Source organism: Roseomonas aerilata DSM 19363, from assembly GCF_000711725.1.
GTDB classification, from domain to species: domain Bacteria; phylum Pseudomonadota; class Alphaproteobacteria; order Acetobacterales; family Acetobacteraceae; genus Roseomonas; species Roseomonas aerilata.
In genome coordinates this window covers 1-55,635 of the sequence record NZ_JONP01000025.1, presented here as the reverse complement: position 1 = coordinate 55,635, position 55,635 = coordinate 1, and the positions used below count along the sequence as shown (strand labels likewise).

Genomic DNA, 55,635 nt, shown 5'->3' with positions numbered 1-55,635 from the left:
TCGGCGTCGGGGCGATGGTGACCTCGTCCCGCACGGGGTCGATGCCGGCCTGGATCAGGAGGTGCCGCAGGCCCATTCCGACCCAGGGCGCAGCGCCGATGCGCTTGCCCTTCACCACCTCGAGGTCCCCGCGCTTGGCGCCGAGATCGGCGCGCATGACCAGGAACCAGTACATGCCCTGCGACTGTGCGCAGAGCAGCTTCGCGCCCGCCCAGCGCGGGAAGGCCGAGAGCGCCGAATGGGCCGAGCCTGCGACAAGATCCACCGCCCCGTCGCGCATGGCCTCGTAAGCGCGTTCCACAGGCGAGATGAGCTCGATCTGTGCGTCGATCCCATGGGCGGCAAAGCAGCCGAGCTCCACCGCCGCTTCGGCGGGGAAGTAGGAGGGCGAGACGAGGTCGGGGATGGCGATCTTCATGGCGCCAGCCTCGCGCCAGGCGGCCGTCCTGAAAAGGGGCCCTGACCCCCTAGGCGCTTCCGGCGACGTCGTGCTCGTAGAGCCAATCCCCGCCGAGGCCGGTCTTCTGCGGGTTGATGAGGCCTTTCGCAAAATAGACGGCGTCGCGCCAGCGGCGCGCCCAGGGTGAGACGAGGTGGTTCTTCCGCCCCTGTTCCCGCGCCCGCAGCAGCACGCGGGTGGTGCGGGGGATGCGCTGGCGCTCATAGGCCGCGAGCGCCGCCGGAAAACCGGAGGCACCGGCCTCGCCGACCTCCCGGCCGAGGACGTAGCCGTCCTCAAGCGCCATGGCCGCACCCTGGGAAAGGAACGGGAGCATGGGATGCGCGGCGTCGCCCAGCAGGGTCGCCCGCCCCTTGGTCCAGCTCTCCTGCGGGTCGCGGTCGTAGAGGCCCCATTTGAAGACCTCCTCGGCCATGCCGAGCAACGTCAGCAGGCGGGGGTGCCAGCCAGGGTAGGCGGCGAGCATCTCATCACGGGTGGAACGGGCGCTCCAACTCTCGTCCTGCCACGCCGCCGTCTCGTGGACGGCGACGATGTTCACGCCCCGCCCACCGCGGATCCAATAGGTGACGACGTGCCCGTGCGGGCCGTTCCAGACGGAGGTGGCGGGGGCGACGAGGTCGAAGTCCGGCACCTCGAAGGGCACGATGCCGCGCCAGCACATGGTGCCGGTGTAGCGCGCCGGCACGTCGCCGAAGAGCGTGCGGCGCACGACGGAATGGATGCCGTCCGCGCCGACGACGAGGTCGCCTTCCGCCTCGCTGCCATCGGCAAAGCGGGCGACCGCCTGCTCGCCTTCGGTGCGGATGCCCGTGCAACGGGCGCCGAGATGAAGCGGGGCGCCCGCGGTGCCCTTCAGCAGGATGGCGTGCAACTCGGCACGATGTGCCTGCAGATAGGGGGCGCCATACATCGTCGTGCTGTCGGAAAGGGGGGTGCGGAAGGCTTCCCGCCCCGTGATGCCGTCGAGGCCGATGATGGCCTGCGGCCGGAAGCCGGCGCGCAGGATATCCTCCTCCAGTCCGAGGCCGCGCAGCGCCTTCACCCCGTTCGGCGTGATCTGGATGCCAGCGCCCACCTCGCCAATGGCGGCGGCCTGCTCGTGGATGGAAACCTCGGCACCGCGGCGGCGGAGCGCGGTGGCGGCGGCGAGGCCGCCGAGGCCGGCACCGATCACGATGACCTTGGGCGCGCGGGGCATGTCTGAACCCTCGTGATGCGGGGCGGCTCAGCCGCCGAGATAGGCCTGGAGCATCGTCTTGTCCGCACGAAGCGCCCGCGTCGGGCTGTCCGCGACGACACGGCCGGAGGAGAGGACATACGCGCGGGAGGCCAAGTGCAGGGCGAGGCTGATGTTCTGCTCCACCAGCAGCACGGAGACGCCGCGCGCGTGCACGGCGCGGATGATGCCGGCGACCTGCTGCATCAACAGCGGGCTGAGCCCAAGGGAGGGCTCATCCAGAAGGAGCAGCTTCGGTGCCGACATGAGCGCGCGTCCCACCGCCAGCATCTGCTGCTGGCCGCCGCTGAGTCGCCCCGCATATTCCGTGCGCCGTTCCCGCAGCACGGGGAAGCTCGTGAAGACCTCCTCCATGCGGTCGCGGATCGCGGTGCGATCCGAGACGGTATAGGCACCCAGTTCGAGGTTCTCGGCTACCGTCATGCGCGGCCAGACCTTGCGTTCCTCGGGGCAGTGGGCCAGTCCGAGCCGGACCACGGCGTCAGGCTCCGCACGGGTGATCTCCTGGCCGTTGAAGCGGATCCTCCCCGCGCGCGGGCGCAGCAGGGCGGAGATGGTGCGCAGCGTGGTTGTCTTGCCCGCGCCGTTCGGACCGAGCAGGGCGACGACCTCGCCCTCGCCGACGCTGAGGGAGACGCCCTGGAGGATGGTGACGGCACCGTAACCGCTCGTCACCCCGTCGAGCTCGAGCATCAGGCCGGCTCCTCCTCGAAGGGCGTGCCGAGATAGGCCTCGACGACGCGCGGGTCCTCCTTCACCTGGGCGGGCGTGCCCTCCGCGATCTTCTCGCCGAAGTTCAGCACCACGACGCGGTCGGAAACGGCCATGACGAGGTCCATGTCGTGCTCAACCAGAAGAATGGTGAGGCCGGTCTCGTCGCGCAGGCGGCGCAGCAGGGCCGTCAGGTGCTCGCCCTCGCGGCTGTTGAGGCCAGCGGCCGGCTCATCGAGCAACAGCAGGCGCGGGCGGACGCAGAGGGCGATGGCGATCTCCAGCAGGCGGAGCTGGCCGTAGGCCAGGCGCTTGGCGGGCGTCGCGCTGAACTTCGCGAGGTCGAGAAGTGCGAGGATACGGCGCGCCTCCTCCATCGTGCGCGCGGCCTTTTCGCGCGCCGGGCTGAGGCCGAGCACGTCGCTGGTCAGATCGGCGCGCAGGTGGAGGTAGCTTGCGAGGCGCAGGTTCTCGATCACGGGCAGATTGGCAAAGACATTGGTGATCTGGAAGCTGCGAACCATGCCGTGCCGCGCGATGGCCTCGGGCGGGAGGCCCGTCACCTCGTCGCCCTCCAGCCTGACATGGCCGGTATCCGGCCGTGCGAAGCCGGTGACGAGGTTGAACAGCGTTGTCTTCCCCGCACCATTCGGACCGATGAGGCTGACGATCTCGCCTTTCGCGACGGTCAGGTTGACGTCCTTCACGGCCTGCAGGCCGCCGTAGCGCTTCGAGATCCCGCTAATTTCGAGCATCGCCATCCTTCAGGGCCGCAAGGGGGAGTCGAGGGCCGCGGTGGCCTGATCGGCCTCCAGCGTCGGGCGACGCCAGCGCGCGGCCAAGCTGACCAGGCCGTCCGGCAGAAAGATCACGGCAAGGACAAGGAGGATGCCGAAGATGCTCAGCCGCGCCTCGTTCACCGAGCGCAGGAGTTCGAGCGTGATGCCGACGACCGCCGCGCCGAGCAACGGCCCGAGCAGCGTGCCGCGGCCGCCGATCACCACCATCATCAGCGCGGAAAGGGTGAAGCCGAAGCCCAGCACCTCCGGCCCGACGAAGGTGAGATAGTGGGCGTAGAAGGAACCCGCCAGTCCTGCCAGCGCGCCGCCCACCACGAAGGCCACGAGAGCGTGGCGGAAGGGGTCGATGCCAACGGCGCGGGCGAGGCGCCGGTTCTCCCTCACCGCGATGGCGCCGAGGCCGTAGCTGGATCGCGCGAAGCGCCAGGCGGCGAGGAGCGTCAGGGCGAGAAGGGCGAGGCCGAGATAGTAGAAATGGATCTTGGAGGAGAAATCGGCCAGCACCGTGCCGCCCAGGGAAAGGCGCGGCGCGGGGACGTTGGGATAGCCAAGGGGGCCGCGCAGCAGATCGATGGAATTGATGACGACGTAGCGCAGCACCTCCGCGAAGGCCAGTGAGATGAGGACAAAGAAGTGCCCCTCAAGCCGCAGGGTGATCGAGCCGATGAGCAGCGCGGCGAGACCCGCGACTACCCCCGCCACCGGGAGGCACGCGAAGAAGGGCAGGCCGGCTTCCAGTGAGAGCACGGCGGAGGCATAGGCGCCGAGGCCGAAGAAGGCTGCGTGGCCCAGCGACAGCTCCCCGACATAGCCGACGATCAGGTTCAGGCTGGTAGAGAGCATCGCGTAGAAGAAGGTCATGATCAGCAGATGCATGACGTATTGGCCACCCGCAAAGGCCGGCAGGATCGCGGCGAGCAGGAGCAGAAGCACGACGGTGCGGTTCTCGGTCATGGGGCTCAGCCCTCGCGCGCGGCGGGAGCGCCGAGCAACCCGCTGGGACGGAAAAGAAGGATGGCGATGACGAGGACGAAGCCGACCGCGTCCATGTAGCCGGTGGAGACGAAGCCGCCCCAGAGGCTCTCGGCAAGGCCGAGCAGGAGGCCGCCCAGCACAGCCCCGGGCAGACTTCCGATGCCGCCGAGAATGATGACGACGAAAGCCTTCACCGCCGCGGGCTCCGCCGTGTTGGGATGCACAACGAAAACGGCGCCGAGGAGGATGCCGGCCAGCCCCGCGAGCGTCGTGCCGAGGGCGAAGGTAAAGCGGTGGACGCGCGCGATGGGGATGCCCGCGAGAGCCGCGGCCTCAGGCTGCTGGAAGACCGCACGCATGGCCCGCCCCGCGCGGGTATGGGCGATCAGCACCCAGGTGGCGAGGATCGCGACCGCCGAGACGCCGATCGCCAGCACGCGGGACTGGGAGATGATGACGTCGCCGAGGAAGAACGGCGGGCCGGAGAAGCCGGTCTCCACGTTTTTCGGCTCAGTGCCGAAGAGCATGAGCATGGTGTTCACGAGAAAGGTCGAAAGGCCGATCGTTACCAGCGTGACCGGCAGAATATGCGCGTCCCGCATGCGGGCGAGCAGGCCGCCCTCGATCGCCACGCCCACGGCCCACATCACCAGGAGCACGGCAGGCACGGCCGCCCAGAAGGGCAGGCCGAGCCGGTTCGTCGCCTCGCTGGCGAGCATGCCCCCAAGCACGAAGAGCGCGCCATGGGCGAAATTGACGATGTTCATCAGCCCGAAGACAAGGGAGAGGCCGAGCGCCATCAGCGCGTAGAAGCAGCCCGTCACCACGCCGTTCAGCGCGAATTGCAGTATATCGCCCAGGAGCACCGATCTCTCCTCCGCGCTTCAGTCGGCGCGCTCGATGCGCGCCGTGCCGCGGACTTCCGGCCGGCCATTCTCGATCTCTACGACATAGAGCTGCAGGCCGTAGACCTGGTGCTTGCCGTCGAAGCGCAGGTTGCCGGTTGGGCCGGTATAGTCGGTAGCTTCCAACGCGGTCTGGATCGCGACCGCGTCCGTGGAGCCGGCGCGGGCGATGGCCTGGGCGATGAGGTGCATCGTGGTGTAGCCGGAGGCCGAGTACTTGCCGGGGTCCTCGTTGTTGGCGGCGCGGTAGGCCTGCACGAAGGCGGCGTTGAGGTCGCCCGGCGCAGTCGCCGTATAGGCGACGCCTGCCAGCAGCCCATTGGCCGCGGAGCCGACGAGATTCAGGAAGGTAGGCGTGGACCAGGCGCCGACGCCGAAGATCCTGGAGGAAAGGCGCAGCTCGCGTGCCTGCTTCACCAGGGTCGCGGCGGCCTGGGTCTCGGCCACGACAACCACGAGATCAGGCCGCGCGCTGCGGATGCGGGTCAGCGGCGTGTAGAAGTCGCTGGCGGAATGATCGAAGAACTCGGCCATCGATATGGTGACGCCAAGTCGTTCGAAGACGCCGCGGAATGCACCGACGGTGCCGCGGCCCCAGTCGTCGTTGACGGCGAGGAAGGCGACAGTCTTCGCCTTCGTCTGCTCCACCAGCCCGCGCGCGAAGGCAGCGGCGAGCACCGCGTCGGTTTCGGCGTTGCGGAAGAACCAGCGGTTGCCGGCCTCTGTCAGCGTGGGAAGGGAGGAGACGCCGGTCACTAGCGGGATGCGGTTACGCTCGGCAATCGGCATCACCGCCTGGGTTGCGCCACTGCAGAAGGCGCCCATCAGGGCGGCGACCTTCTCGGAAGTGATGAGGCGTTCCGCGGCAGCGACGGAATCGGCCGGGCGGCAGGCGCCATCGGCGATCACGAGCTCTAACGGACGACCGAGCACACCGCCGGCGCGGTTGATCTCCTCGGCTGCGAGGCGCGCGCCGCGCAGCACGCTCGTCCCGTCGAAGGCGACGGGGCCGGTCTGGGGTTCGATGACACCGATGCGGACGGACTGGGGCTGGGCGATCGCGGCACTGGCCGAGGCGCCGAGCATCACAAGACCAGCGAGGAACCGACGAAGGTCCAACATTCCCATTCTCCTTGCCCACTCGGGCCTTGGCGACGGCAAGCGCCGCTGGATGGAACTGCTTCCGAGCAAAGCAAGCAGAATGCCAGCCAGAGCGCCACAGATATTTGGTCAACCAATTAATTGAGCCGCTCTTCCGTCCTGCCGGCAGTAGTGGTTCCATGCCCTGCTCAAGAGGAGGAAGCCCCATGTCCGACGCGCTGGCGCGTCCGTTGCGCGACCCGTGCCGGGCTGTTCGTGAGTCGACGTTCGCGAAGCTCTGCCATCCCGCGGCGACGGCATGGGCCGTGCCTCGTGGCCAGTGGAGTGCAGCGTGATGCGTGCCGGAACTGGCCGTGGCAGCGGGTCAGCACCACCCGCAGCGACACCGGCCCTTGCTCTTCGAGGGGGCGCGAAGAAGGTTGTGCGGCGCCGGACCGGCCCAGGACGGCCGGAGGGTCCAAGCGACCTGCGGGAACGCATCCTCGATGCGGCCGAGCGCAAATTCGGCAACCTGGGATTCGATGGCGCCTCCCTGCGCGACATCGCGGGTGAGGCGGGCGTGACGCAGGCCCTGGTGAACTACTACTTCCAGTCCAAGCAGGGTCTCTTCGAGGAAACCTATCGACGCCGGGCGGAAATGATCGGGCAGGACCGGCTGGCGCGGCTCGCCGCCCTCAAGTTGCAGCCGACGCCGCTGACCCTGCCTGAACTGATCGAGGCCTTCATTGCGAGCATCCTCTCGCTTCGTGGGTCGCCGGGCGGGCGCGCCTTCATCCGCTTGCAGGCGCGGCTCAACCTGGAGACGGGACGTGCCGCGCTGCGGATGCGGCGCGAAAGCTATGACAGTTCGACCCACGCCTATGTGCAGGAGTTCCGGCGCTGCGTTCCGCACCTGACGGAGGCGGCTGCCTATATCCGATTCGTGCTGATGGTCGGTGCCTATCTCTACGCCGTTTCTGATACGAATCGATTGGACGAGCTGTCGAAGACCGCGGCCAACACGGCGGACCTGATGGCGGAGACCGTCGCCTTCATGGCCGGCGGCTTCGAGGCCGTGGCCGCGCCGGTGGGGAGCGCCTCGGCGCGGCCGCGGGCGAAGCGGCGCGCCTAGGCCGGTTGAAGCTGCGGCTGCACGGTCGTTGCATCGTAATCATAAACCCAGTTGGCGCCCAGACCGGTGGTCTGCGGGTTGATGACGCTGCGGACGAAGTATTTTACGTCTCGCTTGATCTGCGCGAAGCGGGAGCTGAGGTGGTAGGTCTTCCCGCGTTCCCGCGCCTCCAGTTGCACGCGCGCAGTGCGCGGGCGGCGCAGTGCCTCGTAGCGGGCCAGGCCTTCCACTGGGTTCTCCGCAGCGGCCAGGCTGCTGGCGAGCACGTAACCGTCCTCGATCGCCATGGCCGCGCCTTGCGAGAGGAAGGGCAGCATGGGATGCGCCGCGTCGCCAAGCAGCGTGGCCCGGCCCTTGGTCCATCCCGGCATCGGGTCGCGGTCGAAGAGGCCCCACTTGAAGGTGTCGGTGACGTTGGAGAAGAGCTTCTGCAGATTCGGGTGCCAGCCGGCATAGCCGGCCATCAGTTCCTCCCGCGTGCTGGGCGTGGTCCAGGACTCTGCCACCCAGTCCTTCGATTCAAGCACGGCGACGATGTTCACTGCCCGGCCGCTGGAGACGTAATACGTCACGACATGCCCGTTCGGACCGAGCCAGAAGGAGGAATCCGGGCTGACGAAGTCGAGCGGCTGCCGATCGAAGGGCACCACCGCGCGCCAGCACATGTTGCCGGTGTAGAGCGCGGGTTCGTCGCCGAAGAGCTCGCGGCGCACAATGGAATGAATGCCGTCCGCGCCGACGATGACATCGGCCTCGAACTCCGTGCCATCGGCGAACACGGCGGCGGCGGTGTTCCCGGCCTGTCGGATGCCAACGCAGGGTGAGGCGAGACGCGCCTCACCCGGCAGCAGTTGCTCGGCCAGGATGCGGTGCAGGTCGGCGCGGTGCACGTGGAAGAAGGGCGCGCCATAGAGGCGGGGGCAGTCCTCGGCGAGCGGCGTGCGCCACATCACGCGGCCGCTCCGCCAGTTCCGCCCGATGATGTTCTGCGGCAGGAAGCTGACGGCCCGCAACTCCTCGAACAGGCCCAGAGCCCGCATCACCTTCACCGCGTTCGGCGTCATCTGGATGCCGGCGCCGACCTCGCCGAAAGCCGCGGAGCGCTCGAAGAGCCGCGGCTCCAACCCGTTCTGCCGAAGCGCGGCGGCCAGGGCGAGGCCGCCGATCCCGCCCCCGACGATGCCGACGCGAAGCTTACGCTGCATGGAATGCTCCGTTTGGTCAGGCAGGATCCCGCGCGCCTATTCGGCGGCGAGCGCGACCTGGTCGAGGACCTTGCCGTCGCGCGTCACTTCCTGTCCGTCGAGGCGGACCGTGCAGTGCCGCAGCGGAATATCGATGTGGCAGGGCGTGTTGCGCGTGCCGCCTGCCTCGGTATTCGGGCCGAGCGAGAAGAGGAAGTTGCCCGCGAAGGCCCGCGCGTCCATCCCGATCGTCTGCTCGCGGTCGTAGAGCGACAGCACGGACCAGCGCGCCCGGTCCTGCAGCCCCCAGCCGATATGGGAGATGGCATAGGCCTCGGGATCGTTGAAGGACTGCATGTAGTCCTGCAGCAGATCCGCATCGAGCCCGCCCTCGACCTTCGTCACGTAACCGTTCCGGACGGTGAGCACGATGCGGTCCTGCACGTAGGACTTCTGCGGCAGCAGGATGTCACCACGGTCGATCACGATGGTGCCCTCGGACCGGCCCTCGTTGGGCCAGGTCGCCAGGAAGCCGCTCGGCCAATGGTCCCAGCGGCCCGGGGCATCCACGAAGCCGTACTCCTCCAGCAGCGGGTAGTCGCCCAGCGCGCAGCGGAGGTCCGTGCCGGCAGGGGAGGTGACGTGCATCTCGCGCGCGGCGCGCAGCTTCTCGGCCGCGGCCTTCACCCGCCGCTTGTCCTCCATGGTCGGCACCAGCCGCGCCAGCACCTCAGGCGGCTCCACCGCCAGCAGCATGCGCGTGCCGCTCTCCAGGATCTCGCCCTGCTCGGGCGAGAAGAGCAGCAGCATGAGGTCGAGCACAAGGTCGCTGGCCTTGAGCGCGGCCATGCCGGCGGGGTTCCCCGTCAACGGCGTATCGCCCACGAAGGCCAGGGCGTCGCGCGACAGCGAGGCGTGCCCATTCATCGCCGGCAAGTCCAGGCGGTTCACGATGGCGCCCATCCCTTTTGCCGCGATCAGCGCCGTGGATAGGGTCTGCGGGTGCGTCACCGGGCCCGTCAGCACCGTTACCACCTCGCCGGGCTTCAGCTCCGATAACGTCAGGACCTTTTTCCAGGCCTCGACCATGTCCGCGTCACTGATGGGCATCGGGCGGTCCTTTCATCCAGCGGCGTGAATTGAGCGGCTAATTAATTCTAGCCGCCGCGGATCACTTGTCGAGGGGAATGCGTCCTCCGCCCCGTGCTAACGTCCGGTCCGCTCGGCTTCGGGCGCCGGCTCGGTGCTGCCAGGGGGAAGCAGCTCCCGCGACAGCTCGTTCAGCTCGCGCAACTGGCTCCGCTCACTGTCGTCGCTCGGGGAGGTGCCGTCCTGGCGCAGGCGCTGTTCCGTCTCGCCGCGGGTGGGCTGGTGCTGCCGCCCGTTCCAGATGGGGCTGTTGCCCGCCGTGCCCTGGGCAAGGGCCGCCGGTGCAGCGAGGAACAGCGCGGACGCGGCGCAGGCGAGGATCCGGAACGACTGGTGCCGGAAGCCTTGTGAAATCTTCATGCTGCAATCCCTGCGGCGGTGATCCTCGCGGCACGGGTCTGTGCCGGGCTGCCAGGTTAACGCCCGAAGGAGGCCCGAGTCTGCCGGGCCTCAGCTCCCTGGCAGCAGGACGATCCGTTCACGCACGCTGCGGTCAAGCAACGCCCCCAGCGCCTCCCGTGCCTGGGAGAGGGGATAGGTGCGGAAGGGCGGTGCGTGCAGCTTGCCCGCCTCATGAAGGGAGAAGATCTCCTCGAAGCAGTGCCGCGCGAGCGCCGGCATGCGCTTGCGGTAGTCGCTGATCTGCAGCCCACTGACCTCTATGTTCTTCACCAAGAGGTAGTTCGCCTTGACCGCAGGGATGCGCCCGGCCGCGAAACCGATCACCACCAGCCGGCCGCGCCACGCAAGAGCTCGAAGTGCGGCGTCGAACGGGTCTCCGCCGAGCATGTCCAGCACCACGTTCGCCCCGGCGCTACCGGTCTCGGCCCGAACTTGGTCCCTCAGGCTATCGCGCAGCGGCTCGCGCGAGAGGTCGATCACCGCATCCGCTCCGGCCTCGCGCACGAGGTCGGCCTTGGCCATGGAGGAGACGCCGGCCAGCACCTTGGCGCCGAACGCCTTGGCGAGCTGTATGGCGGCGATGCCCACTGCCCCGGTTGCTCCCAGCACCAGCACGCTCTCGCCCGGCTCCACCCGCGCGCGCTCGCGCAGCGCGAACCAGGCGGTGTCGGCCGCCAGCGACATGGAAGCCGCCTCCTCGACGCTCATGCCGTCCGGCAGGCGGTAGCACTGGTTGGCTGGCGCCACTGCCAACTCGGCATAGCCGCCGATCTCCGCCATGGCGAGCACGCGCTCGCCTATCGAAAGGCCTGTCACGCCTTCTCCCAGCGCGGCGATCGTGCCTGCGGGCCCCTTGCCGGGGGTGAAGGGCCGCTCGGGCAGGAACTGGTAGGTGCCGCCGATCACCAGCGTGTCCACGAAATTGGCCGCCACCGCGCCGACGCGCACCAGCACCTCGCCTCGGCCCGGCACCGGGTCCGGCCGCTGCTCCACCGAGACGGCGTCGATCCCGCCGAACTCCCGCACGACAACTGCCCTCATCGCGCGTCCTCCCTCAGGCCCGCGCCGGCAGGCGGACGGGACGGGGCTGCAGCTCGCCCGCCTCCACCCGCGCCGCGACCGCGCGCTTGAGGATCTTGCCGCTGGCCGTCAGCGGGATCTCCTCCACCAGCAGGAAGTATTCGGGCTGGTCATATTTTGAGAGGCCCGCGGCATCGAGGTGCAGCAGGATATCTTCCGCCCCCACCACGGCGCCGGGGCGCGGCATGACGGCCAGGCACACCTTCTCGCCAAGGCGCTCGTCCCGCACGGGCAGGGCGGCGGCGCGCAGCACGGCGGGGTGCTGCATGGCCAGCGTCTCGATCTTCGCGGGGAAGATGTTGTGGCCGCCGCGGATGATCACGTCCTTCTTGCGGCCGGTGATACGGATATAGCCGGCCTCGTCCACCCAGCCGAGGTCACCCGTCATGAACCAGCCGGCCGTGTTGAAGCTATCCTCGGTCGCGCCCTGCTCGTCGAAGTAGCCGAGCATCAGGGAGGCGCCGCGCCCGCCGATCTGGCCGACCTCGCCCGCCGGCAGCTCGCGCTCGGCGTTGTCCCGGTCGAAGACGCGCACCTCATATCCCGGGCAGACGCGGCCGGAGGTCTCCACCATCCGCTCCGGCGGGTCGTCCGGCAGGGTGTAGTGGTGGGAGGAAGCCTCGGTCATGCCGTAGCCGCTCTGCGGTGTCACGCCGTGCTCGATCAGCCCCGCGACGACTGCCCGCGGAACGGCGGCGCCGGAAACGCGAAAGCCACGGACCCGGCCGAGAGTCTTCATCCCCCGCGCGCGCATCTCGTGCAGCAGGTCGATCGCGTGGGTGGGAACGCCGACGAGGTAGCTCGTGTTCGTCTCCACCAGCCGGTCCAGCAGGGAGCGACCGCGCGGCAGGTCGTGGATCACGAGTTCCGCCCCGCAGAGGAGGGCGATCACCATCGAGCCGAAGCCAAGATTGTGCGAGAGCGGGGAGAGGGTGGCGATGACGTCATCTGGGCCCAGGGACCAGTCCGCCACGATGGCGCGCGCATTGCCCAGCAGCGTGTTGTCGCTGTGCATCACGCCCTTGGGAGCACCCGTCGTGCCCGAGGTGAAGGCGAGATAGACCACACTGTCGGGGTCAGCCACCGGTGGCGCGGGGGTGGCCCCGCTTTCGGGCCAAGGCGGCGTGGCTTCCGAAGCCTTCTCCAGTCGGCGGACGAGCCGGAGGGAGGGAATGGTGGAGACCTGGGCGAAAATGTCGTGCCGGTCCGCGTCGGCGCCGTAGCCTGGCTGGGCGATCAGCGCTGCGGCCCGCATGCGCGTCAGCAGCCCCGCCACTTCGGCCACGGTGTGGTCCCGGTGCAGGGAGGGGCAGAGCACCAGCCCGTCGCGCGAGCAGGCGAGGAGGGCGACGGCCACCTCCACCCGGCTGGGCAACCAGGCTGCCACGCGCTGGCCCCGCCGCAGCCCGGCGCCGCGCAGTTCGGCCGAGAGCCGGTCGGCGGCCGCGACCAGATCCCCGATGGCGATACGCCGCCCCGCCTCGCGCAGGGCGGGCGCACCGGGATCGCGCGCGGCGCGCTCGGCCGCCAGGGCGTAGATCGTCTCCTCGCGCCAGAAGCCGGATTCATAGCCTTCGCGCAGGCGTTCGCGGCTGAGGGTGGTGAGAAGGGGGTTGCTCATGCGCCTCGCCCGGCGGGCCGTTCCGCCATAATGTCAGGACAATACTTCCCGAGCACGAGGTGGTGTCAACCGCCGGGCGCGTTTTTCGACGCGGGACCCATCCTGGTCTAGACGGAAAGAACGTCCGAGAAAGGCCGCCATGCCCCCTGTCCATCCCCGCGCCGAGCTCGTCCGAGACGCCCCGGACCGGATCCCCGGCCGCGACGCACCCGGCGCCTTCGCGCTGAAAAGCCTGCCGCCACTCGACCTTTCAAGCGCAATGCCACTCTACATGCAGCTCGCCGAGCGGCTCTCGGCCCCTATCCAGGCGCGCCACGCGGCGCTGGTGGGCCATTCCCTGCCGACCGAGCTGGAGTGCATGGCCTATTTCGGCGTCAGCCGGCCCACCGTGCGTCAGGCGATGGCGCAGCTCGTCTCCATGGGCCTCGTCGCGCGCGGGCGGGGGCGGGGCACCTTCGTGGCGCCGGAGCGGCTGAACCACGATGTCAGCCTCGCCTTCGAGGATGAGATGCGGGCCGCCCGCCGCACCGTGCGCTTCCAGCTTCTGGGGCGGCGGGAGGTGCCGGCCCCCGCGGTCATCGCCCAGCGCCTCGGGCTGAAGGCAGGGGAAGCGGTGGAACATATAGAGCGCCTGCGCTTCCTCGACGACGAGGTCTTCGCCTTCGAGCAGCGCTACCTGCCCCTGTCAGTGGCCCACCACGTCACGGCGGAGATGCTGCAGGAGATGGCCATCATCTCCCTGCTGACGGCCGCGCTGGGTGCGTCGCCCGCGCGCATCACCAACACCGTGCGCTGCATCCCGACGGAGGCGCGCATCGCCCGCGCGCTGGGCGTACCCGGACGCACGCCGCTGCTGCATACCGAGCACACCTATTTCGCCGCCTCCGGCGCGCCGGTGCTGCACGGCACGGTGTGGTTCCACGGCGAACGCTTCCAGTTCACCCTCGACTCGCCGATCCAAGCGGGGGTGCGCTGATCCGCCGGGCTTGACGTGGCGGCCTGCCCTGCGTCAAATGTCCTGACATTATGGCGGCGGGCGCCGGCCCGCGCGGAGGCGTCCCCATGGCGATGAACCGGAGCAGGAGGCCCCTGGGCAGGGCCCTTCGCCGCGCATGAAGCCGGCCCCCTTCCGCTACCACGCGCCCCGCACCGAGGCGGAGGCCCTTTCCCTCCTGGCGGCGCTGGCGCCGGAGGAGGGGAGGGTCATCGCGGGCGGACAGAGCCTCGTGCCCGCCATGGCGCTGCGGATCGCGCGCCCCTCGCACCTTGTGGACATCAACAACGTCGCCGGCTTCGACCGTCTGGCGGTCGAGGACGGATGGCTGCGCGTCGGCCCCCTCGTCCGCCACGCGGCGTTGGGGGAGGGGGCCGTTCCCGGCCCGCTCGGCCGGCTGCTGGAGGCCGTGCGCGGCCATATCGCGCACCTGCCGATCCGCACCCGCGGCACCGTCTGCGGCAGCTTGGCGAATGCCGACCCGGCCTCCGAATGGTGCCTCCTGGCCACAACCCTCGGCGCCCGCTTCCATGCGCGCAGCCTGCGGGGGGAGCGGGTAATCGAGGCCGATGCCTTCTTCGGCGGCTTCATGACCACAGCTCTCGCCCCGGACGAGATCCTGGTGGAACTCCGCCTACCGGTCCTGTCCGACGCCGCCCGCACGGGCTTCCACGAGTTCAGCCGCCGGGCGGGGGACTTCGCCCAGGCCGCCGCGCTCGCCGTTCTGGAACTGCGCGAGGGGGTGATCGCCGCGCCGCGCCTCGGCCTCGGGGCCGTCGAGGACCGTCCGCGCCGACTTCGCGAAGCGGAAGCTCTGCTCGCTGGCCGCGCGCCCTCCGAGGCGCTGTTCCACGAGGCCGCCGCCACTGCCCGTACCGGCCTCGTGCCCATGGACGAGGATCCTTACCGCCTCGATCTCGCCGAGACCGTCATCCGGCGTGCCCTCTCGGCCGCGGCGGGGATGCCCGCGCCATGAGCGACGCCATGCACGACTTCACCCTCACCGTGAACGGCCAGGCCTACGCCATCCGCGTGGAGGCGCGCCGCACCCTGGCCGACGCCCTCCGCGAGGATTGCGGCCTGACCGGTACGCATCTCGGCTGCGAGCACGGCGTCTGCGGCGCCTGCACCGTGCTGATGGACGGCCAGCCCGTGCGCGCCTGCCTTCTTTTCGCCGTGCAGGCGGAGGGCCGCGCGATCCGCACGGTGGAGGGCCTGGCCGAGGGCGGGGCGCTGAACCCGCTTCAGCGCGCCTTCGCCGAGAACCACGCCCTGCAATGCGGCTACTGCACGCCGGGCTTCCTCATGCTCGGAACCGCCATCCTGGAGACGGACCCTAGCATAAGCGACGAGGCGTTGGTGGAGGCGCTCTCCTCCAATCTCTGCCGCTGCACCGGTTACGCCAACATCGCGCGCGCGATCCGCGCGGCGGCAGACGCGATGAGCACGGAAGGGGCAACGTGATGGACGGCATCACCCCCGCGGCGGGCCGTCGCATCCTGCCCGCCGGCCCCGGCAAGGTGGTCGGCCGGGGCGTCGCGCGCATCGAGGACGGGCCACTGCTGCGTGGCGAGGGACGCTTCGCCGCCGACGTGAACTTCTCGCGCCAACTCCACATGCGCGTGGTTCGCGCCGAACTCGCCCATGCCCGCCTCCTGCGCGTGGACGCCTCCGCCGCGCGCGCCATGCCCGGCGTCGTCGCGGTCTGGACGGCCGAGGACGTGGCGGAGATCCCGCCCATCCCCTTCCGCGCGACGAAGGTGCGGGGCCTCGAGCCCTATTGCCAGCCGGTCCTCGCGCGCGACCGGCTGCGGTATGTTGGCGAGCCCGTTGCCGTCGTTTTCGCCGAGGACGCCTATCGCGCCGAGGACGCGGCCGAGATGGTGGTCGTGGAGGCGGAGGAGCTTCCCGTGCTGCTCGACGCCACCGCGCCACCGGCCGAGTTCGCCTCAGGTCTCGACACGGAGCCCACGGTTGTCCGCAAGGAGTACGGCGAGGTCGGTGCCGCGTTCCGCGCGGCACACGCGGTGATCGAACTGGAACTCTCGGTCGGCCGGCATTCCGGCGTGCCGCTGGAGACGCGCGGCGCCATCGCCCGCTACGACGCCTCGTCCGACGTGCTGGAGCTGCACGGCACCGCCAAGAAGCAGCACTGGAACCGCGACGAGATCGCCCGCCTGCTCGGGCGCCCGCCGAACGGCGTGCACCTCTTCGAGGGGCATGTCGGCGGCGGCTTCGGCGTGCGCGGCGAGCTCTATCCGGAGGACCTGCTCGTCTGCGCCGCGGCGCTGCGCCTGCGCCGGTCCATCAAGTGGATCGAGGACCGGCGCGAGCACTTCGTCGCCACCAACCACTCCCGCGAGCAGCACCACCGCATCCGCGCTGCCGTGGACGCGGAGGGGCGGCTGCTCGCGATCGACGACGTCTTCTTCCACGACCAGGGCGCCTATGTTCGCACCCACGGCGCGCGCGTGGCGGACCTGGCAGCGGGCATGCTGCCCGGCCCTTACCGCCTGCCGGCTTATCGCGTGGCCGGGCATTTCCGCCTGACCAACAAGACCCCCGCCGCCACCTACCGCGCCCCTGGCCGCTTCGAGACGACCTTCGTGCGGGAGCGGCTGATGGATGCCGTCGCCAACCGCCTTGGCCTCGATCCGGTGGAGGTGCGGCGCCGCAACCTCGTCGCCGCCGCCGAGATGCCCTTTGCGCGCCCGCTCGACACGCTCGGCACGGACATCATCCTCGACTCCGGCGACTACGAGGGCTTGCTGGACAAGGCGCTCGCACGCTTCGGCTGGGACGCGATGCAGGAGGAACTGGCTGCCAGACGCGCCACTGGCGAGTGCGTCGGCGCCGGCCTCGCTTTCTTCGTCGAGAAGAGCGGCCTCGGCCCCTCGGACGGCGTGCGCGTTTCCATCGATGCGACGGGCGCGGTGGAACTGGTCAGCGGTGCGGCCTCGGTGGGGCAGGGCGTCGAGACGGTCCTGGCGCAGATCTGCGCAGAGGCCCTGGGCGTGGACTACGCCCGCATCCGCGTTGTGCGCGGCCGCACGGACCGGATTGAGTTCGGCAACGGCGCCCATGCCTCCCGCGTCACCGTCATGTCCGGCTCCGCCACCTGGGAGGCGGCGCTGGCGGTGCGGGAAATGGCGCTGGAGACGGCGGGCACGCTGCTGCAACTCTCTCCCTCCGAGCTGACGATCGCCGAAGGCGTGGTGTGCCGAGCCGATGGCCCGGCCGGTCCTTCGGTGACGCTCGCGGAGGTCGCTCGCCGCATGGGCCCGAACGCGCCGGAGATGCGCGGCCGCACGCCCGGCCTGACTGCCGAGCGGTGGTTCTGGAGCGACCACATGGTCTATCCCTACGGCGTGCACCTCGCGCAACTGCGCATCGACCGCGGCACGGGCGCGGTCACGGTGGAGCGCTACCTCGTCGCCAACGACATCGGCCGGGCGATCAACCCGGTGCTGGTGGAAGGCCAGATCCGCGGCGGCTTCGCTCAGGGCCTCGGCGGCGCGCTCTTCGAGGAGTTCCGCTACGACCCGCAGGGCCAGCCGCTCTCCACCACCTTCGCCGACTACCTCATCCCCACCATTGCCGAGATGCCGGTAGTAGACGTGCTGATCGCCGAGGACGCGCCGAGCCCGCTCAACCCGCTGGGCGTGAAGGGCGCCGGGGAGGGGGGAACGAACGCGGTCGGTGCCGCCGTCGCCGCGGCTGTGGACGACGCACTGCGCCGGCCCGGTGCCGTTACCTCCCTGCCCATCCTGCCCGCGCAGGTGCGCCGGATGCTGGACGGCGCTGCATGAAGCCCGCGCCCTTCGCCTATCACGATCCCCGCAGCATCGAGGAGGTGCTGGAGCTGCTCGCCTCGCTCGACAACGCGCGGCTTCTCGCGGGCGGGCAGTCGCTGATGCCCATGCTGAACATGCGCGTCGCCTTCCCCGACCACCTGATCGACCTCAACCGCGTGGAGGGCCTGACCGGGATCGCGGAGGAGGGCGGCTCGATCCGGATCGGCGCCATGACCCGCCAGCGCGACATCGAGGAGAGCGCGCTGGTGCGCGCCCGCCTGCCGCTGCTGGCCGAGGCCCTCTCGCATGTCGGGCACCGCCAGACGCGCAACCGCGGCACGATCGGCGGCTCCCTCTGCAACCTCGATCCTTCCGCGGAACTGGTGGCGGTTGCCACGGCACTGGACGCGGTGCTGGAGGTGCAGGGACCGGCGGGCATGCGCGAGCTGTCCATCCACGACTTCCCAACGGGCTTCATGACCCCCGCGCTGGCGCCGGAGGAGATGCTGACCGCTATCCGCCTGCCCCTCCCGCCCGCCCGCCACGGTGCTGCCTTCACCGAGTTCGCGCGCCGGCACGGCGACTACGCCATCGTCTCCGCCGCCGCGCTGCTGGTCATTGAGGGCAGCCGGATCGCGCGCGCCTCGCTCACCCTCGGCGGCCTCGGGGCCGGGCCGCTGCGTCTGCGCAACGCGGAGGCAATGCTGGTCGGCGAAGCTCCTTCCGAAGCCGCCTTCGGCGCTGCCGCCGCCGAATGTGCGGGCATCGAGGCAATGAGCGACCCGCAGGCCCCCGCCTGGTATCGTCGCCGCCTGTCCGCCGTGCTCACGCGGCGCGCGCTGGAGACCGCCGCCGCACGGGCTGCCGTATGACGGCGCGCCGCATCGCCCTGACCGTCAACGGCACGCGCCACGAGGCGGAAACGCCCGTCCGCCAGCACCTCGCTGACTTCCTGCGCGGCACGCTGGGGCTGACCGGCACGCATCTCGGCTGCGAGCACGGCGTCTGCGGTGCCTGCACGGTGCTGCTGGACGGCCGCGCGGTCCGCGCCTGCCTCGTGCTGGCGGTTCAGGCCGAGGGGCGGTCCGTCACCACGGTGGAGGGGCTGGCACCCGAGAACGGCCCGCTTCACCCTCTCCAGGCCGCCTTCTGCGCCAACCACGGGCTGCAATGCGGCTTCTGCACGCCGGGGATGCTCACCACCCTCGCCGAATTCCTGAAGGACAGCCCGGATCCGACGGAGGAGGAGGTGCGGGTCGCCATCTCCGGCAATCTCTGCCGCTGCACGGGCTATGACAGCATCGTCGCGGCGACGATGGAGGCCGCGCGGGCGCTGCGGGAGGCGCGGGCATGACCGCCACGCCCGCGACGACGCGCCTCGTCGGCCGCGACGTGCCGCGCGTGGAGGACGCCGCGCTGATCCGGGGCCGTGGCCGCTTCGTGGACGACATTGCTCCGCCCGGCCTGCTGCACGCCGCCTTCCTGCGCTCCCCCCACGCGCACGCAGCGATCGCGCGCATCGACGCCGAGGCGGCCCGCGCATTGCCCGGCGTGCACGCGGTGTTCACCCTGGCCGATCTCGCGCCCTACCTGACCGACACCCGTCTGGTCGTCGCACTTCCCAGCCCAGCCTATCGGCAGGAGCTGCACCGCCCCGTGCTGGCGCAGACCGAGGTTGTGCATGTCGGCGAGGCCGTGGCGGTGGTAGTCGCCGAGAGCCGCCACCTGGCCGAGGATGCCGCGGCGCTGGTGGAGGTGGAGTACGATCCCCTGCCGCCGGTCGCCGACTGCGTCGCCGCCCTGGAGGCCGGCGCGCCGACCGCCCATCGCGACGCGTCCTCAAACCTCGCCGCGGAGCTGGTGCTCGAGTACGGCGCGGTGGACGCGGTCTTCGCCACCGCCCCACACCGCTTCGCCGAGCGCCTCTCGGTGCATCGCGGCGGCAGCCATTCCATAGAGTGCCGCGGCGTCGTCGCTCGCCCCGACCCGCTGGAGGACCGGCTGACGGTCTGGAGCAGCACACAGACCCCGCACACCGCGCATCGCCTCCTCTGCGACCTGCTGGGGCTGGAGGAGCGGGCGATCCGTGTCATCACCCCCGATGTCGGCGGCGGCTTCGGCCCGAAGCTCATCTTCTATCCGGAGGAGGTGGTGGTCGCGCTCGCGGCCCGCCTTCTCGGCCGCCCCGTGAAGTGGATCGAGGATCGCAGCGAGCACTTCGTCGCCACCACGCAGGAGCGCGACCAGTCCTGGGACGTGGAGCTGGCGACCGACAACGAAGGCCGCATCCTCGGCCTGCGCGGCACGCTGGTGCACGATCACGGGGCCTGGACGGCGCGCGGCGTGAACATCCCGCAGGGCGCGGTCTCGGCCATGCCGCTCGCCTATGTCGTGCCCACCTTCCGCATGGCGATGAAGGTGGCGGTGACGAACAAGGTGCCGACCACCCCCGTGCGCGGCGCGGGCCAGCCGCAGGGCGTCTTCGCCATGGAGCGCCTGCTCGACAAGGCCGCGCGAGGCCTCGGCATCGACCGCGCGGAGATTCGCCGCCGCAACCTCGTTCCCGGTGAGCGCATGCCCTACGCGACGCCGCTGAAGACGCGCGGCGGCATGCAGGTGGTGCTGGACAGCGGCGACTATCCGCGCTGCCAGTCCATGGCCCTTGAGGGGGCCGACTGGGCTGGCTTCCCCGAACGCCAGCGCGCCGCCCGGGCGCAGGGCCGCTACCTTGGCATCGGTATCGCCAACTACGTGGAGGGGACGGGGCGCGGCCCCTTCGAGCACGTTTCCGTTCGCATCGAGCCGTCCGGCCGCATCGTCGTCGCGACAGGGGCAGCGGCGATGGGGCAGTCCACCCACACCATGCTCGCGCAGCTCGTAGCCGAACAGCTCGGCGGCGACATGTCGCGCGTGCAGGTCATCGCCGGCGACACGGCGGCCGCGCCGATGGGCATCGGCGGCTCCAACAGCCGTCAGGCGGTGCTCGCGGGCAGTTCGGCGCATGTTGCCGCCACCCGCGTGCGGGAGAAGGTGCTGCACGTCGCGGCCACGATGCTGGAGGCGGCGGAGGGCGACCTCGAGATCGAGGGCGATGCCGTGCAGGTGAAGGGCGTGCCCGAGATGAAGGTCACGCTCGCCGCCGTCGCGCGCGCGGTGGCGGGCACGCCCGGCTTCGCCATACCCGGTGGCCGCGGCCCCGGCCTCGGCGCCAGCGAGGAGGTTGTGATCGACGCCATGGCCTATGCCAACGGCACCGCGGTGGCGGAGGTGGAAGTGGATGCCGAGACCGGCGGCGTCACCATCAACAACCTCGTCTTCGCGCATGACTGCGGCAACGCGCTACACCCGCGCATCGTGGACGGGCAGCTCATGGGCGGCATCGCCCACGGCATCGGCAACGCGCTGTTCGAGCACATGCGCTACGACGAGGAGGCACAGCCCACCTCCACGACGCTGGCGGACTACCTGCTGGTTACCGCGACCGAGATGCCGCCCGTGCGCATCCTGCACATGCACAGCCCCACCCCGCTGAACCCGCTGGGCATCAAGGGCGTGGGGGAGGCGGGGGTGATCCCCGTTCCCGCCGCCATCGCCTCCGCCATCGAGGACGCGCTCTCGCCCTTCGGTGTCCGCATCGCCCAGGTCCCGCTCTCACCGGTGGACCTGCTCGCGCTCATCGATCCCCAAGCCTCCGGGAGTGCCGCGTGACCCAGCGCCTGACCATCCGCAAGCCAGACGACTGGCATCTGCACGTGCGCGACAACGAGATGATGCGCGCGGCCCTGCCTTGGACGGCCCGCCACTTCGGCCGCGCCATCATGATGCCGAACCTCGTGCCGCCGGTCCGCACCACCGCGGATGCCGCGGCGTACCGCGAGCGCCTCCTCGCTGCGCGCCCACCCGGCTCCGACTTCCAGCCGCTGATGCCGCTCTACCTTACTGACCACACCGATCCCGACGACGTGGAGCGTGGTTTCAAGGAGGGCGTGGTCGCCGGGGTGAAGCTCTACCCCGCCAACGCCACCACCAATTCCGCGGCGGGCGTGACGGATTACGAGCTGATCCGCCCGGTGCTCGCGCGGATGGAGAAGCTCGGCATCCGCTTCCTGATGCACGCGGAGGAGGTGGACCCTGCCGTCGATGTCTTCGACCGGGAAGCCGTCTTTATCGAGCGCCGGCTGATCCCCTGGACGCGCGACTACCCGGGGCTGAAGTTCATCGTCGAGCACCTCTCCTCGAAAGTCGGCGTCGACTACGTGCGTTCTGCCGCCCCGCAGGTCGGCGCCTCCATCACGCCCTACCACCTGGAGCTGAACCGGACGGACTGGCTCGGCTGGGGCAACAAGCCCTACAACTACGTCATGCCCGTCATCAAATCGGAGCCGGACCGGCTCGCGCTACGCGGGGCCGCGACCTCCGGCGAGGCCTGCTTCTTCCTCGGCACCGATTCCGCGCCCCATTCCGTGGCCAAGAAGCTCGCCGTCGTCGGCGCCGCCGGCATCTTCAACGCGCCCGTGGCCATTGAGACCTATGCGAAGGTCTTCGAGGAGGAGGGCGCGCTGGACAGGCTCGAGGCCTTCGCTTCGCTTAACGGCCCCGCGCATTATGGCCTGCCGCCGAACGAGGCGACGATCACGCTGGAGAAATCCTCCTGGACCGTGCCGGAGGAAATCTCGGTCGAGGGGCCGGAGGAGCGCGCCCTCGTCTATCGCGGCGGGGAGACCATGGCCTGGCGCGTGGTGGCGTCGTGATGCGGGCCTCGCTACGGTGAGCCGCGTCCCGCTCAGCCTCTCCTGCGTCGCCTACGACCGCACGCGCGCGCTGTTCGACGGGCGCGTGACGGTCGCCGGCTGCGACCTCTACCCCGTCGCCATGTCACCGGAGGAGGCCTTCCACCGCAACTTCCGTCACCAGGAGTTCGACGTCACCGAGCTCTCCATGTCCAGCTACATGGTCCAGCTCGCGGAGGGACGCTGCCCCTATGTCGGCATTCCCGTCTTTCCCTCGCGCCTCTTCCGCCACTCCTCCCTCTACATCCGCACGGACCGCGGCATCGCGCGGCCGGAGGATCTTCGGGGCAGGATCGTGGGCGTGCCCGAATACCAGATGACCGTCGCGCTCTGGATGCGAGGCATCCTTGCCGACGGGTACGGCGTGCAGCCAGAGGAGATGCGCTGGCGCAGCGGAGGACTGGAGGAGGCGGGACGCGGCAATGTCGTCTCTATCAACCTCCCCGAAGGCGTCGAGCTGCGCCCCATCCCCGAGGGGGAAACGCTCTCCGGCCAGCTCGCCTCCGGCGCGATCGACGCGCTTCTCTCCGCCCGTGCCCCCTCCTGCTTCGGGCGCGTGCCGGAGGTCGTGCGGCTCTTTCCCGACTACCGCGCGGCGGAGGAGGCTTATTTCCGCGAGACGCGAATCTTCCCCATCATGCATCTCGTCGGCATCCGCCGCTCCCTCGTGGAGCGCTTCCCGTGGTTGCCCGTGAACGTGCAGATGGCCTTCGAGGAAGCCAAGCGCCTCTGCCTCATCGACAATGCGAAGATCGGGCATCTCTACACCACGCTTCCCTGGGCGGTGGATGAGCTGGAGCGCACACGCGCGCTCATGGGCCACGACTTCTGGCCCTACGGCGCCGCGGCGAACGCGCATGTGCTGGAGCGCATGACGCACTACGCCTGGTCGCAGGGACTGACCTCGCGGCCTCTCGCGGCCGAGGAGCTTTTCCCGGCCTCGGTGCGGGATCTGGCGAAAGTCTGAGGATTGCTGGGCAACGGGCTAATGTCTTGACATTACGTCCGGGCAAATGCTCGGATCGCTCGTGACACCGCGGCCCGAACCGGCCGCGCATGAACGACGGGTGGCCGCAAGAGCCGCCGTGAGAAACTACGGAAGCGCGTGGCACGGTCGGCGACACCTTCGGGCGGATGGCACCCCATGCTGATGTTGAACAGGCGCACCCTTCTTTCCGCCGCGGCCCTCGCGGCCGCTGGTGGAGGTCGAGCCTGGGCACAGGATTTCCCGGACCGCCCGATCCGCCTCGTGCTGCCCTACGCGCCGGGCGGCGTGGTGGACTATGTCGGCCGCGTCTTCGCGCAAGGGCTGAGCGAGCCGCTGCGCCAATCCGTCGTCGCCGAGAACCGTCCGGGGGCGGGCGGCGTGGTCGGCACCGATTACGTCGCGAAGTCGGCGCCAGACGGCTACGTGCAGCTCATCATGGACCCGGCGATCGTCATCAACCCCTCGCTCCAGTCGCGGGTGCCCTATGATCTCTTCAGGGACCTACGGCCGGTCTCCATCCTCACCAGTTCGCCACTCGTCCTCGTCATCGGGCCGGACCTGCCGGTGCGCAGCGTCGCGGAGTTCGTGGCCTATGCGCGGGCGAACAGGGGACGGCTGAGCTACGCCTCCGCCGGCACCGGCACCACGCCGCACCTGGCCGGCGAGATGTTCGGCCGCATTACCGGCTGCGAGCCGACGCATGTCCCTTATCGCGGCATCGCGGCGGGCTTCACCGACATGATGACGGGGCAGGTGGCCTTTGCCTTCAGCAGCATCGCGGGCGCCCGTGGCCTGGTGAACGACGGCAAGCTGCGCGCGCTGGCCACCACCGGCGCGCAGCGCAGCGCCGCCTTTCCGGACCTACCGACGATGCGAGAGTCCGGGATGGAGGACTTCGTCGTCGATCTCTGGCTCGCGCTGCTCGTCCCGGCCGCAACGCCGGACCGGATCGTCGCGCGCATGCACGCCGCAGCCATGGGGGTGATCCGCCGCCCCGAGACGGCCACAAGCCTCGAGCGCGTCGGCGCCGAGGGGCGCGGCAGCACGAGCGCCGAGGCGGCCACCACCCTTCGCCAGGAGTTCGACACCTGGCGGAAGCTCATCGCCGACGCCAAGATCACGGTCTAGCGCAATGGTCCGCCCTTCGCTCCCCCGCCGCGTCATCCTCGCCGGCGCAGGGCTCGCCACGCCCGCCGCACTGCGGGCTCAGCCCGCCTCCGCACGTCCGCTCCGCCTGATGGTGGGCTTCGCCCCCGGCGGCGCGGCCGATACCGTTGCGCGGCTGATCGCGCCCGCCATGGGTGCCGCGCTGGGCCAAACAGTCGTGGTGGAGAACCGCAGCGGCGCGAGCGGCACCAACGCCGCCGCCTTCGTCGCCGCCGCGTCGCCGGACGGGCAAACCGTCCTTCTCTCCACGCTCACGCAGGCCTCCAACCCGCACCTCTTCAGCGGCCTGCCCTTCGACTACGCGACGGCCTTCGCCCCCGTCAGCCTGGTCGTGCTCTTCCCGACCGTACTCGCGGTGCGGAGGGACTTTCCGGTGAGGGACGCGGCGGGCTTCCTCGCTCTCGCCCGCCAGCGGCCGGAGCCCATCGCCTACGGCACGCCTGGCAACGCGACCGCGCAGCACATGGCGGCGGAGCTGCTGCAGCTCCGCACCGGCATCCGGCTGGAGCACATCCCGTATCGTGGCGGCGCCGACGCGGCGCGCGACCTCGCGGCCGGAGTGGTGGAGGCGAGCTTTAACTCTGTCGGCACGCTGCAGCCCGCCCTGGCCGCCGGCGCCCGCCCCCTGATGGCCGTGACCGCCGAGCGCATCCCGAGCCTGCCGGACGTGCCAACGGGCGCGGAATGCGGCATTCCCGACCTCGCCCTCTCCGACATCTGCGGCCTCTTCTCCCCGGCCGCGACACCGCCCGAGCGGGTGGCGCGGTTGCAGGCGGCGGTTGTCGCCGCGCTGGCCACGGAGGAGGTGCGCGTCCGCCTGCGCGGCATGGAGGTGCAGGGCGTCGGCAGCACCGCCGCCGAGTTCACCCGCTTCATGGAGACGGAGAGCGCCCGGCTGGGCACGCTCATCCGCGCCGCCGGCATCAAGCTCTCCTGACCCACCCTCTCCCGACCCATTGCGGGCCCGAAAAAAGGAACGGCCCGCGTCTCTCGACGCGGGCCGCCCCCCCAGGCGATCAGCCGTGAGCGACGTGGCTCAGACCGAGTAGTACATCTCGAACTCGACCGGGTGCGGGGTGTGCTCGAACCGGTACACGTCCTGCCACTTCAGCTCGATGTAGCTCTCGATCTGATCCTTGGAGAACACGTCGCCGGCCAGCAGGTACTCGTGGTCGGCCTCGAGGGACTGCAGGGCCTCGCGCAGCGAACCGCAGACGGTCGGGATGCCCTTCAGCTCCTCCGGCGGCAGGTCATAGAGGTCCTTGTCCATCGGCTCGCCCGGGTGGATCTTGTTCTTGATCCCGTCCAGGCCCGCCATCAGCATCGCGGCGAAGGCGAGGTAGGGGTTCGCGCCCGGATCCGGGAACCGCACCTCGACACGCTTGGCCTTCGGGCTCGTCGCGTAGGGGATGCGGCAGGAGGCGGAGCGATTGCGGGCCGAGTAGGCCAGCAGCACGGGGGCCTCGAAGCCCGGGATCAGCCGCTTGTAGGAGTTGGTCAGCGGGTTGGTGAAGGCGTTCAGCGACTTCGCGTGCTTGATGATGCCGCCGATGTACCACAGCGCGTGGTCGGACAGGTCCGCGTAGCCGTTGCCGGCGAAGAGCGGCTTGCCGTCCTTCCAGATGGACTGGTGCACGTGCATGCCAGAGCCGTTGTCGCCATAGACCGGCTTCGGCATGAAGGTCGCCGTCTTCCCGTAGGAATGCGCGACGTTGTGGATGCAGTACTTGTAGATCTGCATGTGGTCGGCCTGGGTGATCAGCGGGCCGAACTTGGTGCCGAGCTCGTGCTGGCTCTGCGCCACCTCATGGTGGTGCTTCTCGCCGAGGACGCCCATCTCCATCATCGTGGAGAGCATCTCGGCGCGCAGGTCCACCTCGGAGTCCACAGGGTTCACCGGGAAGTAGCCGCCCTTCACGCCGGGGCGGTGGCCCATGTTCCCCTCCGGGAACTCCTTCATGGAGGCGCCGGGGCCCTCACCGCTCTCGAGGCGGTACATGCCGTAGTTGCCGCCCGTGCCGAACTTCACGTCATCAAACACGAAGAACTCGGCCTCGGGGCCGAAGAAGGCGGTGTCGCCGATGCCGGAGGACTTGAGGTAGGCCTCGGCCTTCTTCGCCGTGCCGCGCGGGTCGCGCGAGTAGAGCTGGCCAGTCGAGGGCTCGATGATGTCGCAGAAGAGGATCAGCTGCGGCTTCGCGCTGAAGGGGTCCATGCAAGCATTCAGCGTGTCCGGCATGAGGATCATGTCGGACTCGTTGATCGCCTTCCAGCCGGCGATCGAGGAGCCGTCGAACATGATCCCCTCGGAGAAGGTGTCCTCCTCGATGGTGGAGACGTGCTGGGCGGTGTGCTGCCACTTGCCCTTCGGGTCCGTGAACCGGAAGTCCACGTACTCGACGCTGTTCTCCTTGATCATCTCCATCACCTTGGAGACGCTTTCCTTACTATTCGCCATTCGATGGCCCCTATTCGGCTGAAACGCGTTAAACTTGCGGGACCGTTCCTGCCCCGCCTGGCCCGCCCGCGCCCCCTTGGGCCAGCGGGCGGGAGAGCTGCTACACGGCTTCCTCGCCGCGCTCCCCGGTGCGGATCCGCACCACGTCCTGCACCTCGGTGATGAAGATCTTGCCGTCGCCGATCCGCCCCGTGCGCGCGGCGGCGGTGATCGCCTCCACGGCGCGCTCGGCCAGGTCGTCGGAGCAGATCACCTCGATCTTCACCTTCGGCAGGAAGTCCACGACGTACTCCGCGCCGCGGTAGAGTTCGGTGTGCCCCTTCTGTCGGCCGAAACCCTTGGCCTCGACCACGGTCAGGCCCTGCAACCCGATCTCGTGCAGCGCGTCCTTCACCTCGTCGAGCTTGAAGGGCTTGATGATCGCTTCGATCTTTTTCATCGGCTCCGTATCCCGCGGGGTTCGGGGCACCCCGCTCCTCCCGCGTCTTGGCCGCGACCCCGTAGCGAGGGCCGCTGGCCGGCGGACGTTGCACGGCCCGTGCCGCCCGGGCAATGCCGCAGCCGGGCGATTCTGGAAAGCCCCTCCCTTGAGGGAAGGGGAGAAGGGGCAGTTTGCCCATTTATTAGGCAATTCGCCCAGGCGCGATTGCGCCAGAAGGCGCCTCACCCCATCATGGGTTCGAACCCCTCCCGGGCCCGATCCGCGCGGAACCCGCACCGCCGCCCCCCTCCGGAACGTCCAGGCCGAGCATGAACGCCCCCTCCCATCCGTCCCTCAAGCCGCAGAACGCCCTTCTCTCCGGAACCGGGACGACCGTCTTCACCGTGATGTCGGCACTCGCCGTGGAGCACGGGGCGATCAATCTCGGCCAGGGCTTCCCGGACTACGAGGGGCCGGAGCCGGTGCTGCGCGCCGCCGCTGACGCCCTCATGGACCATCGCAACCAGTACCCGCCGCTGACCGGCGTGCCGGAGCTTCGCGCCGCGGTGGCGGCCGCGAACCGGCGCTTCTACGGGCTCGAGATCGACCCGGCCTCCGAGGTCGTGGTCACCTCCGGCGCGACCGAGGCGATCACCGCCAGCCTTATGGCCGTCCTCGACCCCGGCGACGAGTGCGTGCTGATCGAGCCGCTTTACGACACCTATCTGCCGGTGGTGCGGATGCTCGGCGCCATCCCGAAGCTAGTGCGCCTCACGCCCCCGAAGTGGGAACTGCCCCGGGCCGAGCTGGCCGCCGCCTTCGGCCCGCGCACGAAGGCGATCCTGCTCAACTCCCCCATGAACCCGACCGGCAAGGTCTTCACGACAGCCGAACTCGCCTTCATTGCCGACCTGGTCCAGCGCCACGGCGCCTACGCGATCTGCGACGAGGTCTATGAGCACCTGACCTTCGACGGCTGGTCCCACATCCCGCTGATGACCCTGCCGGGCATGCGGGAGCGCTGCATGCGCATCGGCAGCGCCGGCAAGACCTTCAGCCTGACGGGCTGGAAGGTCGGCTACGTCACGGCCGATCGCTCCCTCGCGCCCAACGTCGCCAAGGCGCATCAGCTCCTCACCTTCACCACGCCGCCGAACCTGCAGCGGGCGGTGGCCGTCGGCCTCGGGCTGGACGACGCCTATTTCGCAGGCCTCTCCGCCTCGCTCGGGGCCAAGCGGGACCGGCTGGCGGCCGGGCTCTCGGCACTCGGCTTCGGGGTGCTGCCCACCCAGGGCTCCTATTTTGTGACGGCCGACTTCCGCCCGCTCGGCTTCGCCGGGGACGACGTCGCCTTCTGCCGCCACATCACCGAGGCCGCGAAGGTCACGGCCATCCCCGTCTCGGCCTTCTACGCGGGGGAGGGGGCGCCGAATCACTATGCCCGCTTTGCCTTCTGCAAGGCCGACGCTGTTCTGGACGAGGCACTGGGCCGCCTCGCCGCCTGGAAGGGCGCCCGCGGGGCAGTGCGCGCGGCCGGCTGACCCCGGCTCGCCATTACACCCGTTGACGGGAGCCCGTCCGGCACCCTAAACCGCGCCGCCGGCCGGAACTCCCGGTCGGTTGCCGGAACCTTTGGTTCCGGCGGTATGGCGGCCTTAGCTCAGTTGGTAGAGCGCCACGTTGTGGTCGTGGATGTCACGGGTTCGAGCCCCGTAGGTCGCCCATCTCCCCTTTCCCTTCCAGTCCTCCCGGTTGACAGCCGCGCCGCATCCTTCACGACTGGCGCCGCGAAGGATCGGAGGAACGGCCTTGCATCTCAGCCTCGAAGGGCGACGCGCCCTGGTCACCGGCGGCTCGCGCGGGCTCGGCCTCGCCATGGCCCGCGCCTTCACCGAGGCCGGCGCCCGCGTTGCCATCGTCGCGCGGGAGGAGGGGCCCCTCGCCGAGGCCGCCGCCTCCCTCCCTGCCAGCGTCCCAGTCCAGGCAGACCTCGCCACCGCCGAGGGCTGCGAGCGCGCCTTCGCCGCGGCCGAGGCGGGGCTGGGCGGCGTGGACATCCTCGTCAACAACGCCGGCACCTCCCGCCGCGCGCCCTTCACCCAGATCACCGACGCGGACTGGCAGGCCGACCTCGACCTGAAGCTCTTCGCCGCCATCCGCCTCACCCGCCTCGCCTGGCCGGGTATGGCGGAGCGGCGCTTCGGGCGGGTAATCAATGTGCTGAACACCGGGGCCAAGGCGCCGCCCGCGGGCGGGGCGCCCACCGCCGTCTCCCGCGCTGCCGGTCTCGCCCTGATGAAGGTGCTGGCGGGGGAGGGGGCCTCGCTCGGTATCAACGTGAACGCCCTGCTCGTCGGCAAGATCGACAGCGACCAGTGGGTGCGCCGCCACGCCGCCGACCCCGCTGGCCAGACCTACGAGGAGTGGAAGGAGGAGGCCGGCCGCGCCATCCCCATGGGGCGCATGGGCCGGGCTGAGGAGTTCGCCGCCATGGCCCTGGCGCTCGTCTCCGCAGCCGGCGAATACGTCACCGGCACCGCCATCAACGTCGATGGCGGCCTCTCGCCGGTTCCCTGAGGAGATCCCCGTGGAGAAGACTGTCGCGATCGCGGGCCTGGGCGCCATCGGCCTGGAACTCGCCCGGCTGCTGGACGCGCAGCCGGAAGGGCTGCGCCTTGTTGCCGTCTCAGCCCGCGACTCTGCGAAGGCCGAGGCGAACCTCGCCGGCTTCGCCCATCGCCCGAAGCTCGTTCCCCTCGCCGCCCTCGCGGACGAGGCGGAGATCGTCGTGGAATGCGCCCCGGCCGCCGTCTTCGAGGAGGTGGCGCGCCCCGCCATTGCCCGCAGCCGCCTCTTCGTCCCGGCCTCGGTCGGCGCGCTGCTACCCCGCATGCATCTCGTGGAGGAGGCGCGCCGCACCGGCGCCCGCATCCTGGTGCCCACCGGCGCCCTGCTCGGCCTGGACGCCATTCGCGCCGTGGCGGAAGGGCCGGTGGAGAGCGTGACCATCGAGACTCGCAAGCCGCCGCGCGGGCTGGAGGGCGCGCCCTACCTCGCGGAGAAGGGCCTCGACATGGGCGCGGTGACGGAACCGACCCTTGTCTTCAAGGGCAACGCATTGGAGGCGGCGCGCGGCTTCCCCGCCAACGTGAACGTCGCCGCCGCCCTCGCCCTGGCCGGCATTGGGCCGGAGCGCACCACAGTGGAGATCTGGGCCGTGCCCGGCCTGCCTCGCAACACCCACACCATCCACGCCGAAGCCGGCGCCGCCCGCCTGACCATGACCGTGGAGGGGGTGCCGAGCGAGACCAACCCGCGCACGGGCAAGCTTACGCCGCTCTCGATCCTCGCCCTGCTGCGCGGCCTCGTCTCCACGCTCAAGGTGGGCAGCTAGGCTCCGCCACCTCCTCCAACAGCCAGTCCGTGAAGGCGGCCACAGCCGGGCGCAGGGGGCCGACGGGGCGGATGAGCCAGTAGTGGTCCCCGGCTGGGATGGTGTCGGGCGCCAACCGTCGCAGGGTGCGGCGGCGCAACTCGCGCTCGACGAAAGCGGGGGAGCAGATGACCGCCCCCATGCCCTCCATCGCCGCCTGGATGGCCAGGGTGGTGCTCTCAAAGACCAGCGGTGCCGAAGCGGGCGCCAACCCGTGCGCCGCGTGCCACAGCGCCCAGTCGTTCGGCCGGACGCGGCTGGCGAGGAGCCGCAGCCCCGCGAGCGACCGCCCGCGCGCGAGGGCGGGCGCGGCGAAGGGCGCAAGCAGCACCGGCTGCAGCCGCAGCGCGCCCGGGGCGGGCGGCGTGTCAGCGGGGGAGGTGCGCACGGCCACATCCGCCCGTGCATCGCTCGCTGCATGCGCGTCGGTCGATGTGGAGACCTCCACTTCCACCCCCGGATGCGCCGTGCGGAAACCCGCCAGGCGCGGGATCAGCCAGCGCAGCGCCCAAGTGGTATAGGCGAGCACCCGCACCGGCCGCGATCCCCCCGGCAAGGCGGCGGTCGCCGCCCGGATGCGGGCGAAACCCTCGCCCAGCGCCTCCGCATAGGCCGCGCCCGCCTCGGTGAGCCGGACGAGGTTGGCGCCGCGCCGGAGTAGCGGCACGCCCAGCCGAGCCTCCAGCTCCCGCAGCCGCTTGCTCACGGCGGGCTGGGTGACGTTCAGCCGCGCGGCCGCCGCACTGAGGCTGCCGGTTTCCGCTACCAGCACGAAGGCATGGAGGGAGGCGAGGGAAGGCACGTCATTTGCCATGCGCCAGCATAACCCTGGGTTGGGGAGGGGCAACCATTCCTCCCTGGCCGGGCGCCTCGGCCTGAGCGCATGCTCCGCCTCCCCCGAGCGACGGGGCCGCCGGCCACACCGGCAGGAAAGCCACCGGGACAGATCCCGGGGAGGAGGAATGCCCATGCGCCGCCGTGCCGCCCTGACCCTGCCCGCCCTTGTGCTGCCCGCGCTGGCCATGCCGGGCCTGATCCGCCCCGCCCGCGCCCAGGAGCGCTACCCTGACCGCCCCGTCCGCCTCGTGATCCCATTCGCCACCGGCGGCAGCAACGACGTGGTGGGGCGGCTGGTAGCCGAGGGCATGGGCCAGCGGCTGGGCCAGACCTTCGTTGTGGAGAACCGCGGCGGCGCGGGCGGACTGATCGGTAACGATCTCGTCGCGAAGTCGAGGACGGAGGGCTACGACCTGCTGCTCGCCGGCAGCGGCAGCTTTCTCATCAGCAGCCTCGTGCAGCCGCGCGTGCCCTATGACGTGGTCGCGGACTTCACGCCCGTCGGCTTCATCGGGCAGGCGCCCAACGTCATCTGCCTTAACCCCTCCGTCCCCGCCCGCAACCTGCGGGAACTGCAGGAGGTCGCGAAGAGGGCGAACCCGCCGCTCACCTACGGCTCCCCCGGCGTCGGCACCACCGGCCACGTGCTGCCGGCCATGATCGCATTGACCCTCGGCGTGCAGATGGAACACGTGCCCTATCGCGGCACGGGTCCTGCTCTGACGGACGTGCTGGCGGGGCGGCTGAGCATGATCACCAATGCGCTCGCCCCGCTGAAGCCGCATATCGAGTCCGGCGCCCTACGCGCCATCGCCCTGGCCGCGGGCGCCCGGTCCTCCGTGATGCCGAACATCCCCACCACGGGAGAGGAGGGTTTCCCGACCATCCTCTCCTCCACCTGGTACGGCATCGCCGGGCCGAAGGACATGCCGGCGGACCGCGTGACCCGGTTGCACAGGGCGTTGAACGCGACGCTGGCCGACCCCGAGATCGCTCGCCGCCTGCTGGATGAGGGCGTTGAGGTACAGCCGAGCCCTACCCCCGCCGACTACGCCCGCTTCCTCGCCGAGGACCGTGAGCGCTGGGCGGACGTGGTGCGCCGCGCCAACATCAAGGCGGAGTAGGGGACGTGCCGCTGCGCCGCATCGCGGTGCTCGACGATTTCGGCGCCGCCGCGCACGCGGCGGCCGACTGGTCCGGCCTGCCCGTCACCTTCTTCCCCGACCACATGGCGGAGGAGGCGGCGCTGGCCGAGCGGCTGGCCGGGTTCGACGCGGTGGTCCTCATCCGCGAGCGCACGCCTTTTCCCGCCTCCCTCATCGCCCGCCTTCCGGATCTGCGGCTGGTCGTCACCACCGGGGCGAAGAACCGGCTGCTGGACCTCGCGGCCCTCGGGGCACGCGGCATCGCCGCCTGCGGCACGCCCTCCCTCGACACGCCGACAGTGGAGATGACCTGGGCGCTCATCCTCTCCCTCGCGCGGCGCGTGCCCTTCGAGGACGCGGCGCTGCGGGTGGGGCAGTGGCAGACCGGGCCGGGACGCAGCCTGCAGGGGGCGACGCTCGGCGTGGTCGGCTTGGGCAAGCTCGGCCGCCAAGTCGCCACCCTCGGCCGCGCCTTCGGCATGGAGGTCATCGCCTGGAGCAGCAACCTGACCGAGGACGCCGCCGCCGACGCGGGCGTGCGCCGCGTGGAGAAGGCGGCACTGCTGGCCGCGGCCGACATCGTGACGCTTCACCTCGTCCTCAGCGAGCGGTCTCGCAACACGCTCGGCGCGGCGGAGCTGGCGGCGATGCGACCGGGAGCGCTGCTCGTGAACACCGCGCGGGCGGGGCTGGTGGACCAGGCGGCGCTGCTGGTGGCGCTTGAATCCGGCCATCTCGGCGGCGCCGCCATCGACGTGCACGACATCGAGCCGATGCCGCCGGACCATCCTCTCCTGCGGGCACCGCGCACCATCCTGACCCCGCATCTCGGCTACGTCACCGCCGAGAACTATCGCCTCTACTTTCAGGGGGCGGTGGCCGCGCTGCGCGCCTTCGAGGCCGGCCGGCCGCTGCCGCACCCGCTGACACCCCAACCGCGGGCCGCCTGATGCCCGCCCGGAGACAGCCGTGAAGACCTACAACGCCATCGTCCTGACCGCGGAAGGCCCCGTGGCCACGCTGACGCTGAACCGCCCCCAGGCGCGCAACGCCATCGACGACCCCATGCGCTACGAGATGCTCGACGCGCTGGACTACGTGGCAAAGGAGGAGAGCATTCGCGCCCTCGTCGTCACCGGCAGCGGCAAGGGCTTCTGCTCGGGCGGCGACGTGAAGGGCATGCAGCAGCGGCTGAGCGCGCCGCAGGGGATGATCGGCATCAACGGCTGGCGGCGGCAGCACCGCACGCACCACATGCTCTCGGCGCTGCACACCCTGCCCAAGCCGACCATCGCGGCGGTGAACGGCGCGGCGACCGGCCTCGGCTGCGACCTCGCACTCTGCTGCGACTTCGTTGTCGCCTCCGAGGCAGCAACAATGGCGATGAGCTACGTCTTGCGCGGCCTGATCCCCGACGGCGGCGGCCTTTATTTCCTGCCGCGCCGCGTCGGCCTCTCCCGCGCGAAGGAACTCATTTTCTCCGGCCGCACGGTGCAGCCGGAGGAGGCGCTGCGGATCGGCATGATCGACCGCGTGGCCGCGCCCGAGGCGCTGGTGGCGGAGGCGCAGGGCTGGGCGGCCGAGCTGTCGAGGAACGCGCCCGGAGCGGTCGCGCTCAGCAAGACCATCCTCGACCAGAGCTTCGAGCTGAGCATGGAGCAAGTCTTCTCCTTGGGCAGCCAGGCCCAGGCAATCTGCTATTCATCCCAGGACCACCTCGACTCCGTCGCCGCCTTCCTGGAGCGCAGCGCGAAGCGGAAGGAGGGCTCGTCGTGAACGCCATCGCGCGCCTTCTCGCCCCCCGCAGCGTCGCCGTCATCGGCGCCTCGGCCGACGCGACGAAGATGACGGGACGGCCGGTCGGCTACCTCCGCAAGCACGGCTTCACGGGCGCGATCTACCCGGTGAACCCGCGCGTGACGGAAATCGCGGGCCTGACCTGCTACCCCGACGTCGCCTCGCTGCCGGAGGCACCGGACGCCGCCATCGTGCTCCTCGGCCCCGAGCGCGCGGAAGCCGCCGTGCGCGACCTCGCTGCGCGGGGCACCGCGGCCGCCATCGTTCTCGCGAGTGGCTACGGCGAGACGGATGAGGAAGGGGCGCGCCGCCAGGTGGCGCTGAAGGAGGCGGCGGGCTCGATGCGCCTGCTCGGCCCCAACACGATCGGTTTGGTGAACCTCACGGACCGGATCACCCTCTCCGCCACCGGTGCGCTGGAGATGGGGAACCTCCGCGCGGGCGCCATCTCCGTCGTGTCGCAGAGCGGCGGCATCCTCGGCGCGCTGCTCTCTCGCGCGACGGACCGCGGCGTCGGCTTCGCGAAGCTCGCCTCGACCGGCAACGAAGCCGACCTCGACAGCACCGATCTCATCGAGCACCTGCTGGACGACGAGGCCACCCGCGTTATTGCCGTCTACATGGAGGGACTGCGGCGCCCCGAGGTCTTCCGGCAGGTGGCGCTGCGGGCAGCCGCGATGAACAAGCCCATCGTGGTGTTCAAGGTCGGCCGCTCCGAATCCGGCGCCCGCTCCGCCAGTTCCCACACCGGCGCGCTGGCGGGCGCGGACCGCGTCTACGACGCGCTGTTCCGCCAGTGCGGCGTGATCCGGGCCGAGACCTTCGCGGATCTGCTGGACATCCCCGCCGCCCTCGCGCCTGGCCGTCGGGCGGCGGGGAAGCGCGTGGCGATCCTCACCTCCACGGGCGGGGCGGGAACGCTGGTGGCGGACAGCCTCGGCCTGGCCGGCTTCGACGTGCCGGTTCCCGACGCCCCGACCGCCGCGCGCCTCGCCGCGCTGACGGGGGAGGCGGCCTCGGCCGGGCGCAACCCGCTGGACCTGACGCTCGCGGGCCTGCGGCCCGACCTGCTCCGCGGCGCGATCGACGCCTTGCAGGAGAGCCCGTCCTTCGACGCCACCGTGGTGATCGTCGGCTCCTCCGCTCTTGCCCAGCCGACCCTTGCCTCGGACGCGGTGGTGGAGTGCCAGGCGCGGGGCGAGAAGCCCATCCTCTGCTATGTCAGCCCGCACGCGCCGGAGGTGACGCAGCTGCTGAACGGGCAGGGCATCCCCGCCTTCACCGCGCCCGAGGCCACCGCCTCCGTCCTCGCGGCCCTGCAGCCGCGGCCGGTGCCCCCCGCGCCGCGCCCGCCCGCGGCGCCCGACCCTGCCATCGCCGCCCTGCCGGCCGGGCCGCTGAACGAGGCCGAGAGCAAGGCCCTCTTCGCCCGCTTCGGCCTGCCCGTGGCGCGGGAGGCGGTGGCGAGCGACCCTGCCGGCACCATCGCCGCCGCCGAAGGCCTGGGGGAGCGCGTGGTATTGAAGGTTCTCTCCCGCGACATCCCGCACAAGAGCGACCTCGGCGGCGTGGCCGTGGGCCTGCCGCCCGCCGCCCTGCCTGAGGCCGCCGCCACCATGCTGGAACGGCTGCGTGCTGCCGGCGCCCCCGCGCCCGAGGGCTTCCTCGTGCAGGAGATGGTGCGCGGCGGCGTGGAGCTGATCCTCGGCTTCCACCGCGACCCGCAGCTCGGCGCCGCGCTGCTGCTGGGCATGGGCGGGGTAGCGGCGGAGCTGCTGGGCGACACCGCGCTGCGCCTGCTGCCCATCACCCGCGCCGACGCGGAGGGGATGGTCGCGGAACTGCGCACCGCCCCCCTGCTGCGAGGCTACCGCGGCGCACCCCCAGCCGACGTGCCGGCGCTGGTAGACGCCATCCTCGCCTTCGCCGCCATGGCTGGGGCGGCGGGGGAGCGGCTGATGGAGGCGGAGATCAACCCCCTCTTCGTCCTGCCGGAAGGAGAAGGGGTGCGCGCGGTGGACGGGCTGGCCGTCCTCCGCTGAAGCCGGCGCTCAGCCCCGCCGGGGAAGCTGCCGCTCCACCATTGTCGCCCACCAGGAGGCGCCGAGCGGCAGCACCGTGTCGTTGAAGTCATATCGCGGGTGGTGGACCTGCGGATCCTCCGGCGTGCGGCCGGCGCCGAGCATGAGGTAGGCGCCGTCCTTCGCGTTCAGCATGAAGGAGAAGTCCTCGCCCCCCATGGTCGGCTTGGGCAGGAGTTGCACCTTCGCCTCCCCGGCCACGGCGCGCGCAGCCTCGGCGGCAAGGCCCGTGCTCGTCTCCTCGTTGATGGTCGCGGGGTACATTCGGTCGAAATGCACCTCCGCTTCGGCCCCGTAGGCGGCGGCGATGCCGGTGGCGAGGGAGCGGACCTTGTTCTCCAGAATGTCGCCGACCTCCGGCGAATACCAGCGGGCGGTGCCGCGCAGGTTCACCACCTCGGGGATCACGTTGAAGGCCATGCCGCCCTCGATCTTCCCGATAGTGATGACGCCCGCCTCCACCGGCTCCACGTTGCGCGCCACGATGGACTGGAAGGCCGTCACGATCTGGGAGGCGATGACGATCGGGTCGTTCCCCTGGTGCGGCATCGCCCCGTGCGCGCCCTTGCCGGTCACGGTGATGCGGATATCGGCCACCGCCGCCATCACCGGCCCGACGCGCCACAGGAAGGTCCCCTCTGGCGCGCCCGGCCAGTTGTGCAGGCCAAACACGCGGTCCATCGGGAAACGCTCGAACAGCCCCTCCTTCACCATCACCTCGCCGCCGCCGCCCATCTCCTCGGCGGGTTGGAAGATCATGTAGGCAGTGCCGGAGAAGTTCCGCGTCTCCGCAAGGTAGCGCGCGGCGCCGAGCAGCATGGCGGTGTGCCCGTCATGCCCGCAGGCATGCATCACGCCGGGGGTGAGGGAGGCGTGCGGCACGCCCGATTCCTCGTGGATCGGCAGCGCGTCCATGTCCGCGCGCAGGCCGATCGCCCCACCCTCGCCGCGCCCGCGGATGACGCCCACCACGCCAGTGGTCGCGATCCCCGTGATCACCTCGTCGCAGCCGAACTCGCGCAGCTTGTCGGCAACGATCCCGGAAGTCCGCACCTCCTGAAAGTTCAGCTCGGGATGCTGGTGGAAGTCCCGGCGCCAGGCCGTCATGTCGTCGTGGAACTCGGCGATACGGTTGATGATGGGCATGGGGTCTCCGGCAGCGGCGAAAGGGGACGGATGGTGATCGGGCAGGGGCGGGGTGCCAAGCCCCTGCTCAGGCAACCCCGCGCGAGAAGGTAAGGGCCAGACCCTCATCCAGGCCGATCGGCTCCACGTCCAGTAGCGCGCGCATCGGGCCGATGTCGAAGGCCTTGTCCTCGGTCAGCCGGCGAAGCTCGGCCGCGCGGATACGAGGCAGGCCGGGCACCACCCGCAGCAGCGGCACCAGCGCCAGCAGCGGACCGAGCGGCAAGGGCACCACGCGCGGCGGGCGGAACCCGGCGGCCCGGCAGACGGCGCGGAGGAAATCGGCGTAGCGGACCGGCCCCGGTCCTGCCACGACCACCGCCTCCGGCCCCTCCCAGTGTCGCCGCAGCGCTGCCATCAGGGAGCGCGTGACGTCCGACTGGTGGATCGGCTGCACGAGCGAGGTCCCGCCGCCGGGCAGGGGGGCGACCGGCAGGCGGCGGAGCAGGGCCGCCAGGCGCTGCACGTTGTCCTCCCCCTCCGCGCCGTAAATCATCGTGGGGTGCAAGATCACGCCGGGCCGGCCGCTCTCCATCAGCGCCGCCTCGCCCTGCCTTACCCCGTCCCCATGGTCGTCGCGCCATTGGGAGAAGCGGCGGGTGCTGCCCATCAGCACAAGCGGCGCGGCGGGAGGGGCGGCGGCGAGGATGGCAGGCGCGTGGCGCGCATGGGCGCAGGAGACGACGCGCGCCGCCCCTTCCAGCGCGGCCCGCAGAGTGTCGGGGTCGCGCAGGTCGGCGATCCGCGGCACGCCCGGCATCCCCGTCGAGGCCCATCGCTCCGCGTGGCGCACCACCGGCAGGAAGCCGATCCCTTCGGCCGCCAGGGCGCGGCAGAGGGCCAGTCCGGACCTTCCGGAGGCGCCGATGACGGCGATGGGCCCGGTGCTCATCGGCATGTTCCCCAGCCCCCGCGGTCAAGGTGGAAGTGGTCGCGATGGGCGGCGTTGTAGTCCGGCCCGAGCACGGTCGCGAAGACCCGACAGGCCGCATCCCGCGCGCGGCGGAGGAAATCGCCCGCCTGATCCGGCGCGTTCCAGTCCCGTGGCAGCCCCACGCTGCGGCCATCCGCCAGGGTGAAGCCCGCGATGTCGATCGCGTTCGCCGTCGCGTGCTGGCTGCGCCGGCCGCCCTCCTGGCCATAGACGTTGCGGCAGTTATAGGTGCCGAGGTGCCGCACCCCCGTCACCCGCTGCCCGAGGGAGGCGAGCGCGGCCGGCTGCAACCCATGGCGCTCGAACACCACCCAGGCCGCCGCGATCGGGCAGTTCACCACCGGCGCTGAGGGCAGGAAGCGCAACTCGCTCGCGAGTCTCACCGGCTCCACGATGCCGCAGCCCTCCCGCAGCGGCTGGGGCGGAAGCTGGTGGAGGGGGATGCCCGAAAGCGCGAAGGCCGCCGCGCAGGCCCCAGGCTCCCGAGCCATGCGGGAGAGCTTGTAGCGCGTGAGGAACCCCGGCGGCGCCCGCAGGTCGAGCGGTGCGGACGGGTCCCAGGCCGGCGGCAGCACCACGGCGCGCGGCAGCAGCAGCACCAGCGCCGCTAGCAACGGCAGAAGGAGAAGGGGGAGCCAGCGGCGCATCAGAAGGCGCTTGCGAAGAGGTGCGGCAGAGCCCCCGCAGGCTGTGGTATTATGTTACCACACATCTTTTCCTTGACGTGCCGGGCTGCCCCGGCCATATGCGGCCGACATTTCTGACTGAACACACGGATCATGCTGCAAACCCAGACCCGCTCGATCAAGCCGGCGGAGGTCCAGAAGAACTGGATCCTCATCGACGCCGACGGCCTCGTCCTCGGCCGCCTCGCCGCCATCGTGGCGGACCGGCTGCGTGGCAAGCACAAGCCCACCTTCACCCCCCATGTCGATTGCGGCGACCACGTCGTGATCATCAACGCCAAGCGCGTGCGCGTGACCGGCAACAAGGCCGAGCAGTCGGTCTTCTACTGGCACACCGGCTACGCCGGCGGCATCAAGGGTCGCACGATCCGTGCCGGCCTTGAGGGTCGCTTCCCCGAGCGCGTGCTCGAGAAGGCGGTGGAGCGGATGATCACCCGCAACAATCTCGGCCGCGCCCAGATGCGCAACCTGCACGTCTATGCCGGCGCCGAGCACCCGCATGCCGGCCAGTCGCCGCAGCCGCTGGATGTGGGCGCGATGAACCGCAAGAACCTCGCCGTCGCGAAGAAGGCCGCCTGAGCATGAGCGAGACGAACGCCACCACCGCCACCTCCCTCGCCGACCTCAAGGACCTCGTCGCCGGCACCCCCGCCAGCCCCGAGTCCGCGGCGATCACGCGTGAGCCCAAGCGCGACAGCCTCGGCCGCGCCTACGCGACCGGCCGCCGCAAGAACGCCATCGCCCGCGTCTGGATCATGCCGGGCAAGGGCACGGTCACGATCAACGACAAGCCGGCCTCGAAGTATTTCGCGCGCCCGGTGCTGCGGATGCTGATCGCCCAGCCCTTCCTGGTGGCCGACCGCTACCAGCAGTTCGACGTGATGTGCACGGTCGTCGGCGGCGGCCTTTCCGGCCAGGCCGGCGCGGTGCGCCACGGCCTCTCCCGCGCGCTGACCAACTATGAGCCGGGCCTGCGCCCGATCCTTAAGAAGGCTGGCTTCCTGACCCGCGACCCGCGCGTGGTCGAGCGGAAGAAGTACGGCAAGCCGAAGGCCCGACGTTCCTTCCAGTTCAGCAAGCGCTGAAGCCGGCGGGCCGGCTTCACGCCGGTCCGTTCTGGACTGTTCATCAGGAGGGGCGGCCCGCAGGGGCTGCCCCTCTTGCGTTTCCGCCTACCCCAAGTCCCAATCCGTTCCCTCCCCAGGGCGGGAGTCAGGAGAGCAAGATGGCCCAAGGCAGCATCCCGAGCGTCTTCATCGATGGCGAGGCCGGCACGACCGGCCTGCAAATCGTCGAGCGCCTTCAGGGCCGACCGGACCTCGTCCTGCGCTCCCTGCCGCCCGAGCACCGCAAGGACGCCGCTGCCAAGCGCGACCTCTTCGCCGAGGTGGACCTCGTGATCCTCTGCCTGCCCGATGCGGCGGCGAAGGAGGCGACGGACGTCGCGGCGGGCCTCGGGGAGCGGGCGCCCCGGCTGCTCGACGCCTCCACCGCGCACCGGGTGAACCCGGAGTGGGTCTATGGCGTCCCAGAACTCGCGCCGGACCAGGCCGCCAAGATCGCCGCCGCCGCCCGCGTGGCGAATCCCGGCTGCTACCCCACCGGCGGCATCCTGCTTCTCCGCCCTCTGGTAGAGGCCGGGCTGCTGCCGCGCGACTACCCCGTCACGGTGAATGCCGTCTCCGGCTACTCCGGTGGCGGCAAGTCGATGATCGCCGCCTTCGAGGAAGCGGACGATGCGCCGGCCTTCGAGCTCTACGGCCTGGGCCTCGAGCACAAGCACCTGCCGGAGCTGCAGCACTATTCCGGCCTGACGCGCCGCCCGATCTTCGTGCCCAGCGTCGGCGACTTCCGCCAGGGGATGCTCGTCTCCGTGCCCCTGCACCTCGACCTGCTGAGCGGCCGCCCCTCGCCGGCCGCGCTGGAGAGCGCGATCTCGGCCTACTACGCCGGGCAGGAATTCGTCCGCGTGGTGCCCGCCGAGCCCGGCGGCAAGCTGGAGCCGGAGGCGCTGAACAACACGAACCTCGTTGAGCTGCGCGTCTACGGAAATGAGGCGCGCGGCCAAGCGGTGCTCGTCGCCCGCCTCGACAACCTCGGCAAGGGCGCCTCGGGCGCTGCGGTGCAGAACATGAACCTGATGCTCGGCCTCTCCGGAGCCAACCAACTGGAGCGTGCGGCATGAGCGGACCGCTTTTCCCCTTCAAGGGCAAGTGGCCCTCGATCCACCCTACCGCCTTCGTCGCCCCCACCGCCTCAGTGATCGGCGACGTGGAACTGGGAGAGGATGCCAGCGTCTGGTACGGCTGCGTGCTGCGCGGGGACACGAACTTCATCCGGATCGGCCCGCGCACGAATATCCAGGACGGCACCATCGTCCACGTGAATGCGGGCACCATGCCGGCGGTCCTCGGCGCGGACGTCACGGTTGGCCACGCCTGCATCATCCACGCCTGCACCCTGGAGGACCGCGCCTTCGTCGGCATGGGCGCCACCGTGCTGGACAAAGCGGTGATCGAGGAGGGCGGGATGCTCGGCGCCGGCGGGCTTCTCTCCCCGGGCAAGGTGATCCGCCGCAACGAATTGTGGCTGGGGGCTCCCGCCCGGCTGGTTCGCACCATGTCTGCGGAGGAGCGGGCCGGCTGGGACCGGACCGCGCCCCACTACGCCGAACTGGCGAAGGAACACCGCGCCAGCCTCGAATAGGAAACGGACCATGCGACGCACCGCGCTCTGCCTCGGCTTGACCCTCATTCTCGGCGCTTGCGCGGTGCCCTACTCCGGTCCTGTACCGCCCGTGCCGCCGCTCGCCGGCCACGGCGGGCAGACCCCCGAGCGCAACGCCATCAGCGGCGCGGCGGAGGCCTTCGGCAACACGGGCGTCCTCCTCGGCAAGCCCGCGGACGCCGCCGTCGCGGTCAGCCGCCTCGAATGGACCACGCTCGCGGTCGGCGCCGACCGTAGCTTCTTCAACTTCAGTGCCGGCACCCCCGCCGCCCTCAGCGCGGCCCGCTACGAGGTACGGCGCTACCTTGGCATCGGGATCGATGCTCCGGGCGTGGCCGTGATGAATGGCATGGAGGCCGCGGCGGCCGCCCTTGCGCGCGGCGACCGGGCCGCGGCGGCAGCCGCCCTGGCGCCCCCGGTCTTCTCGCCGGACACGCTGGAGCGCCTCGGCACCATCACCCGGCTGCCCCAGGCGAATACCGCCACCCGGCGCGCCCAGCGCGACATCGAGTTCGGCCGCAGCGACGACCGGCAGTTCCAGTGACCGGTCCCTCGGGTGACGGCGCGGCCGGCGCAGGGCATCCTGCCCACCTCATGCCTCCGGATGCCCCCATGACGCGACGCCGCGCCCTTCTTATTCTCGCCTCCCCGGCCGTGCTGGGCATGGCCGGGCTCGGCGGCTGCGCGGAGCTCCAGCGGCCGAACATCTCCTGGCCTGTCCCGCCAGGCCTGCTCCCGCCGGAGCAGGAACCCGGCCGTGCCGCCGTGAACGTCATGGCGCAGGACATGCTCGGCGCCAGCAATGGCATCAAGGACGAGCCGGGCCGCATCGCGCAGGCTGCCGGGCTGATGGAGTGGATGGCGGTGGAGTTGAACAGGCCGCGCTGGAGCCCCGTGCCTCCCGATGCCCGCGCCGGCATCGGCCTCGCGCGCGATGAGATGCGCGGCGCCCTCGGGGCCGATCCGCTCGCCGATTCGCCGCGCCTCGCGGCGGCCCTTGCCGCGGCCTATCGGGCCCTGCGGAGCGGGAACCGGGCGGCGGCCGCGGCGGCCCTGCCAAGGAGCCTGTTTCCCCGCGGCGGAGATGCGACCCTGCTTCGCCTCAGCGATCCCGGCCCGCTGCCGCAGGGCGAGATTTCCACGACCTACCTTGCTGAGCGCGTGCGCGTCCTGGACGAGACGAACGGCTGGAGCGCCGACTTCGACACGCCCGTGCCGGCCGACCGCGGCGGGCGCGGGCCTATCCCCCTGGCGTTCTGACACGGCCGGGAAGGGAAGGAGTCCTTTCTCCCTCTCCCCGGAGTTACCGGCGCCGGCCGCTCAGTCGCCTGCCATCACCTTCACATAGCTACCGGGCGCGTCCTCCAGCGCGGGAAGGCCGCCTTCGCCCGGCTGGCGGGCGGGAACCATGGTGCGGTCCTGCGCCGTCACCCAGCGCTGCCAGTCCGGCCACCAGGAGCCCGCAAGCTCGGTGGCCGTCTCGAACCAATCGGAGGGCTTCTCGGGAAAGGCGCCGTCGCGCACCCAGTGGCTGTACTTGCCGCTGTCCGGGGAGTTCACCACGCCCGCGATATGCCCGGACGCCGCGAGCACGAAGCGCAACGGCCCGGAGAAGAGGTGCGTCGCCTTGTAGCTGCTCTTCCAGGGCGCGATGTGGTCCTCGCGCGTGGCCAGGAAGTAGGACGGCACCTTGATGTCGCGCAGATCCAGCGCCACCCCGTCCAACTCGACCCCGCCGGGCTTCACAAGGTCGTTCTGCTGGTACATCCGCCGCAGGTAGAAGGAGTGCATCTTCGCCGGCATGCGCGTGGAATCGCCGTTCCAGAACAGCAGGTCGAAGGGGAATGGCTCCTGCCCCAGCAGGTAGTTCTGCACGACGAAGGACCAGATGAGGTCGTTGGCGCGCAGCATGTTGAAGGTGTCGGCCATTTCCGACCCCTCCAGGAACCCGCGCTGGCTCATCTTCGCCTCGATGGCCTGTAGCTGCTCCTCGTCGATGAAGACGCCGAGCTCGCCGGCCTCCTCGAAGTCGAGCATCGTCGTGAAGAAGGTGGCGGAGGCAATCCTGTCGTCCCCCTTCTTCGCCATATGCGCGAGGGTCGAGGCGAGCAACGTACCGCCGAGGCAGTAGCCGATCGCATTGATCTGCCGCTCCCCCGTCGCCTGCTGGATGGCGTCTAGCGCGGCATAGGGGCCGAGGCGCATGTAGTCGTCGAAGCCCATCTCGGCCAGCGTCTCGTCCGGGTTCACCCAGGAGCAGACGAAGACCGTGTGGCCCTGCGAGACCGCCCAGCGCACGAAGGAGTTCTTCGGGCGGAGGTCAAGGATGTAGAACTTGTTGATCCAGGGAGGCAGGATCAGTAGCGGCCGCTTGAGCACCGTTTCGGTGGTCGGCGTGTACTGGATCAGCTCCATCAGTGCGTTGCGGTACACGACCTTGCCGGGCGTGACCGCGATGTTCTCGCCGATCTTGAACTTGCTCTCGTCCGTCATGTTGATGCGGAGCTTGCCGTGCCCGCGCTCAAGGTCCGTCAGGAGGTTCGACAGGCCCTTAAGCAGGTTCTCGCCGCCGGTCTCGGCCGTCCTGCGCAGCACCTCGGGGTTGGTCATCCAGAAGTTCGTGGGGCTCATCGCGTCCACGAACTGGCGCGTGTAGAAATCCACCTTCTGGGCGGTCTTCGGCGGCAGCCCCTCCGCCCCCTGCACCACGTTGGTGAAATAGCGGGAGGAGAGCAGGTAGGACTGCTTGATGAAGTCGAAGACCTCGTTCTCGCGCCAGGCGTCGTCCTTGAAGCGCTTGTCACCCTTGCGCTCGGCAATCACCGGCTCGGCCTGCCCGCCCATGATGCGGCGCGCGGTGTTCTGCCAGAGCGTGAGGTAGTCCTGCCAGAAGCCGATCTGCGCCTGCACGAGGCGGGCCGGGTTGGACATCAGCCGCGTCGTCATCTCGAGGAAGGCGTTGCCGATGTTGAGCGGGTCCGCGCTGGGCCGGCCGTCGGCCTGGGCCTGGCGGCGCAGGAACTCGGCCACCAGTCGCTGCCCGCGCTCGGCCACGTCCGCCATGGTGCGGGTGACGACCGCAGGGTCGGGCAGGCGGAAGTTAGGCGTCTCGGCCGGCAGGGTCGGCACCTCCTTCGGGGCAGCCGGCGGCGGAGCCGACGCAAGCGCGGCGGGGGAGGGGGGCGGCTCGGCGGGTGCCGAGGCTGAGTGCGGGACTTCGGCGCTGGGCGCCGCCACCGCGGCGGGCGCCTCGGCCTTCGGCTCCGGCCGTTTCGCGGCCGGCGCATGCAGTTCGGGCAAGGGGGAGGAGGCCGCGACCGCCATGGCAATGCGCGAGGCCTCGAGCTCCGCCGCGGGCGTCGGCGCGCCGGGTGGGTTGGCCCGCACCATCGGGGCTTGCTGGTCTTCCTCTGGCAGCAGCGGCACGGGTGCGGCGGCCTTACCCTGGGGCGTGCCGGGTGCCGGGGCGGGGGGCGCGGCCTTCTCGGCCTGGGCCACCGGCGCCTTTACCCGCTGGCCCTTCGGCACGGCCTTCGCCACCACCGGCGCGGGCGGGCTGCCCTGCGTGGTCGCGCCGAGCGCCTCCGCACCCGACTGGGCGACTTCCGACGGAGTTCGGCCGCTCTTCCGCTTGTCGCTCATGCCTGGCTTTCCTCCCCTCTGCCCGGCCGCCTGGTGAGGCAGCCGGTCGAGCTCTCGTTACGTGGCTTCCGCCGGCGGTCATTCTGCGGCAAACCCCCCGGAGAGAGGAGCGTGCGATGCGAGAGAGGGCCATGCCGTCCCGGTCGGATGCCAGCCGGTTCATCGAAGCTAGGGACCTGGGTGGGGCGAGACAAGCGCACCCCCGCCGGGTTCAGGTTGCCGCCCTCGGCGCATCGCTTGCCCTGGCGACGGTGCTTGGCGGCTGCATCGGCTCGCCGGGCGAGAGCGTCTTCGAGTTCTACCGCCAGATCAACGGCGAGGCTCTCGCGGGCCGCCCCCTGCCGCCCGGACTCGACAAGGGCTCCCCGAACCTCGCCACGGTGCCGCAGCGCCCCTCCCGCGGGCCGTCAAGCGCGCGGGCGGAACTGTCCACCCTCCTGGCCGCCAACCGCGCGGCGGCGGCGGCCCCGATCGTGCCGGGCGCCCCGGTGCCCGACCGCCCTGCGACGGAAGGCTTGGCGGCCGTTCCCGCGGAGCCGCCGGCACCGGCGCGCCTCTCCGCCGCGCCGCGCATCGCCGCCGGGCCCGCCACCCTCCTCCTGCCCGGCACCCAGGCGCCCCGCATTGAGGAGGAGGCGCCCGAGGGCCCGCCGCCCACGCTCTCCGCCCCCGCGGCACCCGATCTCGCCGCGCCACCCAGCTTCCCGTCCATCGCGCCTCGCGGGCGCTGACCGCCCCCGCTATTCTCGATCCCCACGACCCGAAGAACAGAACGCCGAGCACCCGGACCATGACCGACGAGTTCCACCGCATCCGCCGCCTGCCGCCCTATGTCTTCGCGGAGGTCAACGCCGCCAAGGCCAAGGCCCGCGGCGCGGCAGAGGACGTGGTGGACCTCGGCATGGGCAACCCCGACAGCCCGACGCCGCCGCATATCGTGGCGAAGCTGATCGAGGCCGTGCAGGACCCGCGCACGCACCGCTACTCCGCCTCCAAGGGCATTCCCGGCCTGCGGAAGGCCCACGCGGCCTATTACGCCCGCCGCTTCGGCGTGAAGCTGGACCCGGAGACCGAGGTGATCGCGACCCTCGGCAGCAAGGAGGGGCTGGCGAACCTTGCCCAGGCCATCTCCTCCCCGGGCGACACCATCCTCGTGCCGAACCCGTCCTACCCGATTCACCAGTTCGGTTTTCTGATCGCCGGCGCCTCCGTGCGCTCGATCCCCTATACGCCCGACGACGAGATGCTGCGCGCGATCGACCGTGCCGTCCGCCACTCCGTGCCCAAGCCCACGGCCGTCATCGTCAACTTCCCGTCGAACCCGACGGCGCTCGTCGCCAGCATCGAGTTCTACCGCGAGCTGGTCGCCTTCTGCCGCAAGCACGAGATCTACATCCTCTCCGACCTCGCCTATGCGGAGCTGTACTACGGCACCACCCCGCCCCCCTCCGTGCTGGAGGTCGAGGGGGCGAGGGACGTGGCGGTGGAGTTCACCTCCATGTCCAAGACCTACAACATGCCGGGCTGGCGCATGGGCTTCGCGGTGGGCAACCCGAAGCTGATCGCGGCGCTGACGCGCGTGAAGTCCTACCTCGACTACGGCGCCTTCACGCCGATCCAGGTGGCCGCTACGGCCGCGCTGAACGGCCCGCAGGACTGCATTGCGGAGATGCGCGCCCTCTACAAGGACCGACGCGACGTGCTGGTGAAGGGCCTGCGGCAGGCCGGCTGGGAAGTGCCCTCGCCGGAGGCCTCCATGTTCATCTGGGCGCCGATCCCGGAGCGCTTCAAGCATCTCGGCAGCGTCGAGTTCTCCAAGCTGCTGCTCGCCCGGGCGAAGGTGGCGGTGGCGCCGGGCATCGGCTTCGGCGAGCACGGGGACGATCACGTCCGCATCGCCCTCGTCGAGAACAACCACCGTATCCGCCAGGGCCTGCGCGGCATCCGCGGCTTCCTGCAAGGGGACAACGCCGCGCCCGCCATGGACGAGGCCGTGAAAGAGGACGCCGTCCGCGCATGACCCGTCCTCTTGCGGTTGCCGTCGCCGGCCTCGGCACGGTTGGTGCGGGCGTGCTCGGCCTGCTGCGCGGGAACGCGGAGATCGTGGCTGCCCGCGCGGGCCGGCGCATCGCCGTCACCGCAGTCTCCTCCCGCGACCGCACGCGCGACCGCGGCATCAGCCTCGACGGCCTGCGCTGGTATGACGATCCCGTGGCGCTGGCGAACGACCCCGCGGTGGACGTGGTGGTGGAAACCATCGGCGGCAGCGAGGGCCCGGCCCGCGCGTTGATCCAGGCGGCGCTCGCGGCCGGGAAGCCCGTGGTCACCGCCAACAAGGCGCTGCTCGCGATACACGGCGCCGAGCTGGCGGAGCTGGCCGCCCGGTCCAACGTCCCGCTCGCCTTCGAGGCGGCGGTGGCCGGCGGCATCCCCGCCATCAAGGCCATCCGCGAGGGGCTGGCGGGCAACCGCATCTCCCGCGTCACCGGCATCCTGAACGGCACCTGCAACTACATCCTGACGCAGATGCGCGAGCGGGGGCGGGAGTTCGCGGAGGCGCTGAGCGAGGCGCAGAAGCTCGGCTACGCGGAAGCCGACCCGACCTTCGATGTGGACGGCATCGACGCCGCCCACAAGCTGGCCATCCTCGCGGCCCTCGCCTTCGGCCGCCCCGTCGATTTCGGCGCGGTGCACGTGGAGGGCATCCGTGCCGTCTCCGCGCTCGACATCCGCCTTGCCGAGGAACTCGGCTACCGCATCAAGCTGCTGGGCATCGCCTCCTGCTCGGAAGTGGGCGTCGAGACGCGCGTGCACCCCTGCATGGTACCGGCGAGCCACCCCGTGGCCACCGTGGACGGCGTCTTCAACGCCGTGGTGGCGGAGGGCGACCATGTCGGCCGCGTGGTTCTCGTCGGCCGCGGCGCCGGCGCCGGCCCCACGGCCAGCGCCGTCGTGTCCGACCTCATCGACATCGCCCGCGGCCGCCACACCCCCGTCTGGGGTGCCGAATCCTTTTCCGCGCTGCCCTCGGTCGGGATGGAGCGCCATTCGGGCGCCTACTACCTGCGCCTGATGGTGGTGGACCGCCCCGGCGTGATCGCGGACGTGACCGGCGTCCTGCGCGACGCCGGGATCTCCCTTGAATCCATGCTCCAGCGCGGCCGCGCGCCCGGCGAGGCCGTGCCGGTCGTCGTCACCACGCATGAGGCGCGAGAGGTCGCGATGCGCGAGGCGCTGGCCCGCATCGCCGCCCTCGACGCCGTGCTCGAACCCCCCGCCCTCATCCGGATCGAAACGCCATGAGCATCAACCCCGACGCCCCCCTGCAGAGCGACCGCAACCTGGCGATGGAGCTCGTCCGCGTGACGGAGGCCGCCGCCATCTCCGCCTCCCGCTGGATCGGGCGCGGCGATAAGAACAGCGCCGACGGCGCGGCGGTGGACGCCATGCGCCGCGCCTTCGACAGCGTCGCCATCACCGGCACCGTGGTGATCGGCGAGGGTGAGATGGACGAGGCGCCGATGCTTTACATCGGCGAGAAGGTCGGCTCCGGCGGCCCCGAGGTGGACATCGCGGTGGACCCGCTGGAGGGCACCGCCATCTGCGCCCGCGGCATGCCCAACGCCATCGCGACCCTGGCCGTCGCGGAGAAGGGTGGCTTCCTGCACGCCCCTGACATCTACATGGACAAGCTGGCGGTCGGCCCGGGCCTGCCGGAGGGCGTGGTGCATATCGACGCCAGCCCGAAGGAGAACCTCCGGAACCTCGCCCAGGCGAAGAAGGCCTCGATCGAGGATCTCGTCGTCTGCACGCTCGACCGCGACCGCCACAAGGAGATCATCCGCGCCTGCCGCGAGGCTGGCGCGCGCATCATGCTCATTCCGGACGGAGACGTGGCCGGCGTCGTCGCCTGCTCCCAGCCTGAAGCGGGCGTGGACATGTATATCGGCTGGGGCGGCGCGCCCGAGGGCGTGCTGGCGGCGGCCGCGCTGCGCTGCATTGGCGGCCAGATGCAGGGCCGCCTCATCTACGAGGACGACACCCAGCGGGAGCGCGCGAAGTCCATGGGCATCACCGACCCCGACCGCATCTTCAACGTCGAGGACATGGCCCGCGGCGATGTGATGTTCTCGGCGACCGGCGTCACCACGGGCGCGATGCTGCGCGGCGTGCGGCGCACGGCCACCAGCGCAGTCACCCACTCGATCGTCATGCGCAGCAAGACCGGCACGGTCCGCTACATCGAGGGGCACCACAACTTCAGCATCAAGCCGAACGTCTTCGTTGCCTGACCTTCCGCACCCGGACGCCGTCCTCGGCGTCACGCGCAGCGCCACCGGCCGCCGCTGGATCTGGCGCGATGGCGACGCCCGTACGGGCCTCGCCATCGCCCAGCGCCTGGCGGTGCCGGAACTCGTCGGCCGCCTTCTCGCGGCACGCGGCGTAGGCGTGGAGAACGCAGCCGACTTCCTTGAGCCGCGGCTGCGCGCCGCCATGCCCGACCCCTCCTGCCTGCGCGACATGGACCGCGCGGCCGAACGCCTGGCTGGGGCCGTGCGTGCAGGGGAGCGGGTCGCGGTCTTCGCCGACTACGACGCGGACGGCGCCTGCGCGGGCGCGCTGATCACGCGCGTCCTGCGCGACCTCGGCGCCATCGTCACCCACTACGTGCCGGACCGCATCAAGGAGGGCTACGGCCCCAACGCGCCGGCCATCGCAGCTCTCTGCGATGGTGGCGCGACGCTCATCGTCTGCGTGGACTGCGGCATCGCCGCCCATGACGCGCTGGCGGCGGCGCAAGGAAGGGCGGACGTGGTGGTGCTGGACCACCACAAGGCCGAGGGCCCGCCGCCGCCAGTCCTGGCCACGGTGAACCCGAACCGGCTGGACTGCGACTCTGGCCTTCGCACGCTCTGCGCCGGCGCCATCTGCTTCATGACGGCGGTCGCGCTCCACCGCAGCCTTCGCAAGGCCGGCTTTTTCGAGAGCCGCGCCGAGCCGCCCCTGCTCGACCTGCTGGACCTCGTCGCGACTGCCACCGTCTGCGACGTGATGCCCCTCACCGGCCTCAACCGCGCGCTCGTCGCCCAGGGCCTGCGCGTCATGGCCCGCCGCGCCCGCCCGGGCGTGGCCGCCCTGCTCGAGGTGGCAGGGGTGAAGGACATCCCCAGCGCCCAGTCCCTCGGCTTCGGCCTCGGCCCACGCCTCAACGCTTCCGGGCGTATCGGGGAGAGCGACCTAGCCCTCCGCCTTCTGCTGGAGGAGGACCCGCTCGAGGCCCGCGCCATGGCCGAGCGCCTCGACACCACGAACCGCCGCCGCCAGGAGGTGGAGGCGGAGGTGATGGAAACCGCCCTTCGCATGGCCGAGGCCGCCGCGGCCGCCGGCGACCCCGTGCTGCTCATCCTGGGGGAGGGGTGGCACCCCGGCGTCGTCGGCATCGTCGCGGGACGGGTGAAGGAGCGCTTCAACCGCCCCGCCATCGTCGCGGGCCTCTCGGACGGCGTCGCCAAAGGTTCTGGCCGCTCCGTGCCCGGCATCGACCTGGGCGCGGCTGTCATCGCGGCGCGCCAGGCGGGCCTGCTGCTGACAGGCGGCGGCCACGCCATGGCCGCGGGACTTTCCTTCCGCGCAGAGCGACTGCCGGAGGTTCGCGCCTTCCTCAACGACCGTCTCTCGCGCGCGGCCGAGCTGCCGGATGCGGCGGCTCTGGTGGTGGAGGGCACGCTCAGCGTCGCCGCTGCCAACACGGCCATGGCGGAGCAGGTCGCCCGCCTCGCCCCCTTCGGCACCGGCAACGAGGAACCGCTCTTCGCCCTGCGCCACGCCCGCGTGGTGCGCGCGGACCGGGTGGGTAAGGAGGGCGCGACCATCCGCCTCTTCCTGGAAGGGGAGGGGGGTGCGCGGTTGAAGGCCGTGGCCTTCCGCGCGAAGGAGGGGCCGCTTGCGGATCTCCTCCTGGGACCGCGCAAGGTGCCGCTGCATCTCTGCGGGGTGCTGCGGGCGGAGAGCTGGAATGGCGAGGTCTCGACCTGCCTTCATGTGCAGGATGCAGCCCCGGCCTGAGGAGTCAATCGAGGGGTTCCGGGTTGTTCGCAGCCCCGCATGGCTTTAACTCGCCTCCCTGAGCCCCCACCGACCCCTGGGGCGGCGCGGGACCCCGCGCCGCACAGACCGCGGAGTGCCCATGCCGCCTGCCCGTTTCCTGCTCCCCCTCCTGCTCCTCGCCGGCTGTGGCAACAGCTACTCGGCCGATACCTATGCCACGCGCGCGGTGCAGCAGGTGAACCCGGTGCAGCAGGGCGTCATCATCGGCGCGCGCGAGGTCGCGATCTCCGCCGACGGCGCGACGGGTGCGGCGGTGGGCGCGGCGGCCGGCGGCATCGTCGGCGGCGCCGCGACTGGCAGCCACCTGACCTCCGCCCTGGCCGGGGTTGGTGGCGGCCTCGTCGGCGGCTTGTTGGGTACGGCGACCGAGCGCGTGGTGAACGACAACCGCGGCACCGAATACATCGTCCGCCGCACGAACGGGGAGCTGGTGAACGTTACTCAGCGTGACGTGCCGCCTCTGCCGATCGGGCAGAAGGTGCTCGTGATCGCCGGCGCCCAGGCGCGAATCGTGCCTGACTACACGGTGGCTGATCCCGTGGCGGCCAAGCCCGCCGGCCAAGCCCCCGCGGTGGTGGAGGCACCCGTGCGGGCCGATCCACCCGCAGCCACCAGCACGCCGGCCCCTGCTGCGGCGGCGTCCGGGACGCCGGCCGGTGGCGCGCCCCCCGCGGGAACCCCAGCCAGGGGCGAGCCGGAGCCAGCGGCCGCCCCCGCCTCTGCCCCGTCGCCGCGGGCGCCGCTGGTACCGCCCGATATCCCGCTCGCCCTCTGACGCATCCGACGTAGGTGCTGGACGCCGACGCCCTGGCATTGTAGTGACGCCCCGCCCCCTCTCAGGTGGGCTCCGGCCTGTCCCGTTCGTCTAGAGGCCTAGGACGCGGCCCTTTCAAGGCTGCAACACGGGTTCGAATCCCGTACGGGACGCCAGCTGAAATTCACTTTGTTGCTATTTTGGGCGGTTCAGCGATCCCACCCTACAATCACACCCATAGTGAGACTTTCTTGTGCTCCGTCGCAGGCGTCTTGGCGATGCTCTCCTACGTAGTCGGCCTTGACTAACCTCTTCAGGCTGTCTGGACCGTAAGCGGCTGGTGGTCTGGCTGGCCCATTGCCTGGTTGAGGGCGGCAAGGAGGGCGAGCGAAAGGGCCCTGAGGTAGGCGAGGATCTTGCGGATGTTGTGCCCGCACCCGCAGAGCACGGCGTAGAGGGCATCACCGATGGTGCCCTTGAGGGCGCATCGGGCGAGGCGTCCGTCGGACTTCATGTGGCCGATCTCGGGCTCGATGGCGCTGCGTCGCTGCAGGAGCTTGCGCAAGCGTGGCGTGAGGCCGTGACGCGTGCCGCTGACGAGCACCGTCGTGCCGTGGGCGCCATGGCCGCGGTAGCCACGGTCGACCACGGCAAGGGTGGGGAGCTGCCCGGTGAGGGTCTCGACCTGCTGGAGGGCGTCGGGAAGGGTGTGGCCGTCATAGGGGTTGCCCGGCATGGAGCGCATGCCAACGACAAAGCCGCCAGCAAGCGTGGTGGCGATGCTGACCTTGGTGCCGAACTCGTAGCGCACCCGCGCCTTGCCCTTGGCGATGCAGTCGACCTCGACCTCGGGCTCGTGCAGGGCGTAGAGCTTGCCCGCGCTCTTGGGTGTCTGCCGCAGCAGGCGGGTGACGAGCGCGATGCGTTGCTCCATCTGCCTCCGCAGCCCTCCCTCGGGGATGGCGCCGAGCTTGCGGCCGATGTCGTGCAGGACGCGTCCCGTGTAGCCCTTAAGCGTGCGCAGCGCCTTGCGCATGCGCCGGAACTGCCGGGCATGGGCGTGACGCCCAGCCTGGGCTGCCAGGCGCGGAGCCTTGCGGTTGTAGTTCTGCCGCAACCGAATGCCCGCCCTCTCAGCCAGCGTTACCAGCGAGCGGCGCGCCTTCTCGTAGAGGCGGCTGTCGGTCGGATGCGCGATGGCCTTCTCCATCACGGTGGTGTCCACCGCGATCTCGGACAGGCTGCGCGGCGTCACGGCACCCGAGGCCCGGCCCGCCTCGATGTTTTTGGTCAGCAGCCACTCCACCCCCTCCTCACCGATGCGGCCGCGCCAGCGGCTGAGCCAGGAGGGGTGAATGGGCGGGCGGTGCTGGAAGACGGTCTCGCCAGTGAAGTGCTGGAAGTACGGGTTCTCTACCCAGCTGGCGAGCACCGCCTCGTCGGAAAGGCCGTAGGCGTGCTGCAGGTACATCAGCCCGGCCACTAGGCGCGGATGGATGGCGGGCCGCCCCTCACCGGCGGGAAAGAACCCAGCCCATTCCTGCTCGAACCAGCCCCAATCGATCAGTGCCGCCAGCCGGACCAGCTCGTGCCGTCCATCGATCATGTCGACCAGGCGTGGCCGCAGCAGGTCGGCCTGTTCTGGAGGGGAGGCGTCCTGCTGGTGATGGTACGCGCGGCGTCAAGAGCACCTCCGGCGCGGGTGGTCGGTAGTGGAGCGAGGAGTGCGGCCGGACGGTGTTGTAGTGCCTACGCCAGCCCTCGATCAGCACCTTCGCCTCGGCCAGCGTGTTGAACACCTCCGCGTTCAGCAGCTCGTCCCGGAGCTTGCCGTTGAAGCTCTCGACATAGCCGTTCTCCCAGGGACTGCCCGGTTCGATGAACGCCGTCTTTGCGCCGACGCCGGTGATCCAGCCCTTCACCGCGGTGGCGGCGAACTCCGGCCCATTGTCGGACCGCACGTGGCCCAGGGTGCCGCGCAGGATGAACAGGTCGGAGAGGACATCGATCACGTCCGCCGCCCCGAGCCTGCGCGCCACCCGGATCGCGAGGCACTCCCGGGTGTACTCGTCGACTACGTTAAGCATCCGCAGCTTGCAGCCATCGCGCGTCCGGTCCTCGACGAAGTCGTAAGCCCAGACATGGTTCGGCCGCTCCGGCCGCAGCCGCACGTAGGAACCGTCGTTTAGCCAGAGCCGACCACGCCTGGGTTGCCGGGCGGGCACCTTCAGCCCCTCCGCGCGCCAGATGCGCTCGACCCTCTTGTGGTTGCAGCACCAACCCTCGGCCCGCAGCAGGGCCGTGATCCGCCGGTATCCGTAGCGCCCATACTGCCGCGCCAGGTCGATGATACTCTCCCTCAGCGCCGCCTCGTCGTCAGCCACCCGGAGCGTCCTGCGCTGCACGGTCCGGTGCTGCCCCAGCACCCGGCAGGCAAACCGCTCCGAGACGTCGAGCTTGCCCGTGACGTGCCTGACACAGGCCCGACGACGCGCGGCGCTCACCAGTTTCCCAAGGCGGCTTCCTTCAGCGCCAGCTTCTCCAGGGTGAGGTCCGCCACCGCCCGGCGAAGCCTGCCGTTCTCCTGTTCCAGCACCTTTGGCCGTCTCACCTGGTCCAGCTTCAGACCGCCGTACTCGCTGCGCCAGCGGTAGTACGTCTGCTCCGTCACCCCAATCACCCGCACGGCTTCGACCGCTGACTTCCCCTGCGCCAGCAGCACCTCGACTTGGCGCAGCTTCGCCACGATCTCCTCCGGCTTGTGGTGCTTCCTCGCCATCCCAAAACTCTCCATGGATCCGCCGGGCTCACATAACCGGCGGATCGCTTCTAGGGGCGCACGTTAAGAGCTGGCACTTGATCTGGATGGCTGATTTCATGGTGGCCGGAGGTGCTGCATGGCTGATCTGTTCTGGCTGACGAGGGCTCAGGTGCGGCGGATTGCGCCCCTCTTCC

The 55,635-nt window shown here is 70.7% G+C and carries 51 protein-coding genes, 2 tRNA genes and 1 pseudogene (1 of these 54 only partly in view); 33 read left to right on the top strand and 21 right to left on the bottom strand.

Going from position 1 to position 55,635, the window contains the following annotated elements; genetic code table 11:
• The 7 genes in view from BO39_RS22070 to BO39_RS22040 are tightly spaced (at most 49 nt apart) and all read right to left on the bottom strand, a layout consistent with a single transcriptional unit that may run on beyond the window.
• A protein-coding gene (locus BO39_RS22070) for an ABC transporter substrate-binding protein (protein ID WP_043837559.1) crosses the window boundary here: on the bottom strand, nt 1-418 show its 5' portion. 497 nt of this gene lie to the left of the window's left edge; 418 of the gene's 915 nt are visible here — the first part of the coding sequence; its start codon is at nt 416-418; its stop codon lies off the left edge, out of view.
• Nucleotides 419-467: 49 nt separating this feature from the next.
• Nucleotides 468-1,661, bottom strand: coding sequence for an FAD-dependent monooxygenase (locus BO39_RS22065; protein WP_043837556.1), 1,194 nt, complete (start codon nt 1,659-1,661; stop codon nt 468-470).
• A 27-nt stretch (nt 1,662-1,688) separates the two neighbouring features.
• Entirely contained in the window at nt 1,689-2,393 is a 705-nt protein-coding gene (locus BO39_RS22060; RefSeq protein WP_043837554.1) for an ABC transporter ATP-binding protein, read from the bottom strand.
• Nucleotides 2,393-3,166, bottom strand: a complete 774-nt coding sequence (locus BO39_RS22055; RefSeq protein WP_211257516.1) for an ABC transporter ATP-binding protein — start codon at nt 3,164-3,166, stop codon at nt 2,393-2,395. Before BO39_RS22055 ends, BO39_RS22060 begins: the two co-directional genes overlap by 1 nt.
• Before the next feature lie 9 nt (nt 3,167-3,175).
• A complete protein-coding gene (locus tag BO39_RS22050) occupies nt 3,176-4,165 on the bottom strand; it encodes a branched-chain amino acid ABC transporter permease (RefSeq protein ID WP_043837549.1) in 990 nt (329 codons plus the stop codon).
• A 5-nt stretch (nt 4,166-4,170) separates the two neighbouring features.
• Nucleotides 4,171-5,052 carry a branched-chain amino acid ABC transporter permease gene (locus BO39_RS22045; protein WP_211257515.1) on the bottom strand — a complete coding sequence of 294 codons (882 nt, stop codon included), beginning with the start codon at nt 5,050-5,052 and terminating at the stop codon, nt 4,171-4,173.
• Nucleotides 5,053-5,070: 18 nt separating this feature from the next.
• Complete coding sequence (locus tag BO39_RS22040) at nt 5,071-6,213, bottom strand: ABC transporter substrate-binding protein (RefSeq protein ID WP_211257514.1); 1,143 nt, start codon at nt 6,211-6,213, stop codon at nt 5,071-5,073.
• 400 nt (nt 6,214-6,613) lie between these two features.
• Here BO39_RS22040 and BO39_RS22035 point away from each other — a divergent pair, with 400 nt between their 5' ends.
• Nucleotides 6,614-7,303, top strand: coding sequence for a TetR/AcrR family transcriptional regulator (locus tag BO39_RS22035; RefSeq protein ID WP_052402446.1), 690 nt, complete (start codon nt 6,614-6,616; stop codon nt 7,301-7,303).
• Here the strand turns inward: BO39_RS22035 and BO39_RS22030 are convergent.
• The 5 genes from BO39_RS22030 to BO39_RS22010 form a co-directional block, all read right to left on the bottom strand.
• Complete coding sequence (locus BO39_RS22030; RefSeq protein WP_043837547.1) at nt 7,300-8,508, bottom strand: FAD-dependent monooxygenase; 1,209 nt, start codon at nt 8,506-8,508, stop codon at nt 7,300-7,302. The two genes, BO39_RS22035 and BO39_RS22030, sit on opposite strands and share 4 nt — an antisense overlap.
• A gap of 36 nt (nt 8,509-8,544) precedes the next feature.
• On the bottom strand, nt 8,545-9,597 hold the full coding sequence (locus BO39_RS22025; RefSeq protein ID WP_043837545.1) for a 2,5-dihydroxypyridine 5,6-dioxygenase NicX family protein: 1,053 nt from the start codon (nt 9,595-9,597) through the stop codon (nt 8,545-8,547).
• A 96-nt stretch (nt 9,598-9,693) separates the two neighbouring features.
• Nucleotides 9,694-9,996: a hypothetical protein gene (locus BO39_RS22020; protein WP_043837543.1), complete on the bottom strand. Its 303-nt coding sequence runs from the start codon at nt 9,994-9,996 to the stop codon at nt 9,694-9,696.
• Nucleotides 9,997-10,086: 90 nt separating this feature from the next.
• Nucleotides 10,087-11,079 (bottom strand): NADPH:quinone oxidoreductase family protein, encoded by a 993-nt coding sequence (locus BO39_RS22015; protein WP_043837541.1) that lies wholly within the window; start codon nt 11,077-11,079, stop codon nt 10,087-10,089.
• Between the two features lie 13 nt (nt 11,080-11,092).
• Complete coding sequence (locus BO39_RS22010; RefSeq protein ID WP_043837538.1) at nt 11,093-12,739, bottom strand: class I adenylate-forming enzyme family protein; 1,647 nt, start codon at nt 12,737-12,739, stop codon at nt 11,093-11,095.
• Between the two features lie 139 nt (nt 12,740-12,878).
• Between BO39_RS22010 and BO39_RS30310 the strand changes: the two genes are divergently transcribed.
• From BO39_RS30310 to BO39_RS21955, 11 genes are all read left to right on the top strand, one after another.
• Nucleotides 12,879-13,715: a GntR family transcriptional regulator gene (locus BO39_RS30310; RefSeq protein ID WP_052402445.1), complete on the top strand. Its 837-nt coding sequence runs from the start codon at nt 12,879-12,881 to the stop codon at nt 13,713-13,715.
• Between the two features lie 136 nt (nt 13,716-13,851).
• Nucleotides 13,852-14,709, top strand: a complete 858-nt coding sequence (locus tag BO39_RS22000) for an FAD binding domain-containing protein (RefSeq protein WP_043837535.1) — start codon at nt 13,852-13,854, stop codon at nt 14,707-14,709.
• Nucleotides 14,706-15,197: a (2Fe-2S)-binding protein gene (locus BO39_RS21995; RefSeq protein WP_043837533.1), complete on the top strand. Its 492-nt coding sequence runs from the start codon at nt 14,706-14,708 to the stop codon at nt 15,195-15,197. The genes BO39_RS22000 and BO39_RS21995 overlap by 4 nt, the downstream gene beginning before the upstream one ends.
• Nucleotides 15,197-17,542 (top strand): xanthine dehydrogenase family protein molybdopterin-binding subunit, encoded by a 2,346-nt coding sequence (locus BO39_RS21990; protein ID WP_052402444.1) that lies wholly within the window; start codon nt 15,197-15,199, stop codon nt 17,540-17,542. Before BO39_RS21995 ends, BO39_RS21990 begins: the two co-directional genes overlap by 1 nt.
• Complete coding sequence (locus BO39_RS21985; RefSeq protein WP_043837531.1) at nt 17,539-18,399, top strand: FAD binding domain-containing protein; 861 nt, start codon at nt 17,539-17,541, stop codon at nt 18,397-18,399. The genes BO39_RS21990 and BO39_RS21985 overlap by 4 nt, the downstream gene beginning before the upstream one ends.
• Nucleotides 18,396-18,881 (top strand): (2Fe-2S)-binding protein, encoded by a 486-nt coding sequence (locus tag BO39_RS21980; protein WP_043837528.1) that lies wholly within the window; start codon nt 18,396-18,398, stop codon nt 18,879-18,881. The genes BO39_RS21985 and BO39_RS21980 overlap by 4 nt, the downstream gene beginning before the upstream one ends.
• Nucleotides 18,878-21,235 carry a xanthine dehydrogenase family protein molybdopterin-binding subunit gene (locus tag BO39_RS21975; protein WP_043837526.1) on the top strand — a complete coding sequence of 786 codons (2,358 nt, stop codon included), beginning with the start codon at nt 18,878-18,880 and terminating at the stop codon, nt 21,233-21,235. Before BO39_RS21980 ends, BO39_RS21975 begins: the two co-directional genes overlap by 4 nt.
• Nucleotides 21,232-22,278, top strand: a complete 1,047-nt coding sequence (gene pyrC / locus BO39_RS21970) for a dihydroorotase (RefSeq protein WP_043837524.1) — start codon at nt 21,232-21,234, stop codon at nt 22,276-22,278. The genes BO39_RS21975 and pyrC overlap by 4 nt, the downstream gene beginning before the upstream one ends.
• A gap of 16 nt (nt 22,279-22,294) precedes the next feature.
• Entirely contained in the window at nt 22,295-23,284 is a 990-nt protein-coding gene (locus tag BO39_RS21965; RefSeq protein ID WP_043837522.1) for a type 2 periplasmic-binding domain-containing protein, read from the top strand.
• 177 nt (nt 23,285-23,461) lie between these two features.
• The gene (locus BO39_RS21960; protein ID WP_043837520.1) at nt 23,462-24,433 is read left to right on the top strand and encodes a tripartite tricarboxylate transporter substrate binding protein; all 972 of its coding nucleotides are present in this window, start codon (nt 23,462-23,464) and stop codon (nt 24,431-24,433) included.
• A 4-nt stretch (nt 24,434-24,437) separates the two neighbouring features.
• The gene (locus BO39_RS21955; protein ID WP_043837518.1) at nt 24,438-25,409 is read left to right on the top strand and encodes a Bug family tripartite tricarboxylate transporter substrate binding protein; all 972 of its coding nucleotides are present in this window, start codon (nt 24,438-24,440) and stop codon (nt 25,407-25,409) included.
• Nucleotides 25,410-25,508: 99 nt separating this feature from the next.
• On the opposite strand, the gene glnA is transcribed toward BO39_RS21955, so the two are convergent.
• Nucleotides 25,509-26,930 carry a type I glutamate--ammonia ligase gene (gene glnA / locus BO39_RS21950; RefSeq protein WP_043837516.1) on the bottom strand — a complete coding sequence of 474 codons (1,422 nt, stop codon included), beginning with the start codon at nt 26,928-26,930 and terminating at the stop codon, nt 25,509-25,511.
• A 100-nt stretch (nt 26,931-27,030) separates the two neighbouring features.
• A complete protein-coding gene (locus tag BO39_RS21945) occupies nt 27,031-27,369 on the bottom strand; it encodes a P-II family nitrogen regulator (RefSeq protein WP_043837514.1) in 339 nt (112 codons plus the stop codon).
• Between the two features lie 311 nt (nt 27,370-27,680).
• On the opposite strand from BO39_RS21945, the gene BO39_RS21940 reads away from it, so the two are divergent.
• The 4 genes from BO39_RS21940 to BO39_RS21925 all read left to right on the top strand — a co-directional run bounded on the left by BO39_RS21940 (nt 27,681) and on the right by BO39_RS21925 (nt 30,745).
• Nucleotides 27,681-28,892, top strand: coding sequence for an aminotransferase (locus tag BO39_RS21940; RefSeq protein WP_043837511.1), 1,212 nt, complete (start codon nt 27,681-27,683; stop codon nt 28,890-28,892).
• Between the two features lie 108 nt (nt 28,893-29,000).
• Nucleotides 29,001-29,073, top strand: a tRNA-His gene (locus BO39_RS21935).
• 87 nt (nt 29,074-29,160) lie between these two features.
• Complete coding sequence (locus BO39_RS21930; RefSeq protein WP_043837509.1) at nt 29,161-29,928, top strand: SDR family oxidoreductase; 768 nt, start codon at nt 29,161-29,163, stop codon at nt 29,926-29,928.
• Nucleotides 29,929-29,938: 10 nt separating this feature from the next.
• Complete coding sequence (locus BO39_RS21925) at nt 29,939-30,745, top strand: aspartate dehydrogenase (RefSeq protein ID WP_245615334.1); 807 nt, start codon at nt 29,939-29,941, stop codon at nt 30,743-30,745.
• Here BO39_RS21925 and BO39_RS21920 read toward each other — a convergent pair.
• Nucleotides 30,729-31,598 carry a LysR family transcriptional regulator gene (locus BO39_RS21920; RefSeq protein WP_043837504.1) on the bottom strand — a complete coding sequence of 290 codons (870 nt, stop codon included), beginning with the start codon at nt 31,596-31,598 and terminating at the stop codon, nt 30,729-30,731. The two genes, BO39_RS21925 and BO39_RS21920, sit on opposite strands and share 17 nt — an antisense overlap.
• A gap of 154 nt (nt 31,599-31,752) precedes the next feature.
• Between BO39_RS21920 and BO39_RS21915 the strand changes: the two genes are divergently transcribed.
• Genes BO39_RS21915 through BO39_RS21900 form a run of 4 tightly spaced genes read left to right on the top strand, consistent with a single transcriptional unit; the run spans nt 31,753 to nt 36,605 of the window.
• A complete protein-coding gene (locus tag BO39_RS21915; RefSeq protein WP_043837598.1) occupies nt 31,753-32,745 on the top strand; it encodes a Bug family tripartite tricarboxylate transporter substrate binding protein in 993 nt (330 codons plus the stop codon).
• A gap of 5 nt (nt 32,746-32,750) precedes the next feature.
• Nucleotides 32,751-33,716, top strand: a complete 966-nt coding sequence (locus BO39_RS21910) for a D-2-hydroxyacid dehydrogenase family protein (RefSeq protein WP_245615332.1) — start codon at nt 32,751-32,753, stop codon at nt 33,714-33,716.
• A gap of 19 nt (nt 33,717-33,735) precedes the next feature.
• Nucleotides 33,736-34,542 carry an enoyl-CoA hydratase/isomerase family protein gene (locus tag BO39_RS21905; protein WP_052402443.1) on the top strand — a complete coding sequence of 269 codons (807 nt, stop codon included), beginning with the start codon at nt 33,736-33,738 and terminating at the stop codon, nt 34,540-34,542.
• Nucleotides 34,539-36,605, top strand: coding sequence for an acetate--CoA ligase family protein (locus BO39_RS21900; protein ID WP_043837503.1), 2,067 nt, complete (start codon nt 34,539-34,541; stop codon nt 36,603-36,605). Before BO39_RS21905 ends, BO39_RS21900 begins: the two co-directional genes overlap by 4 nt.
• 9 nt (nt 36,606-36,614) lie before the next feature.
• On the opposite strand, the gene BO39_RS21895 is transcribed toward BO39_RS21900, so the two are convergent.
• From BO39_RS21895 to BO39_RS21885, 3 genes are all read right to left on the bottom strand, one after another.
• Complete coding sequence (locus BO39_RS21895) at nt 36,615-37,790, bottom strand: M20 aminoacylase family protein (RefSeq protein ID WP_043837501.1); 1,176 nt, start codon at nt 37,788-37,790, stop codon at nt 36,615-36,617.
• 67 nt (nt 37,791-37,857) lie between these two features.
• Nucleotides 37,858-38,721, bottom strand: a complete 864-nt coding sequence (locus tag BO39_RS21890) for an SDR family oxidoreductase (protein ID WP_043837498.1) — start codon at nt 38,719-38,721, stop codon at nt 37,858-37,860.
• Complete coding sequence (locus BO39_RS21885; RefSeq protein WP_043837496.1) at nt 38,718-39,410, bottom strand: extensin-like domain-containing protein; 693 nt, start codon at nt 39,408-39,410, stop codon at nt 38,718-38,720. Before BO39_RS21885 ends, BO39_RS21890 begins: the two co-directional genes overlap by 4 nt.
• Before the next feature lie 132 nt (nt 39,411-39,542).
• On the opposite strand from BO39_RS21885, the gene rplM reads away from it, so the two are divergent.
• The 6 genes from rplM (at nt 39,543) to BO39_RS30305 (ending at nt 43,436) form a co-directional block, all read left to right on the top strand.
• Nucleotides 39,543-40,028, top strand: coding sequence for a 50S ribosomal protein L13 (gene rplM, locus BO39_RS21880; RefSeq protein ID WP_043837494.1), 486 nt, complete (start codon nt 39,543-39,545; stop codon nt 40,026-40,028).
• 2 nt (nt 40,029-40,030) lie between these two features.
• Nucleotides 40,031-40,534, top strand: coding sequence for a 30S ribosomal protein S9 (rpsI, locus tag BO39_RS21875; RefSeq protein ID WP_043837491.1), 504 nt, complete (start codon nt 40,031-40,033; stop codon nt 40,532-40,534).
• 140 nt (nt 40,535-40,674) lie between these two features.
• Complete coding sequence (gene argC / locus BO39_RS21870; protein WP_043837488.1) at nt 40,675-41,634, top strand: N-acetyl-gamma-glutamyl-phosphate reductase; 960 nt, start codon at nt 40,675-40,677, stop codon at nt 41,632-41,634.
• The gene (locus BO39_RS21865) at nt 41,631-42,155 is read left to right on the top strand and encodes a gamma carbonic anhydrase family protein (RefSeq protein WP_043837486.1); all 525 of its coding nucleotides are present in this window, start codon (nt 41,631-41,633) and stop codon (nt 42,153-42,155) included. Before argC ends, BO39_RS21865 begins: the two co-directional genes overlap by 4 nt.
• 10 nt (nt 42,156-42,165) lie before the next feature.
• Nucleotides 42,166-42,720 carry a YdgH/BhsA/McbA family protein gene (locus BO39_RS21860; RefSeq protein ID WP_043837483.1) on the top strand — a complete coding sequence of 185 codons (555 nt, stop codon included), beginning with the start codon at nt 42,166-42,168 and terminating at the stop codon, nt 42,718-42,720.
• A gap of 68 nt (nt 42,721-42,788) precedes the next feature.
• Nucleotides 42,789-43,436, top strand: a complete 648-nt coding sequence (locus BO39_RS30305; protein ID WP_052402442.1) for a hypothetical protein — start codon at nt 42,789-42,791, stop codon at nt 43,434-43,436.
• Between the two features lie 60 nt (nt 43,437-43,496).
• On the opposite strand, the gene BO39_RS21850 is transcribed toward BO39_RS30305, so the two are convergent.
• Nucleotides 43,497-45,296, bottom strand: coding sequence for a PHA/PHB synthase family protein (locus BO39_RS21850; protein ID WP_420493649.1), 1,800 nt, complete (start codon nt 45,294-45,296; stop codon nt 43,497-43,499).
• A 638-nt stretch (nt 45,297-45,934) separates the two neighbouring features.
• Here BO39_RS21850 and BO39_RS21845 point away from each other — a divergent pair.
• The 7 genes from BO39_RS21845 to BO39_RS21815 all read left to right on the top strand — a co-directional run bounded on the left by BO39_RS21845 (nt 45,935) and on the right by BO39_RS21815 (nt 52,856).
• Nucleotides 45,935-46,549: a hypothetical protein gene (locus BO39_RS21845; RefSeq protein ID WP_156963822.1), complete on the top strand. Its 615-nt coding sequence runs from the start codon at nt 45,935-45,937 to the stop codon at nt 46,547-46,549.
• Between the two features lie 59 nt (nt 46,550-46,608).
• Complete coding sequence (locus BO39_RS21840; protein WP_043837480.1) at nt 46,609-47,838, top strand: LL-diaminopimelate aminotransferase; 1,230 nt, start codon at nt 46,609-46,611, stop codon at nt 47,836-47,838.
• Nucleotides 47,835-49,121 (top strand): homoserine dehydrogenase, encoded by a 1,287-nt coding sequence (locus tag BO39_RS21835; RefSeq protein WP_043837479.1) that lies wholly within the window; start codon nt 47,835-47,837, stop codon nt 49,119-49,121. Before BO39_RS21840 ends, BO39_RS21835 begins: the two co-directional genes overlap by 4 nt.
• Entirely contained in the window at nt 49,118-50,110 is a 993-nt protein-coding gene (glpX, locus tag BO39_RS21830) for a class II fructose-bisphosphatase (protein ID WP_043837478.1), read from the top strand. Before BO39_RS21835 ends, glpX begins: the two co-directional genes overlap by 4 nt.
• Nucleotides 50,103-51,884, top strand: coding sequence for a single-stranded-DNA-specific exonuclease RecJ (gene recJ, locus BO39_RS21825; RefSeq protein ID WP_043837477.1), 1,782 nt, complete (start codon nt 50,103-50,105; stop codon nt 51,882-51,884). Before glpX ends, recJ begins: the two co-directional genes overlap by 8 nt.
• A 121-nt stretch (nt 51,885-52,005) precedes the next feature.
• Nucleotides 52,006-52,701 (top strand): hypothetical protein, encoded by a 696-nt coding sequence (locus BO39_RS21820; RefSeq protein WP_052402441.1) that lies wholly within the window; start codon nt 52,006-52,008, stop codon nt 52,699-52,701.
• Between the two features lie 79 nt (nt 52,702-52,780).
• A tRNA-Glu gene (locus BO39_RS21815) sits at nt 52,781-52,856 on the top strand.
• Nucleotides 52,857-52,993: 137 nt separating this feature from the next.
• Here BO39_RS21815 and BO39_RS21810 read toward each other — a convergent pair.
• Nucleotides 52,994-54,286, bottom strand: coding sequence for an IS5 family transposase (locus BO39_RS21810; RefSeq protein WP_052402440.1), 1,293 nt, complete (start codon nt 54,284-54,286; stop codon nt 52,994-52,996).
• A 34-nt stretch (nt 54,287-54,320) separates the two neighbouring features.
• Nucleotides 54,321-55,459 (bottom strand): annotated as a pseudogene (locus tag BO39_RS21805) (IS3 family transposase); the annotation flags it as partial.
• Nucleotides 55,460-55,635: the final 176 nt, after the last annotated feature.

Bases quoted from the DNA above. Each gene is read 5' to 3' on its own strand.
- BO39_RS22065 (WP_043837556.1), bottom strand. From the start codon at position 1,661: ATGCCCCGCGCGCCCAAGGTCATCGTGATCGGTGCCGGCCTCGGCGGC.
- BO39_RS22060 (WP_043837554.1), bottom strand. From the start codon at position 2,393: ATGCTCGAGCTCGACGGGGTGACGAGCGGTTACGGTGCCGTCACCATC.
- BO39_RS22055 (WP_211257516.1), bottom strand. From the start codon at position 3,166: ATGCTCGAAATTAGCGGGATCTCGAAGCGCTACGGCGGCCTGCAGGCC.
- BO39_RS22050 (WP_043837549.1), bottom strand. From the start codon at position 4,165: ATGACCGAGAACCGCACCGTCGTGCTTCTGCTCCTGCTCGCCGCGATC.
- BO39_RS22040 (WP_211257514.1), bottom strand. From the start codon at position 6,213: ATGTTGGACCTTCGTCGGTTCCTCGCTGGTCTTGTGATGCTCGGCGCC.
- BO39_RS22030 (WP_043837547.1), bottom strand. From the start codon at position 8,508: ATGCAGCGTAAGCTTCGCGTCGGCATCGTCGGGGGCGGGATCGGCGGC.
- BO39_RS22025 (WP_043837545.1), bottom strand. From the start codon at position 9,597: ATGCCCATCAGTGACGCGGACATGGTCGAGGCCTGGAAAAAGGTCCTG.
- BO39_RS22020 (WP_043837543.1), bottom strand. From the start codon at position 9,996: ATGAAGATTTCACAAGGCTTCCGGCACCAGTCGTTCCGGATCCTCGCC.
- BO39_RS22015 (WP_043837541.1), bottom strand. From the start codon at position 11,079: ATGAGGGCAGTTGTCGTGCGGGAGTTCGGCGGGATCGACGCCGTCTCG.
- BO39_RS22010 (WP_043837538.1), bottom strand. From the start codon at position 12,739: ATGAGCAACCCCCTTCTCACCACCCTCAGCCGCGAACGCCTGCGCGAA.
- BO39_RS30310 (WP_052402445.1), top strand. From the start codon at position 12,879: ATGCCCCCTGTCCATCCCCGCGCCGAGCTCGTCCGAGACGCCCCGGAC.
- BO39_RS22000 (WP_043837535.1), top strand. From the start codon at position 13,852: ATGAAGCCGGCCCCCTTCCGCTACCACGCGCCCCGCACCGAGGCGGAG.
- BO39_RS21995 (WP_043837533.1), top strand. From the start codon at position 14,706: ATGAGCGACGCCATGCACGACTTCACCCTCACCGTGAACGGCCAGGCC.
- BO39_RS21990 (WP_052402444.1), top strand. From the start codon at position 15,197: ATGGACGGCATCACCCCCGCGGCGGGCCGTCGCATCCTGCCCGCCGGC.
- BO39_RS21985 (WP_043837531.1), top strand. From the start codon at position 17,539: ATGAAGCCCGCGCCCTTCGCCTATCACGATCCCCGCAGCATCGAGGAG.
- BO39_RS21980 (WP_043837528.1), top strand. From the start codon at position 18,396: ATGACGGCGCGCCGCATCGCCCTGACCGTCAACGGCACGCGCCACGAG.
- BO39_RS21975 (WP_043837526.1), top strand. From the start codon at position 18,878: ATGACCGCCACGCCCGCGACGACGCGCCTCGTCGGCCGCGACGTGCCG.
- BO39_RS21960 (WP_043837520.1), top strand. From the start codon at position 23,462: ATGCTGATGTTGAACAGGCGCACCCTTCTTTCCGCCGCGGCCCTCGCG.
- BO39_RS21955 (WP_043837518.1), top strand. From the start codon at position 24,438: ATGGTCCGCCCTTCGCTCCCCCGCCGCGTCATCCTCGCCGGCGCAGGG.
- glnA (WP_043837516.1), bottom strand. From the start codon at position 26,930: ATGGCGAATAGTAAGGAAAGCGTCTCCAAGGTGATGGAGATGATCAAG.
- BO39_RS21945 (WP_043837514.1), bottom strand. From the start codon at position 27,369: ATGAAAAAGATCGAAGCGATCATCAAGCCCTTCAAGCTCGACGAGGTG.
- BO39_RS21940 (WP_043837511.1), top strand. From the start codon at position 27,681: ATGAACGCCCCCTCCCATCCGTCCCTCAAGCCGCAGAACGCCCTTCTC.
- BO39_RS21920 (WP_043837504.1), bottom strand. From the start codon at position 31,598: ATGGCAAATGACGTGCCTTCCCTCGCCTCCCTCCATGCCTTCGTGCTG.
- BO39_RS21915 (WP_043837598.1), top strand. From the start codon at position 31,753: ATGCGCCGCCGTGCCGCCCTGACCCTGCCCGCCCTTGTGCTGCCCGCG.
- BO39_RS21895 (WP_043837501.1), bottom strand. From the start codon at position 37,790: ATGCCCATCATCAACCGTATCGCCGAGTTCCACGACGACATGACGGCC.
- BO39_RS21890 (WP_043837498.1), bottom strand. From the start codon at position 38,721: ATGAGCACCGGGCCCATCGCCGTCATCGGCGCCTCCGGAAGGTCCGGA.
- BO39_RS21885 (WP_043837496.1), bottom strand. From the start codon at position 39,410: ATGCGCCGCTGGCTCCCCCTTCTCCTTCTGCCGTTGCTAGCGGCGCTG.
- rplM (WP_043837494.1), top strand. From the start codon at position 39,543: ATGCTGCAAACCCAGACCCGCTCGATCAAGCCGGCGGAGGTCCAGAAG.
- rpsI (WP_043837491.1), top strand. From the start codon at position 40,031: ATGAGCGAGACGAACGCCACCACCGCCACCTCCCTCGCCGACCTCAAG.
- argC (WP_043837488.1), top strand. From the start codon at position 40,675: ATGGCCCAAGGCAGCATCCCGAGCGTCTTCATCGATGGCGAGGCCGGC.
- BO39_RS21865 (WP_043837486.1), top strand. From the start codon at position 41,631: ATGAGCGGACCGCTTTTCCCCTTCAAGGGCAAGTGGCCCTCGATCCAC.
- BO39_RS21860 (WP_043837483.1), top strand. From the start codon at position 42,166: ATGCGACGCACCGCGCTCTGCCTCGGCTTGACCCTCATTCTCGGCGCT.
- BO39_RS30305 (WP_052402442.1), top strand. From the start codon at position 42,789: ATGACGCGACGCCGCGCCCTTCTTATTCTCGCCTCCCCGGCCGTGCTG.
- BO39_RS21845 (WP_156963822.1), top strand. From the start codon at position 45,935: ATGCGAGAGAGGGCCATGCCGTCCCGGTCGGATGCCAGCCGGTTCATC.
- BO39_RS21840 (WP_043837480.1), top strand. From the start codon at position 46,609: ATGACCGACGAGTTCCACCGCATCCGCCGCCTGCCGCCCTATGTCTTC.
- BO39_RS21835 (WP_043837479.1), top strand. From the start codon at position 47,835: ATGACCCGTCCTCTTGCGGTTGCCGTCGCCGGCCTCGGCACGGTTGGT.
- glpX (WP_043837478.1), top strand. From the start codon at position 49,118: ATGAGCATCAACCCCGACGCCCCCCTGCAGAGCGACCGCAACCTGGCG.
- BO39_RS21820 (WP_052402441.1), top strand. From the start codon at position 52,006: ATGCCGCCTGCCCGTTTCCTGCTCCCCCTCCTGCTCCTCGCCGGCTGT.
- BO39_RS21810 (WP_052402440.1), bottom strand. From the start codon at position 54,286: ATGATCGATGGACGGCACGAGCTGGTCCGGCTGGCGGCACTGATCGAT.